At 70.8% G+C, this 57486-nt stretch carries 49 protein-coding genes, 1 tRNA gene and 5 pseudogenes (2 of these 55 only partly in view); 26 read left to right on the forward strand and 29 right to left on the reverse strand.

Annotated features, from left to right (window positions below):
• From BN1555_RS18450 to BN1555_RS18460, 3 genes are all read left to right on the forward strand, one after another.
• Positions 1 to 410 carry the final stretch of a LamG-like jellyroll fold domain-containing protein gene (locus tag BN1555_RS18450; protein ID WP_093800408.1) on the forward strand. It extends 3748 nt beyond the left edge of the window, so only the last 410 of its 4158 coding nucleotides appear in the window; its start codon lies beyond the left edge, outside the window; its stop codon occupies positions 408 to 410.
• A gap of 184 nt (positions 411 to 594) precedes the next feature.
• Positions 595 to 7329, forward strand: coding sequence for a polymorphic toxin-type HINT domain-containing protein (locus tag BN1555_RS18455; RefSeq protein ID WP_093800409.1), 6735 nt, complete (start codon positions 595 to 597; stop codon positions 7327 to 7329).
• Positions 7319 to 7657, forward strand: coding sequence for a hypothetical protein (locus tag BN1555_RS18460; RefSeq protein ID WP_093800410.1), 339 nt, complete (start codon positions 7319 to 7321; stop codon positions 7655 to 7657). The genes BN1555_RS18455 and BN1555_RS18460 overlap by 11 nt, the downstream gene beginning before the upstream one ends.
• A 99-nt stretch (positions 7658 to 7756) precedes the next feature.
• On the opposite strand, the pseudogene BN1555_RS18465 reads toward BN1555_RS18460, so the two are convergent.
• The 7 genes and pseudogenes from BN1555_RS18465 to BN1555_RS18495 form a co-directional block, all read right to left on the reverse strand.
• Positions 7757 to 8044: pseudogene (locus BN1555_RS18465) on the reverse strand (tyrosine-type recombinase/integrase); the annotation flags it as partial.
• Between the two features lie 84 nt (positions 8045 to 8128).
• Positions 8129 to 9055 (reverse strand): hypothetical protein, encoded by a 927-nt coding sequence (locus tag BN1555_RS18470; protein ID WP_093800411.1) that lies wholly within the window; start codon positions 9053 to 9055, stop codon positions 8129 to 8131.
• Between the two features lie 120 nt (positions 9056 to 9175).
• Positions 9176 to 10477 carry an extracellular solute-binding protein gene (locus BN1555_RS39045; protein ID WP_093800412.1) on the reverse strand — a complete coding sequence of 434 codons (1302 nt, stop codon included), beginning with the start codon at positions 10475 to 10477 and terminating at the stop codon, positions 9176 to 9178.
• On the reverse strand, positions 10474 to 11511 hold the full coding sequence (locus BN1555_RS39050) for a hypothetical protein (RefSeq protein WP_093800413.1): 1038 nt from the start codon (positions 11509 to 11511) through the stop codon (positions 10474 to 10476). The genes BN1555_RS39045 and BN1555_RS39050 overlap by 4 nt, the downstream gene beginning before the upstream one ends.
• Positions 11508 to 12896, reverse strand: a complete 1389-nt coding sequence (locus BN1555_RS18485) for a VWA domain-containing protein (protein ID WP_093800414.1) — start codon at positions 12894 to 12896, stop codon at positions 11508 to 11510. The genes BN1555_RS39050 and BN1555_RS18485 overlap by 4 nt, the downstream gene beginning before the upstream one ends.
• The gene (locus BN1555_RS18490) at positions 12893 to 15379 is read right to left on the reverse strand and encodes a serine/threonine-protein kinase (protein WP_093800415.1); all 2487 of its coding nucleotides are present in this window, start codon (positions 15377 to 15379) and stop codon (positions 12893 to 12895) included. The genes BN1555_RS18485 and BN1555_RS18490 overlap by 4 nt, the downstream gene beginning before the upstream one ends.
• Positions 15376 to 17145: a S1 family peptidase gene (locus tag BN1555_RS18495; RefSeq protein ID WP_093800416.1), complete on the reverse strand. Its 1770-nt coding sequence runs from the start codon at positions 17143 to 17145 to the stop codon at positions 15376 to 15378. The genes BN1555_RS18490 and BN1555_RS18495 overlap by 4 nt, the downstream gene beginning before the upstream one ends.
• Before the next feature lie 66 nt (positions 17146 to 17211).
• Here BN1555_RS18495 and BN1555_RS18500 point away from each other — a divergent pair, with 66 nt between their 5' ends.
• Entirely contained in the window at positions 17212 to 17529 is a 318-nt protein-coding gene (locus tag BN1555_RS18500; RefSeq protein ID WP_093800417.1) for a trypco2 family protein, read from the forward strand.
• A 144-nt stretch (positions 17530 to 17673) separates the two neighbouring features.
• Here BN1555_RS18500 and BN1555_RS18505 read toward each other — a convergent pair whose 3' ends face one another.
• Positions 17674 to 19119: an FG-GAP and VCBS repeat-containing protein gene (locus tag BN1555_RS18505; protein WP_176710074.1), complete on the reverse strand. Its 1446-nt coding sequence runs from the start codon at positions 19117 to 19119 to the stop codon at positions 17674 to 17676.
• Positions 19120 to 19639: 520 nt separating this feature from the next.
• On the opposite strand from BN1555_RS18505, the gene BN1555_RS18510 reads away from it, so the two are divergent.
• Entirely contained in the window at positions 19640 to 21613 is a 1974-nt protein-coding gene (locus BN1555_RS18510) for an NHL repeat-containing protein (protein ID WP_093800419.1), read from the forward strand.
• Positions 21614 to 22294: 681 nt separating this feature from the next.
• Entirely contained in the window at positions 22295 to 23401 is a 1107-nt protein-coding gene (locus tag BN1555_RS18515) for a hypothetical protein (protein ID WP_093800420.1), read from the forward strand.
• Between the two features lie 6 nt (positions 23402 to 23407).
• On the opposite strand, the pseudogene sigJ reads toward BN1555_RS18515, so the two are convergent.
• A pseudogene (gene sigJ / locus BN1555_RS18520) lies at positions 23408 to 24334 on the reverse strand (RNA polymerase sigma factor SigJ).
• Between the two features lie 152 nt (positions 24335 to 24486).
• On the opposite strand from sigJ, the gene BN1555_RS18525 reads away from it, so the two are divergent.
• A complete protein-coding gene (locus BN1555_RS18525) occupies positions 24487 to 25248 on the forward strand; it encodes an endonuclease/exonuclease/phosphatase family protein (RefSeq protein WP_218058194.1) in 762 nt (253 codons plus the stop codon).
• Positions 25249 to 25384: 136 nt separating this feature from the next.
• Here BN1555_RS18525 and BN1555_RS18530 read toward each other — a convergent pair.
• The 4 genes from BN1555_RS18530 to BN1555_RS18545 all read right to left on the reverse strand — a co-directional run bounded on the left by BN1555_RS18530 (position 25385) and on the right by BN1555_RS18545 (position 27181).
• Positions 25385 to 25460, reverse strand: a tRNA-Arg gene (locus BN1555_RS18530).
• Between the two features lie 192 nt (positions 25461 to 25652).
• Positions 25653 to 25790 carry a hypothetical protein gene (locus BN1555_RS40430; protein ID WP_255306082.1) on the reverse strand — a complete coding sequence of 46 codons (138 nt, stop codon included), beginning with the start codon at positions 25788 to 25790 and terminating at the stop codon, positions 25653 to 25655.
• Positions 25791 to 25847: 57 nt separating this feature from the next.
• Positions 25848 to 26162: a transposase gene (locus BN1555_RS18540; RefSeq protein WP_255306083.1), complete on the reverse strand. Its 315-nt coding sequence runs from the start codon at positions 26160 to 26162 to the stop codon at positions 25848 to 25850.
• 107 nt (positions 26163 to 26269) lie between these two features.
• A complete protein-coding gene (locus BN1555_RS18545; protein ID WP_093800421.1) occupies positions 26270 to 27181 on the reverse strand; it encodes an ion transporter in 912 nt (303 codons plus the stop codon).
• Between the two features lie 152 nt (positions 27182 to 27333).
• On the opposite strand from BN1555_RS18545, the gene BN1555_RS18550 reads away from it, so the two are divergent.
• The 4 genes from BN1555_RS18550 (at position 27334) to BN1555_RS18565 (ending at position 29502) form a co-directional block, all read left to right on the forward strand.
• A complete protein-coding gene (locus BN1555_RS18550; protein ID WP_093800422.1) occupies positions 27334 to 27555 on the forward strand; it encodes a hypothetical protein in 222 nt (73 codons plus the stop codon).
• Between the two features lie 83 nt (positions 27556 to 27638).
• Positions 27639 to 28631, forward strand: coding sequence for a sporulation protein (locus BN1555_RS18555; protein WP_093800423.1), 993 nt, complete (start codon positions 27639 to 27641; stop codon positions 28629 to 28631).
• Between the two features lie 106 nt (positions 28632 to 28737).
• A complete protein-coding gene (locus BN1555_RS18560) occupies positions 28738 to 29193 on the forward strand; it encodes a tellurite resistance TerB family protein (RefSeq protein WP_093800424.1) in 456 nt (151 codons plus the stop codon).
• Positions 29194 to 29238: 45 nt separating this feature from the next.
• On the forward strand, positions 29239 to 29502 hold the full coding sequence (locus tag BN1555_RS18565) for a GlsB/YeaQ/YmgE family stress response membrane protein (RefSeq protein WP_093800425.1): 264 nt from the start codon (positions 29239 to 29241) through the stop codon (positions 29500 to 29502).
• Between the two features lie 278 nt (positions 29503 to 29780).
• Here the strand turns inward: BN1555_RS18565 and BN1555_RS39055 are convergent, their stop codons facing one another.
• The 5 genes from BN1555_RS39055 to BN1555_RS18585 form a co-directional block, all read right to left on the reverse strand.
• Positions 29781 to 30125, reverse strand: a complete 345-nt coding sequence (locus BN1555_RS39055) for an alpha/beta fold hydrolase (protein ID WP_176710075.1) — start codon at positions 30123 to 30125, stop codon at positions 29781 to 29783.
• Positions 30119 to 30379 carry a hypothetical protein gene (locus tag BN1555_RS39060; RefSeq protein WP_176710076.1) on the reverse strand — a complete coding sequence of 87 codons (261 nt, stop codon included), beginning with the start codon at positions 30377 to 30379 and terminating at the stop codon, positions 30119 to 30121. The genes BN1555_RS39055 and BN1555_RS39060 overlap by 7 nt, the downstream gene beginning before the upstream one ends.
• 164 nt (positions 30380 to 30543) lie before the next feature.
• Entirely contained in the window at positions 30544 to 31815 is a 1272-nt protein-coding gene (locus BN1555_RS18575; RefSeq protein WP_369688984.1) for an LCP family protein, read from the reverse strand.
• Between the two features lie 257 nt (positions 31816 to 32072).
• Positions 32073 to 33005, reverse strand: coding sequence for a M56 family metallopeptidase (locus BN1555_RS18580; protein WP_093800427.1), 933 nt, complete (start codon positions 33003 to 33005; stop codon positions 32073 to 32075).
• Between the two features lie 3 nt (positions 33006 to 33008).
• Complete coding sequence (locus tag BN1555_RS18585; protein ID WP_093800428.1) at positions 33009 to 33410, reverse strand: BlaI/MecI/CopY family transcriptional regulator; 402 nt, start codon at positions 33408 to 33410, stop codon at positions 33009 to 33011.
• Positions 33411 to 33652: 242 nt separating this feature from the next.
• Here BN1555_RS18585 and BN1555_RS18590 point away from each other — a divergent pair, with 242 nt between their 5' ends.
• The 3 genes from BN1555_RS18590 (at position 33653) to BN1555_RS18600 (ending at position 35194) form a co-directional block, all read left to right on the forward strand.
• On the forward strand, positions 33653 to 34228 hold the full coding sequence (locus BN1555_RS18590) for a TerD family protein (protein ID WP_093800429.1): 576 nt from the start codon (positions 33653 to 33655) through the stop codon (positions 34226 to 34228).
• Between the two features lie 77 nt (positions 34229 to 34305).
• Positions 34306 to 34560, forward strand: coding sequence for a twin-arginine translocase TatA/TatE family subunit (gene tatA, locus BN1555_RS18595; protein ID WP_093800430.1), 255 nt, complete (start codon positions 34306 to 34308; stop codon positions 34558 to 34560).
• A gap of 52 nt (positions 34561 to 34612) precedes the next feature.
• Positions 34613 to 35194, forward strand: coding sequence for a TerD family protein (locus BN1555_RS18600; protein WP_093800431.1), 582 nt, complete (start codon positions 34613 to 34615; stop codon positions 35192 to 35194).
• Positions 35195 to 35243: 49 nt separating this feature from the next.
• On the opposite strand, the pseudogene BN1555_RS40435 reads toward BN1555_RS18600, so the two are convergent.
• Positions 35244 to 35387, reverse strand: a pseudogene (locus BN1555_RS40435) (tetratricopeptide repeat protein); the annotation flags it as partial.
• Between the two features lie 25 nt (positions 35388 to 35412).
• Here BN1555_RS40435 and BN1555_RS18605 point away from each other — a divergent pair.
• Positions 35413 to 36030 (forward strand): DDE-type integrase/transposase/recombinase, encoded by a 618-nt coding sequence (locus tag BN1555_RS18605; protein ID WP_369688985.1) that lies wholly within the window; start codon positions 35413 to 35415, stop codon positions 36028 to 36030.
• A gap of 572 nt (positions 36031 to 36602) precedes the next feature.
• Entirely contained in the window at positions 36603 to 38333 is a 1731-nt protein-coding gene (locus BN1555_RS18610) for a class I adenylate-forming enzyme family protein (protein WP_093800433.1), read from the forward strand.
• Here BN1555_RS18610 and BN1555_RS18615 read toward each other — a convergent pair.
• The gene (locus BN1555_RS18615; protein ID WP_093800434.1) at positions 38320 to 39651 is read right to left on the reverse strand and encodes a M6 family metalloprotease domain-containing protein; all 1332 of its coding nucleotides are present in this window, start codon (positions 39649 to 39651) and stop codon (positions 38320 to 38322) included. The two genes, BN1555_RS18610 and BN1555_RS18615, sit on opposite strands and share 14 nt — an antisense overlap.
• Positions 39652 to 39987: 336 nt before the next feature.
• On the opposite strand from BN1555_RS18615, the gene BN1555_RS18620 reads away from it, so the two are divergent.
• Together BN1555_RS18620 and BN1555_RS18625 are read left to right on the forward strand one after the other, a co-directional pair.
• Entirely contained in the window at positions 39988 to 40632 is a 645-nt protein-coding gene (locus BN1555_RS18620) for a TetR/AcrR family transcriptional regulator (RefSeq protein ID WP_255306435.1), read from the forward strand.
• 76 nt (positions 40633 to 40708) lie between these two features.
• On the forward strand, positions 40709 to 42235 hold the full coding sequence (locus BN1555_RS18625) for an MFS transporter (RefSeq protein ID WP_093800436.1): 1527 nt from the start codon (positions 40709 to 40711) through the stop codon (positions 42233 to 42235).
• Between the two features lie 90 nt (positions 42236 to 42325).
• Here BN1555_RS18625 and BN1555_RS18630 read toward each other — a convergent pair whose 3' ends face one another.
• Positions 42326 to 42817, reverse strand: coding sequence for a MarR family winged helix-turn-helix transcriptional regulator (locus BN1555_RS18630; protein WP_093800437.1), 492 nt, complete (start codon positions 42815 to 42817; stop codon positions 42326 to 42328).
• Between the two features lie 106 nt (positions 42818 to 42923).
• Here BN1555_RS18630 and BN1555_RS18635 point away from each other — a divergent pair, with 106 nt between their 5' ends.
• Positions 42924 to 43685, forward strand: a complete 762-nt coding sequence (locus BN1555_RS18635) for a dioxygenase family protein (RefSeq protein WP_093800438.1) — start codon at positions 42924 to 42926, stop codon at positions 43683 to 43685.
• Between the two features lie 91 nt (positions 43686 to 43776).
• Here the strand turns inward: BN1555_RS18635 and BN1555_RS18640 are convergent, their stop codons facing one another.
• Positions 43777 to 44799: a questin oxidase family protein gene (locus BN1555_RS18640; RefSeq protein WP_093800439.1), complete on the reverse strand. Its 1023-nt coding sequence runs from the start codon at positions 44797 to 44799 to the stop codon at positions 43777 to 43779.
• Between the two features lie 102 nt (positions 44800 to 44901).
• A pseudogene (locus BN1555_RS40440) lies at positions 44902 to 45370 on the reverse strand (GNAT family N-acetyltransferase); the annotation flags it as partial.
• Between BN1555_RS40440 and BN1555_RS38520 the strand changes: the two are divergent.
• Both BN1555_RS38520 and BN1555_RS18645 read left to right on the forward strand, forming a co-directional pair.
• Positions 45321 to 45512, forward strand: coding sequence for a hypothetical protein (locus BN1555_RS38520; protein WP_141662866.1), 192 nt, complete (start codon positions 45321 to 45323; stop codon positions 45510 to 45512). The pseudogene BN1555_RS40440 and the gene BN1555_RS38520 overlap by 50 nt on opposite strands.
• A 114-nt stretch (positions 45513 to 45626) precedes the next feature.
• On the forward strand, positions 45627 to 46625 hold the full coding sequence (locus BN1555_RS18645) for a sigma-70 family RNA polymerase sigma factor (protein WP_093800440.1): 999 nt from the start codon (positions 45627 to 45629) through the stop codon (positions 46623 to 46625).
• Positions 46626 to 46760: 135 nt separating this feature from the next.
• Here BN1555_RS18645 and BN1555_RS18650 read toward each other — a convergent pair whose 3' ends face one another.
• Positions 46761 to 47777, reverse strand: coding sequence for a helix-turn-helix transcriptional regulator (locus BN1555_RS18650; protein ID WP_093800441.1), 1017 nt, complete (start codon positions 47775 to 47777; stop codon positions 46761 to 46763).
• 62 nt (positions 47778 to 47839) lie between these two features.
• Here BN1555_RS18650 and BN1555_RS18655 point away from each other — a divergent pair, with 62 nt between their 5' ends.
• The 4 genes from BN1555_RS18655 (at position 47840) to BN1555_RS18670 (ending at position 53429) form a co-directional block, all read left to right on the forward strand.
• On the forward strand, positions 47840 to 49372 hold the full coding sequence (locus BN1555_RS18655; protein ID WP_093800442.1) for an MFS transporter: 1533 nt from the start codon (positions 47840 to 47842) through the stop codon (positions 49370 to 49372).
• Positions 49373 to 49537: 165 nt separating this feature from the next.
• On the forward strand, positions 49538 to 50299 hold the full coding sequence (locus BN1555_RS18660; protein WP_093800443.1) for a DeoR/GlpR family DNA-binding transcription regulator: 762 nt from the start codon (positions 49538 to 49540) through the stop codon (positions 50297 to 50299).
• A gap of 12 nt (positions 50300 to 50311) precedes the next feature.
• A complete protein-coding gene (gene pfkB / locus BN1555_RS18665; protein ID WP_093800444.1) occupies positions 50312 to 51259 on the forward strand; it encodes a 1-phosphofructokinase in 948 nt (315 codons plus the stop codon).
• A 34-nt stretch (positions 51260 to 51293) separates the two neighbouring features.
• Complete coding sequence (locus tag BN1555_RS18670) at positions 51294 to 53429, forward strand: PTS fructose transporter subunit IIABC (RefSeq protein WP_093800445.1); 2136 nt, start codon at positions 51294 to 51296, stop codon at positions 53427 to 53429.
• A 106-nt stretch (positions 53430 to 53535) separates the two neighbouring features.
• Here BN1555_RS18670 and BN1555_RS18675 read toward each other — a convergent pair whose 3' ends face one another.
• Both BN1555_RS18675 and BN1555_RS18680 read right to left on the reverse strand, forming a co-directional pair.
• Positions 53536 to 54327, reverse strand: a complete 792-nt coding sequence (locus BN1555_RS18675) for a DUF6227 family protein (protein ID WP_093800446.1) — start codon at positions 54325 to 54327, stop codon at positions 53536 to 53538.
• 154 nt (positions 54328 to 54481) lie between these two features.
• Positions 54482 to 55571, reverse strand: a pseudogene (locus tag BN1555_RS18680) (P1 family peptidase).
• Positions 55572 to 55691: 120 nt separating this feature from the next.
• Between BN1555_RS18680 and BN1555_RS18685 the strand changes: the two are divergent.
• Positions 55692 to 55916 (forward strand): hypothetical protein, encoded by a 225-nt coding sequence (locus tag BN1555_RS18685; RefSeq protein ID WP_093800447.1) that lies wholly within the window; start codon positions 55692 to 55694, stop codon positions 55914 to 55916.
• Positions 55917 to 55926: 10 nt separating this feature from the next.
• Here BN1555_RS18685 and mscL read toward each other — a convergent pair whose 3' ends face one another.
• The 3 genes from mscL to BN1555_RS18700 form a co-directional block, all read right to left on the reverse strand.
• Entirely contained in the window at positions 55927 to 56403 is a 477-nt protein-coding gene (gene mscL / locus BN1555_RS18690) for a large conductance mechanosensitive channel protein MscL (RefSeq protein WP_093800448.1), read from the reverse strand.
• Positions 56404 to 56526: 123 nt separating this feature from the next.
• Positions 56527 to 57108 (reverse strand): hypothetical protein, encoded by a 582-nt coding sequence (locus tag BN1555_RS18695; RefSeq protein ID WP_255306084.1) that lies wholly within the window; start codon positions 57106 to 57108, stop codon positions 56527 to 56529.
• 205 nt (positions 57109 to 57313) lie between these two features.
• A protein-coding gene (locus tag BN1555_RS18700; protein WP_093800450.1) for an S-methyl-5'-thioadenosine phosphorylase crosses the window boundary here: on the reverse strand, positions 57314 to 57486 show its 3' end. It continues 661 nt past the right edge of the window; 173 of the gene's 834 nt are visible here — the last part of the coding sequence; its start codon lies off the right edge, out of view; its stop codon occupies positions 57314 to 57316.

Raw genomic sequence — 57486 nt, forward strand, 5'->3', positions numbered from 1 at the left:
CAGTGGCAGACAAGGACGCCACTGACGCGGCCGTGGTCAAGGCAGACAACGGTGAGTTCTATGACGCCCGCGAGTGGAACCACCTGGCGTTGGCCTACGACGGTTTCGCCAAGGAGGCACGCCTGTACGTCAACGGCGTACTGGCCGAAGTGACCTGCCAGGACGCCGACGGCAATGGAGAGAACGACGATCCGGCATGCGCGGACCTGGTGCCGTGGGCGGAAGACGCGCTCGCTTTCAAGGCGGCCTCGCTTCAAGTCGGCCGGTCCGGCACAGGCACCAGGGCAGGCGACTACTTCCCCGGCATGGTGGACGACACCTGGATATTCCAGGGTGCGCTGACGGATGACCAGGTCGCGAAACTTGCGACCAGCTGGTTCGACGTACCCACCAAGGTGCCCGGCGACTGACCAGTGCGGCGGGGCGCGGCACTTCGCCGCGCCCCGCCTGCGTTTGTCGCCATTTCCGTGTTCCTCACGGCTATGCCGCTGAGCACTGACCCGACAAAGGATTGATCAAGGAATGAACGGCATATCGCCACCTCGGCGTGGTGGGCGGCTGCAGCGCAGAATCGCGCTGGGCGCCTCCGCGGTCATGGTGGCCACCCTCCTCCAGGCCACGGCTTTCGCGCCTGCGGCAGCGGCAGGCAGCAACCTCCCGGGGCTGCCCGCATCGGAAAAGCCCATCGCCGGACACAACAGCGAGAAGATCATTGCTCGCACCGCGCAGAAGGGCCCCCGGACCCCGCAGGACAAGCCGAAGGCCACCTGGCCCAAGCCCGGGTCGGCGGTGGTGACACTGCCCGAGCCGGCGAAGAGGACCAGCGCGCAGCTCAGGGCCGAGAACCTGCCCGTGCGGCTGCAGACGCCTTCCGCCAAGCAGGCCAAGCACGCCACGGGCGGCAAGGTCGAGGCACGTGTCCTTCCGCGCGGTACGGCCCGTGAGGCAGGTGTCGACGGCCTGTTGTTCAGCCTCCAGTCCCTTACCAAGGGCACGAAGGGGACCGTCGGCACACAGGTGGATTACTCCTCCTTCGCCGAGTCCTTCGGCGGCGGCTACGCCTCCCGCCTGACCCTGGTGAAGCTGCCGGCCTGCGTGCTCGACACGCCGGGCAAGGCAGCGTGCCGCACGGCCACCCCTGTGGTCACGGACAACGACACCGAGAAGCAGACGCTGACCGCCAAGTCGGTTCCCCTGAGCGCATCAGGGCCCACGGTCATGGCGGCGGTCGCCGATGACACCGGAAAGACGGGCGACTACAAAGCGACACCCCTCGCCCCGTCCTCGGCCTGGAACACCGACCTCAACTCCGGCGACTTCAACTGGGCATATGACATTTCGGTGCCGGAAGTGCCGGGTGACCTGGCCCCGAAGGTAGGCCTTTCGTACTCCTCTGGCACAGTCGACGGACGCACTGGCGGTACCAACAGCCAGTCCTCCTGGGTCGGTGACGGATTCGACCTGTCGCCCGGCTTCATCGAGCGCCGCTACAAGCCATGCGCGGACGACGGCATCAAGGACGCGGACGGCAACAAGCCCGGTGATCTCTGCTGGGGTTACGACAACGCGTTCATCAATTTCAACGGCAAGGGCGGTGAACTCGTCCCCACCGGCACGGTTAACGAGTGGAAGCTCAAGAAGGACGACGGCACCCTCATCAACCGCCTGACCTCGACTAATCGGGGCAACGGTGACAACGATGGTGAGTACTGGCGACTGACCGCACCGGACGGTGCCCGCTACTACTTCGGTTACCACCGCCTGCCCGGCTGGGCCGACGGCAAGGAAGCGACCGACTCCACCTGGACCGTTCCCGTCTACGGCGATGATGACGGCGAGAAGTGCCACGGCGCCACCTTCGCCGAGTCCTGGTGCCAACAGGCATGGCGCTGGAACCTCGACTACGCGGTCGACACCCACGGCAACGCCATGGCGTACTACTACAACAAAGAGACCAACCACTACGGCCGCAACCTCAAGGCCGCCGACGACACCCCCTACACCCGCGGCGGTTACCTCGACCGCATCGAGTACGGCCTGAAGTCCAGCTCCATGTACGGCACCAAGCCACTGGCCAAGGTCGACTTCACCAGTTCCGAGCGGTGCATTCCCAACAGCCAGACGGACTGCTCTTCGATCGGCACGGACTCGTTCTACTGGTACGACACGCCGTGGGACATGAACTGCACAGCCGGAACCGACTGTGATCAGGGTCGTCTGGCCCCCAGCTTCTGGACCCGTAAGCGGCTGACCAGCATCAGCACCCAGGTCCTGCAGGCCGACGGCACCCACGCCAAGGTCGACTCCTGGGCGCTGGCCCACCGCTGGGGCCAGGCCGACATCGACTACCAGCTGCTGCTGGACTCCATCCAGCGCACCGGTCACACCGCAGCCACGCCGGCCACGCTGCCAAAGACCACGCTCGCCTACACGCAGCTGGCCAACCGGATGGACACCACCGGCGACGGCTACGCCCCCTTCATCAAGGCCCGGCTGTCCACCGTCGCCGACGAGCACGGTGGCCAGATCGACGTCGACTACTCCTCCGAGGCTTGCAACGCTGCCAGCCTGCCCACTCCGCAGACCAACACCACCCGCTGCTTCCCGCAACTGCTCGGCGGCAGTGACACCGAAGCCCCCGAGCGGCACTGGTTCAACAAGTACGTCGTCGAATCCGTCACCGCCACCGACCGTACCGGCGGCGCTCCGGATGCCGTGACCGCCTACTCGTACCTGGGCGACGGGGCATGGCACTACGACGATGACGACGGCCTGACCAAGGAAAAGTACAAGACCTGGTCGCAATGGCGCGGCTACGGGCAGGTACGGGTCAAGACCGGGGGCCAGGGCGGGGACACCGCCATGAGGACGCAGCAGGACACTTATTTCCTGCGCGGCATGCACGGCGACCGCAAGGACGCCTCCGGTGACACCACGAAGTCCGTCACCGTCGCCCTCGCCACGGGCGAGGGCGACCCGATCACCGACCATGAGGCCGCTGCCGGATTCGTATACAAGAAGGTCGACTACTCAGGTCCCGGCGGCAAGGTCCTCTCCAAGACCATCGAGCGGCCCTGGCGTCACGAAACAGCCAAGAAGATCCGCGACTGGGGCACGGTGACCGCCAACTTCACCGGCACCGGCAACTCCACCACCCACACCTCCCTGGACAACGGCGCGGGCACCAAATGGCGCACGACCACCAAGTCGACCACGTACGACACAGTCGCCGGACGCGTCGTCGAACTCGACGACCGTGGTGACACCTCCACCGCCACCGACAATCGGTGCACCCGCACCACCTACGCCACCAACACGTCAGCGAATCTCCTCACCCTGACCTCGCAGGTCGAAACCCTGGCGACGGACTGCGGCAACGCCACACCCAACCGTGCCACCGACGTCATCTCCGACGTCCGCAGCGCTTACGACGGCCTCGCCTACGGAGCCGCCCCCACCAAGGGCGACGAGACCGCGACCGCCACGCTGAAGAAGCACAACGGCACCACCGCCACCTATCTGGAGGTCGGCACCACCTTCGACGGTTACGGCCGCGAGACGGCGACCACCGACCTCACCGCCAACGTCACTGTCGCCGGCACCGCCGCCCCGACACGTGCCGCGCGCACCGACGGCCTTACCAAGACCACCACCTACAGTCCCGACACAGGCTTCCCCGCCACGGTCACTTCGACCACTCCGCCCGCCGACTCCGCGGACACCACCACGGTTCAGAAGACGGTGCTCGCCCTGGACGCACTGCGCGGCCAGCCCACCGCCAAGACCGACACCAACAACCGCGTCACGACCTTCACCTATGACGCGCTGGGCCGCTCAGCCAAGATCTGGCTGCCCAACCGAGCCACCTCCCTGACCCCTTCCTACGCCTTCGACTACTTCATCGAAGAAGGCCGGGCAACCGCTGTCCGCACCCAGACCCTGGACAACAACGGTGCCCAGATCGCCTCGTACGCCATCTACGACGGCATGCTGCGCCCGCGCCAGACCCAGGACGTGGGCCCCGACAGCGGACGCCTGCTGACGGACACCTTCTACGACGAGCGCGGCCAGGTCGCCAAGACCTTCGCCTCCTACTACACGACCGGTGCGCCCCGTCGGGACCTCTTCACCCCCGAAAACGCCCTGAGCGTGGAGACCCAGAGCCGTCACACCTACGACGGTCTGGGACGTGAAACCGAGTCCAAGCAGATCGCGGGCAACGGCGACGGCGGCACCGTGCTCGGCATCACCCAGACCCTCTACGACGGCGACCGCACCACGGTCATCCCACCGGAGGGCGGAACAGCCACCACCACCCTCAACGACGCCCGCGGGCAGACCACAGAGCTGCGCCAGCACCACTCCCGCAGCGCCACTGCCGCCTACGACCCCACCACCTACAAGCACACGCCCGACGGCAAGCTCTCCCAGGTCACCGACCCGGCAGGCAACAGCTGGAAGTACGCCTACGACCAGCTCGGTCGCCAGATCGAGGCGGTGGATCCCGACAAGGGAACCACCAGGAGCACGTACGACGACCGCGGCCAGCTCGTCACCACCACCGATCACGGCAAGACCGTCTCGGACACCGACGGGTACAAGAAGACCCTTTACCGCGACTACGACGATCTCGGCCGCCAGACCGAGCTGCGCGAAGGCAGCGCCACCGGCACTCTGCGGGCCGAATGGACCTACGACACGGTCACCGGAGCGAAGGGCCAGCTCGCCTCCACCACCCGCTACGTGGGCACCAACGCCTACACCACCCGCATCACCCAGTACGACTCGCTCTACCGGCCGCAGCGCACCGCCGTGGTGATCCCGGCCTCCGAAGGCGCCCTCGCCGGCACCTACCAGACCGGCACCTCCTACAAGCCCTCCGGCCTGGTGGCAGGAATCTCCTACTCGGCAGCCGGCTCCCTGCCCGGGGGCTCGTACGCCTACGGCTACGACGAGGCCCTGCGGCCCGTCTCCCTCCTGGGTGACGGTTTCGAGACCAGCACCGGCTACTCGCTGACCGGCAAGCCGTTGCAGCACACCTTCGCCTCCACCGCTGCCGGTGCGAAGAAGACACAGGTCACGAACGACTACCAGTGGGGCACCCAGCGTCTTTCCGCCTCACGCGTGGACCGCGAAGGCGTCAACGGCGTCGACCGCAACGAGACCTACCGCTACGACCAGGCAGGCAACATCCTGTCCGTCGCGGACGTCTCACGCTCCGGCACCGACAACCAGTGCTTCACCTACGATTACCTCCGTCGCATGTCCGAGGCATGGACCGAGGCGGACACCACCTGCTCGACGGAACCCTCCGTCGGCACGACCGGTGGAGTGGCCCCGTACTGGCACTCCTACACCTACGACAAAACAGGCAATCGCAAAACCGAAACTCTGCACGACCCCGCAGGCGACAGCACCAAGGACGTCAAGCGCGACTACGCCTACCCCACCCCTGGAACCTCGCAGCCGCACACTCTGGACGAGGTCAACCAGATCGGGCCCGGCGGCACGTCGAAGACCGCCTACACCTACGACGAGGCCGGTAACACCCGTACCCGCATGGTCGGCGGCGACACACAGACCCTCGACTGGGACGCCGAGGGCCACCTGGCCAAGGTCACCAAGCCCGTCGAGGGCGGCACCAGCGAGGTCACCGAGTATCTGTACGACGCCGACGGCAACCGCCTGATCGCTCGGACAGGTGACGAAACCACGCTGTACCTCGGCCATACCGAACTCGTGCTGCCCAAGGGCGCCGCCAAGGCCAAAGCCACGCGCTACATCGACCTCGGAAGCGGCCACCAGGCCGTCCAGGCCGACGACGGAAGCATCACCCTCACCCTCGCCGACCACCACGGCACCGGCCAGATCGCCGTCAAAACCGCCGACCTCGCCATGACCCAGCGCCGCACCCTGCCCTTCGGTGGCACTCGTGGGACCCCCGCACCCACCTGGCCCGGCACGAAGAGCTTCGTCGGCGGCACCGACGACACGGCCACCACCGGCCTCATCCACCTCGGCGCCCGCGAATACGACGCCTCGATCGGTCGGTTCATCTCCATCGATCCGATCATGGACCTCGCGGCCCCGCAACAAATCAACGGCTACACCTACTCGAACAACAATCCCATCACCTTCAGCGACCCCACAGGCTTGTACATGCCCGGCGGCGGCAGCGACCCGCGAGACACCCCGCGCACACCGCCCGGCAAGGGACCCAGCGACAACGACAACGGTCCCAGCCCCAGCCCCAGCCCCAGTCCCAGCCCCAGTCCCAGCCCCAGCCCCAGTCCTGGCACCGGGGGGATCACTGTCGAAGTCACGGTCACTACCCCCGCTCCCGAAACTCCAAAAACATGCACGCACGGTAGAGGGTTCAAAATTGACTGCCCGTCATCGAAGCCCTTCGAGGTCGTTGTTGCCCTGGTAGTGCCGGACACCGAGGCGTGGAGGAAGTGCCTCTCCGAACGTCACGGCGAAAGCTGTCTCTGGGCGTCCACCGACCTTCCTTTGCTGAAGGCCGGCAAGCTAGCAAAATTTTTCAAAGCCAAGAAGGTCAAGAAGTCAGAATCCTCACGTGACTGTAAATGCTTCCTCGCCGGAACCGGTGTTCTCATGGCCAATGGGAACACCGTGGACATCGAGGACGTCGAAGTCGGCGACAAGGTCATCGCGACTGATCCGAAAACCGGCGAGACCAGTGAGCGTGAAGTAACTGCCACGATCGTCACCGACGATGACAAGCACTTCACGGAACTGACGATCGCCACTCCGGACGGCAGCGAGAAACTCACAGCTACCTACGAGCACCCGTTCTGGTCCGTCTCCGCGCATGACTGGATCGAGGCCGGCGACCTCAAGCCCGACATGACCCTCCGTACCGACGACGGTCGTACAGTCAAGGTCACCGACACCCGTCAGTACGAAGACCGCACCCGCACCTACAACCTCACCATCGAGGGCCTGCACACGTACTATGTGCTGGCGGGCGAGACTCCGGTTCTGGTTCACAATTCCAATGGCTGCCTTACGATGTCTTCCGCGATTGGCGGGGACTCGTCTCTGGTGAAGGCTGCGCAGCAGGCAGGGAAGAACCAGAAGGTTCAGGCCGACCTGGATAGCTTGTTCCAGCAGCTGTCGCGCGGGAATATGAATCCGGGACTCGGAAGTAAGGCGCTGTCTGGAACGGATGTCACCTATGCGCGAGGGCGAAACGGTGGTCGCCTATTCTTCCGGAATGTTGACGGAGGGATTCAGATCGTTGGGAAATCCGATAAGGCAAACGAGTCCAAGGTGATTGCGAGGCTGAATCAGCTCTATGGTCAGTGACTCCCTCTACCGCATAGAGAACCAGCAGTTCAGCGCCCTCTTCATGTTGGGCGCGGAGGACGACAAGGAAACCGTTGAGAACGTTGACGCTGAACTGAGTCTCCCGGATGGGACGCGATGGAGCGCCACGTTCATGACGCTACGGGCGATCGAACAGGTGATGAATCGATGGCAGGAGACTGGGGAATGTGCCAGCGGTGCGTACTTCCAGTGTTCTGACCTCGTAATCATTCCGGAGGGCGGTCTGGCGGCGATGCTGGATTCCTTCAAGGGGATTATCGATTCAGGTGGACCTGAAGGAGTTTTGCAACTCCTGAATGACGACTAAATCGCCGTAGATGCTCCTGTGGAGCGAACCAGGATGCCCCTTTCCCGGGTTACGGGGAAAGGGGCATCCTGGTTTTTGACGGCAACGGTGACGGCAACGTCAGCGGACGGTTGTCGCGGAGGGCGGGTCTCCTCGGTCGTCGTTGCCCGTGCCGAGTACGTCGTTGAGGGTGTCGATGGCTTGGCGTTGGAGTCGGAGTCGTACGTAGGCGTAGACGCCGGCGGTGACGCCGATGTGAGCGTGGCCAAGGAGTTTTTTGATGACGACGAGGTCGACGCCCTGTTCCAGGAGCAGGGTCGCGGTCGAGTGTCGGAGGTCGTGGAAGCGGATGCGGCGGAGTCCGGCCTGGTTGAGGAGTCGGCCGAAGTGGCGGGTGAGGTTGGTCGGGGCGATAGCTACTTCGGGGTGTGCAGCAGCAAGGAAGTCACCGGGCCCGCCACGGGCCCTGCTCCGTACGGTGGCCGGCCGGAGTCAGTCGAGGTAGACGCGGGCCGCGGCGATCGGGCGTGCGGTCACCTTGTGGACGGTGGAGGAGTTGACGCCCCAGCGGTAGCCGGCGAAGAGCTTCGTGGTGCCGTCTCCGTAGAACACCATGTGGCCGTAGCCGGCGCCGTTGTGCTCGGTCCACTCGGGGGTCCCGCCGGGTGTCTCCTCGATGCGGGTGTCGGGGAAGCCCCGGTAGGTGGCCTCGGCGGTTTCGGAGGCGGCGGGGTTGCCGTGCGGGTTGCTGGTGCAGTCGATGACGTCGAAGACGTAGGGAACGACACCGGTGCCGACCCCGCTGTCCACCGGCGAGCTCCATGTCCCCTTGCGCTCCCGGATCATCACGATGTGTCCGGTGTACGGCTCGCTGGTGGCCGTCGGGTCGTAGTCCAGGGCGACGAGGTCTCCGGGGCGGAGGTTGACCGGCTTGGTGACCGCCGTGAAATGGGGGATGGCCGCAGCGTTCGCGAAGCCCTCACGGAACTTCTCGGCCGTCGGGTAGAACTTGCCGGCCTCGGTGTTGAAGTACTGGCTGAAGTACTCCCTGGTCGCCCATCCGTACGCCGTTCCGGTGCCGTAGGCGCGCTGCAGGACCAGGGTGATGAACGACGAGCACTGTGCGAACGAGGAGAACTCCTCGGGGTGCCCGGGCGTGCCCCAGACGACCGAGGAGTTCTCGTCGGGGAACTCTCCTGCCGTCTTGTAGCGGTTGGCGTTGTCGCTCCAGGGACGCATTCGCAAGTAGTCGATCAGCGCCTCCGCCTCTATCTGGTGCGGCAGTCTGGTCTGGTACGGGTTCGGCGGCGGCACCTCGGCGGCCGAGGCGGATCCGGCGGCCGGCCCGGTGATCAGCGCGGCGCCCGCGCCGGCGGAGGCGGCCAGCAGACCACGACGGCTAAGTCGCTCGTAGGACATGGAAGTTCCCCTTCGGCCGGCCGCCGGATCGGATGACCGACGATGCTTGCCGGATCCTATGGCAGACGGCCGATCCGCTGAACTGTGCCCCTTGGCCCCGAGGGGCGGCCCCGGCCGGGGTCAGGAGCCGCCCCCCACCGGTGCCGCGCACACCGACGGGACCCACGGGGTGTTCTGGGCGTGGTGCCGCTCCGTCTCGTCGTCGAGCTGTTCCAGCAGGCCCTCCAGCAGGTCGTGGTCCGCCGGTGCCGCGAGGAATTCCAGTACGGCGCGGTGGAAGACTCCCCGCAGCTCCGGCGGCATGACGTCCGAGGCGTCCGTGCACAGCCGCTTCGCGCCCGTCAGGGTCTCGTCGACGGCCCGGTTCGCCCAGGCGTCGCCGTACGCGCCGACGGAGACCGGGAAGAACGGCCGGTTGCGTTCGGGCACCGCACGCGCCCAGGTGGCCCGTGCCGCGTCCCCGGTGAGGAAGGTGATCAGCGACCGCGAGCCCTCGGTGTCGCGGAACAGGGCGGCCATGTCACCGGCCACCTCGTAGGCGTTGCGGTCGTTGGCGAGCTCCGGGACGGCCTCGGTGGTGGGGACGAACGCGACGTCCTTGCCGTACAGCCGCCGGATGAAGCTGCCCTGGTGTTCGCGGGCGCAGCCCCGGCCGTCCGCCGTCAGCAGGCCCTTGCCGTCGTTGCCCTGGAAGTCGTTGGCGAGGGCGGCGGCGGCCTGCGCGTCGCTGCCGCCGGGGGCGATGAGCCGGCCCCAGGTCTTCCACGCCCCGCGGACCTCCGGGCTGCGCCACGGCAGCTCGCCGGTCGCCCACTGCTCGTACACCGCCGGGCCCGACCGCTGGAGCAGGATGTCCTCGATCCAGTCGCTGCCCGGCCACCCCGAGGTCGCGCCGGAACCCATGCCGAGGCACCAGTCGCCCCGCCGGGCCGAGCGGTCCGGGTAGTGCCAGACGACGCTCTTGAGGTCGACCTTCACCGGGGTCCAGTACGTGTTCTTGCGGTGGTCGACGGTGAGTTCGGGAGCCCACGGCTGCGGGGAACGCTCGCGCACCTCGTCGGGGAGCGGCACCAGTTCGCCGTCGTGCGCGTACTCGGTGAGCTCGCCGAGGCTGTTCAGTACGGCGATGTCGGGCGGCGATCCGGCCTGCACCTGGGCGAGGAGCGTCTCGCGCAGCGACGTCGTGCCCTGGTAGTCGACCTCGATCCCGTACTTCTTCCTGAACCGGTCGAGCACCGCCTCGAAGCTCTCCTCCTCGTCGCCGGTCCAGGGGCCGAGGACGCTCACGGCGGGGCGGGGCTCCTCGGCGCACGCGGCGGAGACCAGCGCGAGCCCGGCGAGGAGGCAGGAGGCCAGCAGCAGCCGCAGGCCCGTCCGGCGGCGGGGACGGCGGGGACGGCGGGGACGGCGGGAACGGTTCACCGGTGACCTCCTGCGGGACGCCGGGGGACGGCGTATTCGACGAGGAGCGGCTGGAGCGTCCCCACGACGACCCCCGCCATCAGTACGGCCGCGAGCGGAACGAAGCCCGCGCCCGGGGCCCAGGCGTCGGCGTCCCCCTCCCGTACCGCCCTCTCCATGCCGGACTCGGCGGCGGCGACGGCCGCCGCCTGCTGGCCGGGGGTGCCGTCCGGCGTCAGCAGCCCGGCCGCGTCCTGCGCCAGCGTCTGGCTCCGGTGCGCCTGCCACGTCCCGAACGCCAGCACGGGAACGGCGGCCAGCAGCACCGTCACCGCCGCCAGCGGGACGCTCAGCCGCAGCCGGAAGCGCCGGCGCAGGAACACCTGCGTGCCGACCAGCCGCACGCCGAGCAGCAGGCAGGCCGTGACCGCCACCGGCCAGGCCAGCAGCGGCGCGGCGCCCCAGTCCTGCCGGCGGTCCAACGCGGCGCTCTGCCGGTCCTGGAGGGCGGAGATCCGGGCGAGGATGCCCGATGTGCGGGCGTGCATCATCGTCTGCGCGTACGAGAGGTTGGCGAGGCTCAGGTGCGCCTTGTCCGACTGGGTCCACGCCCCGTCGATGCGCAGGGCGTAGCTGTCGACGAGCCCGGACGCGATGCGCAGGGTCTGCTGGTCCTCGCGGTTCAGGGCACCCGTCGCGGCGGCCCGGGCGAGGCTGCTCCTGGCCTCGGCGAGCTGGGTCCGGTACTCCTCGCCGCGCGCCAGGATGTCCGGCCACCTGTGGTCGCGGGCCCGGTGGCGCAGGTGGTCGCGCGCCGTGGCGTCGGCCTGCCGGAGGGAGGTGTGGGCCCTGGCGAGTTCGACGACGGCGGGCCCGGTGCGGTCCCGGATCGCCGCGGAGTCGCTGTGGACCTCGTCGTACGCGCCGAAGAGCGTCACGCCGCCGACGGCGGTCAGCGTGAGCAGCCACAGGAGCTGGCGGTGCAGGTAGCCGACGGTGGTGACGCCGTCGGCCCCGGTGGCCGAGCGCCAGAACCGGCGCGCGAGGCCCCTCACGCGGGGTCCCGCGGCGTGTCCGGCGACGTGCCCCGCGGCTTCTGCCGCGGCGGCAGCATCGTGCTGTGGGAGCGCAGCACCATCGCCGAGTTGATGTCGAGGGGGCGGATGTCGGGGCGGATCTCCACCTCGCCGGCCGCCGCGTCGATGATCCGTACGACATCGCCGAGGCGTTGCAGCATGGGCTCGTTGCCCATGGCGTGGGCGCGGCGCACCGCCTCGCCCCAGGCGGCGCGCGCCCGCGCCGCGTCACCGGCGCGCTGGGCGGCGCGGCCCTCTTCGAGGCCGCGGACGAGGGCGTCGTGGTGGGCGTAGTGCGCCACCTTGGGGTCGTACCTGCTGTAGAGGTCGCGGTGGTGCGTCCAGCGGACCAGCAGGGGCCGCGCGGGCGGCAGTTGCGGCGGCGGGCCCTCGGCCCGCGGGTCCCGCACCACCTTCAGGTCGGCCAGCCACAGCTCCCGGTCGACGGGCTCCTGCGGCGTACGGGAGGCGGCGACGCACACCAGGTACTCGCGGGTCTCCTCGCCCCACGGCGGCAGGGGGAACTCCAGGCACCGGTCCCCGGCCGTCACGCGGTCCGGCAGCAGGTCGCGGCGGGTGGGGTGGACCTGCTGGACGGTCAGCGGGGCGCTGCCGGGGCGGTGGGTGAGGCGCAGGCGCAGGCCGGTGACCCGGCGGGCCGCCGACTCGGCGGCGAGGGCACGTAACTCACCGGGCAGCGCGTCGAGATCGCGTACGGCGTCGGCCCTGCCGTTGAGGCTGCCGGCGATCAGCTGGAGCTCGTCGGGATCCCAGTCCTCGCCGATGCCGAGGGCGTCGCAGGTGAACACGGGGGAGCAAACGGTGAGTTCGGCGGCGAGGGCGTCGTGCTGTTCGTGTTCGTTGCGGCCGTCGCTGAGCAGCAGCGCGTGCCGGACGGCGGAACCGGGGAGCTGCGCGAACAGTTCGCGGGCGAGGGCGAGCCAGCTGCCGATGGCCGTACCGCCGCTCGGCGCGAGGCGGCCCACGGCCTCCTGCGCCTCCTCGCGGGTGGTGGCGTCGGCGCGTACGAGACCCGGGGAGGCGCCGGTCCTCGTGGGGTAGACCGGCTCCGCGGTGTGGCGTCCGGCGACGATCGCGAAGTACGTGCCGTCGGGCAGCGCGCGTACCGCCTCCGCCGCCGCGTCCTGGGCGGCCCAGAGCTTCTCGCGCGGATAACCCATGGACGCGGAGCAGTCGAGGAGCAGGACCTCGGCCCCGGCCGGGGAGGGGACGGGGGCGGCCGCTTTCGCCGCCGCGTCGTCACCCGCGCCGCCACCCGGGGCCACCGTCACGGTCACCACGGCGCACATGCGCGTCCCGCCCTCGGCTCCGCGCTCCACCGAGACGCAGGGCTGCTGGCTCACTTCGAGGGAGACGGCTCCTGCGGCTCCTGAGGCTTCCGGGCCCCCTGCGGCTCCCGTGGCTCCCGTGGCTCCTGCGGATCCCGCTGTTCCCGCTGCTCCTGCGCCTCCCGGGCCTGGGACACCTGCCACGCCTCCCGTACCTCTCGGATCTCCCGCACCGTCTGTGCCGTCCTGAGCCATGCGTGCTCCTTGTATGTCCAGCGCAGCGGCCGTATCCCGTTGGCCAGGTCGAGGAGCGCGTGCGCCCGCACGTCGCCCGCCTGCTGGGAGAGGCCCCGGTACGCCTCTTCCAGGCGTCTGCGCAGCCTGTTCTCGGTGAGTTCCCCGTCCTGCACGCGCTCGCGGAGCTCCGCCAGCCGCTCCGCTCTGCCGCCCTCGCCGCCGGGCGCGCCGCAGACCCAGTCGAGGACGACCTCCCGGATGTGCGTCTCCAGCCGCAGCGCCGCGTGCCGGTCCGTCAGCCCCTCCTCCTCCCGCAGCTGCGTGACCCGGGCGAGCGCGGTGACGAGGGACTCCAGGGGCGGCGGTGCGCCGTCCGGGAACCGCCGCCCCGCCAGGATCCGTACGACCGCGGTCCGCGCGGCCGTCCGGTGACGGGAGTCCTTGGGCACGCGCTCCAGGATCTCCAGGGCCTCCTCCCGCTTCTCCGCGGCGAGGTGGATCCGGGCGAGCCCGAAGGCCGCGCTGCCCAGGGAGTGGTTGCGCAGCCACACCGCCTCGTAATAGGCCCTGGCGCGGTCCGGCAGGCCGAGCCGTTCGTAGCAGTAGCCGAGGGCGAGCTTGGGGGCGTACTCGCCGGGGAGCGAGTCGTAGACGTGGTCGAACTCCTCGCGGGCCTCGTCGATCCGGTCGTCGTCGAGGTGCAGCAGCCCGGCGTGCCAGTGCAGGCGCCAGTCGTGCGGTGCCATGGCGCCGACGAGGCCGCCGGCCAGGGCGAGTTCGGCGCGGGCCGCGTCGTGGTGGGCGCGCTGCCGGGTGCGGCGGGCGAGGCCGAGGTGCAGGCGGCAGCGCAGCAGGTGCAGTTCCACGGACGGCTTCCAGCCCGCGAGCAGTTGCAGCAGCCCCGGCGCGTCGTACGAGATACGGGCGAGCGACGCCGCGTGGAGGTCGTCGGGGTCGGTCCTGGGCACGGGCAGGCCCGCCGCGACCTCGTCGGGGGACGGCCGCGCGGCGTTCAGCGGGAGGCGCTGGGTGCCGTACGCCCAGCGGTCGAGGACGGGGGCCTCGCCGAGGCCGCCGTCGAGCGCGGCCGACGCCGGTTCGAAGAGGAGGGAGGGCTCGAAGGTCTCCTTGCGCAGCCGCAACGACCGCAGCTCGCGGATGACGCCGCGCAGCTGGAGCGACATCTCGGCGGCCGTGGCGAACCGTCTGCGCGGCTCCTCGTCGGTGGCGCGGGCGAGCGCGCGGCGCAGGGACTCGGCGCCGAGCCCGGGGGCGGGGTGACGGGCGGAGTCGGTCAGTTCGCGCAGGGTCATGCCGACGCTGTAGAGGTCGGACTGGGGGCGCGCCCTGCCGTCCTGCTCGACCTCGGGCGCCTTGTAGAGGTCGGTGTACGGTCCCGGGGCGTCGAACTCCCGCACTCCCCCCACGTCGATGATCTTTATGCCGTCGCCGCAGTGCATGACGTTGTCCGGCTTCATGTCGCCGTACACCTTGCCCTCGTGCGTGTGCAGGTAGCCGAGCGCGTCGAGGATCCGGATCCCGTAACTGACGATGAACTCGTGCACGCGCGAGCCGGCGAACGGCTCCTTGTCGCGCCTGATGCGTTCGGCGATCTGGTGCAGCGCCATCCCGCCCGCGAACTCCATCACGATGTAGTCGGTGCCGGTGGGGCGGTGCGTCGCGTAGTTGATGACGCGGATGATGTCCTTGTGGTTGAGGTCGGTCAGGTGCCGGCGCTCGCGCAGCGCGACCTCGCGCGCCAGTGAACTGTGCGGGTTGCGCAGTCCCTTGAGGGCGACCGGCCGGTTGTAGAGCTGGACGTCCTCGGCGAGGTACACCCAGCCGAGGCCGCCGTGGGCGATGGGCCCGACGACCCGGTACTGGTCGGCGAGTACGTCGTCGCCGGACAGCTGGGGCTGGAGCGCGTACGGCGTACCGCAGGCGCAGCGCCCCTCGGAGGCCGCGAAGCCGATGAACTCCATGCAGTCGGGGTTGCCGCACCGCATGACGCGGGAGGAGGACCGGTCCTCGACGGGCTCGACGAGGAGGGCGGGATCGGGGACCTCGACGCGGGGGAGGTCCATGAGGCCGTCACCGGCGCGGGAGAGCACGAACTGCTCGACGGGCACCGGACGCCGGGCCCCCGCGGGCGCCGGACCCCCGGAACCGACGGGCCCGGCGCCCGCGCCGCTGCCGCCCGCTCCCCGTCCGTCCGCGCCCCCACCGCCCGCGCCCCCGGCTTCGACGGGCAGGCCGGTGATGTCGCAGAAGCCGGTTTCCGTGACCTGCCCGGTGCACTCGGGGTGCGGACACGCCCTCACGGTTCCTCCTCAGGCTCGGTCCCCGTCTCCGCCCCCGGGCGCGCTTCGAGCGCCGTGCGGGCCTCCCGTACGAACCGGTCGACGGCCGCCTCCGCCACCGCCGGCTCGCACGGCCCGCCGGTCAGCAGCCGCTGCGCGTCCTGGTGCAGCGAGGCCGCGGCCTCGGTGATGCCGTGGGCGGCGAGGCGTGCCTGGTACCCGTCGAGAAGGCCCCGCAGCTCCTGGTGGCGGGCGAGCTGCCGGGTCAGCAGCCGGTGGACGGCCTCCGCCTCCAGCAGAGCGGTTTCCGCGGTCCTCTCGACGTACGACAGCTTGACGAGGAAACCGGTGGTGCCCTGCTGGGGGTCGGCTTCGAGGCGGGCCGCCTTGAGCTCCAGGTCCGGGGCGTACCGGGGGAGGCGCGGCAGCGGACCGACGCAGCTCGCCGCGCGCCGGTGCAGGTCCCGGGCGCCCTCTTCCGTACGGGCGAGCACGTCGATCCGGCGGCCGATGCGCTCCAGCCAGCGCCGGGGGTACGCCGGATCGAGGAGGAGTTCGTACGTGCGGCGCAGGGCGGGAGAGTCGAGCTGCCGGAAGACGAGCAGCAGCCGTCCGCCGCGCCGTACCAGCGTGTGCAGCAGTTCCACGGTCTCCACCGGCCGGGCGGCCTCGTCCACGCCGCGGACCACGGTGGTCAGCGGCAGGGCGTCGGCCGCGACGCGGGCGGACGGGGGGAGGGGGCCGGGGCCGTCGAGGCCCATGCCCTCGGCGATCTCCTCGGCGACCTGCGCGGGGGTCTTGTCGCTGACGACGAGGGCCAGGTCGATGCTGCCGGCGCGCGGGGCCGGGCCGGTGTCGTCGCGGCCGTACGTCGCGGAGGAGGTGCGGGGAGAGCGTTCGCGGTCGGCGAGGGTGAGGGTGGTGCGCAGGGCGAGGTCGGCCTCCGCGTCCTCGTGCCGTACGAACGTGATCTCCACGTCGGCCATGTCGTCCTCGCCCGCCAGCCAGCGGGTGAGCCAGCGCGCGAATCCGCGGTCGGGGGCGAGGGGGGTGGAGGCGGGGTCGGCGGGATCGGCGATGAGGGGGTCGGGGACCGGGCGCCGGCCGCCGATGTAGCGCTCGGGCTCGGCCTCGCGCACCCGTTTGAGGTGCTTGACGATCGTGCCGGTCGGGATCATGTAGCCGTGCCGGTGGTGCGCGCCCTCGCGCTCCGATTCGAGCTTGCTGACGACGATCCCGATGACGTGACCGGTGCGGTTGTCGACCACTCCGGCGCCGCTGAAGCGCCGGAGGATGGTGTCGGCCTCGGTGACCGGATCGATCTGCACCCACTCGTCACCGGGCCCTCCCGGTCCCTTGATGAGTGCCTCGGCCCACTTGCCGCCCGTGAGGCGGGAGGGGTAACCGGCGAAGTGGACGCGGTGGTTCCAGAGGGTGGGCAGCCGGTGGAGGGTGGCGTACGAGGCGACGGGGGGTGGTCCGGCGAGCTGGAGGAGGGCGAGATCGCCGGTGTGGTCGTCGGCGCGGGGGACCCAGTGGCCGGGAACGACGGTGGCGCGCAGGCCGTCGGAGCCGGCACCGCCGGAGCCCGGGAACTCGACGACCACGGACGGCTTGTGCCCGTCGGTTCCGGCGGTCTGGATGACGTGGGCGCAGGTCAGAACGAGCCCGTCCCGCAGCAGCACCCCGGCCCCGAGCACTCGGCCGCGCGGGTCGTCGGTGCGCAGCCGGACACGCCAAGTCTCTTGATCCGTAGAGAAGTTGGTCTCACTGATCAGCGCCCCCATGCTGTACCAGCATAGTCGCGACAGGTGACAATGAGGCCTTGGCGTCAGTGGGGGGATGTGAGCAGGGTGAACGCGGAAGACGCGACGCAGGGCGTGGAACTGGCCGACGTGATCAGCCGGGTACGGGAAGAACTCGAGGTGGCCCAGCGCCGGGGAAGAGCGAGCGGCATGCGCTTCCGGGTGGAAAGGGTGAACCTGGAGTTCGAGGTCCAGGTCCGCCGGGAGACCGGCGGCAAGGGCGGCCTGCGCATCGGAGTGGTCACGGCGGAGGCGGGCAGGACGAAGGCGAACGACACGACCCACCGCATCCAGGTGGAACTGCAGCCCTGGAGCCGGGACGACGGCGGCCCGGTGGACGTGGGGGGCGAGCCGGAAGAGGGCTGAGCCCGGCGGGGCGCCGGCCCGCGCCCGCCGCGGCCCGCACGAGGACGCCTGCCGCGACCGACTGCCGGGTCCGAGCGGCGAGCGGTGGAGAGCCGCGGCGCGCCTCCCGGGGGAGGAGGCGCGCCGGCCGGCGGCCGGGGGACGTCAGTTGGCGAGGACGTCACCGAAGTACGACAGCCCGGAGGGACCGCCGACCGAGGCGGCTCCGAACGACGTCGAACCGGTGGCGGTGACACCGCTCGTGCCGGACTTGAAGAGCCAGACGGAACCCGCCCCGCTGTTCTCGGCGGGGGCGCCGGCGATCAGCTCCGCCCGCCCGTCCGCGTTGCTGTCGGTGAGGTGCACGGAGCTGCCGAAGTGGTCGCGGGACTCGGCGGTTCCGGGCACCCCGGCGGTGTCCTGCGAGAAGCTCTTGGCCCCGGTGCCGGTCAGCCCCGTGGCGGAACCCCGCAGCACGGTGACGGCACCGGCCGCCGTCTTGCTCCCGAGGGCCTCGCTCTCCGCGCCGACCACGACGTCGGCGTAGCCGTCGCCGTTGGTGTCGCCCGCGGACAGACTCCAGCCGAAGCGGTCGCCCTTCTCGGCGGCTCCCGGGACGCCGGAGGTGTCCTGGGTGATGCGGACCGGGGTGCGGGTGGACAGGCCGGCGGAGCTGCCGTACGTCACGGTGACCGCGCCACCGGGCCCTCCGTTCGGCTCGTCGGCGGACTTCTCCATGAAGTTGCCGGTGACGATGTCGCCGTAGCCGTCCTTGTTGACGTCGGCGATGGCCGCCGCGTAGCCGCCCGCGACCTTGCCCGACGCCTTGAGGCCGGTGGCCCCGCCCTTGTAGAGGACGCTGCGGGTGGCGTACGCGCCGCCGCTCTCCTGCTGGCCCATGACCAGGAGGTCGGTCGCGCCGTCGCCGTTGACGTTGCCCGCGAAGATCTTGTCCGCGTTGATGCCGGTCCCGTCCGTCGTGTCGATGCCGACGCGGGAAGCGGCCTTGCCGGTCCGGGAGAACGGCCCCTTGAAGATGTTCAGCTCGGGCGCCGCGACGTTGGCGGCGGCCAGGTCGGTGTGGCCGTCCCCGTCGAAGTCACCGGTGGCGACGTCCCAGCCGAGCTCGTTCCGGTACTCGGGCAGCGGCGACGAGATGTCGGTGGCGGACGTGAGACCGCCGGCGCCGCCCCAGACGACGGTGAGGACACCGGACGAGTCGGTGCTCCCGATGCGCTCGGCGTGCACGCCGACCACCAGGTCGGTGTAGCCGTCGCCGTCGAGGTCCCCGGCGGTGAGGCGGTCGCCGAAGTAGTCCTGTGTCTCCGGGACTCCCGGAATGCCGCTGGTGGCCTGGCTGATGAGGGTGCGCCTGGACTTGTCGAGGCCGGTCCTGGTGCCGTAGACGACGGCGACGTAGCCTGCCGCCCGCTTGCCGCCGACCGTGGCGGTGGGCGCGGCTATCGCGAGGTCGCGGTAGCCGTCGCCGTTGAAGTCGCCCTGCAGCCCGGAGGGCGCGGCGGCGGCGCTGCCCGCTCCGGCGACGAGCAGGCCGCCGGTGAGGGCGGCCGCGGCGGCGGTGGCGAGGACGGTACGAAGGTGTTGCTGCACGCGGGTCTTCTCCTGTGGCATGCCGGATGCCGATCGGGCATCCGAAGTCGGTGAGCCGAATCGACCGCGCGCCAGGGGCTCGCCCCTGCCGGCACGTGTCGCTCGGTGCACAGAGGACCGCCGGAGGGGCCCAAGGGTTGTACGGGGACCAGTGGCAAGTTCGTACGGACAGAGCCCGCCGGGCTGAGCGCATCCGGCGAGGCCGGTGGTTCTCGGCGGCCCGGTCCTTTCCCGGGTGCTCGCCGGAGTCGTCGGCGCCCCGGGTCGTCGACGACTTCCCGGTCTCGCGGGCGGCCGCCTGGCGGAAGGACGGGTGCCCGCCCGGCACGCGGCCGAAGGCGCAAGAAGGCACAACGCGGAGCACAGAAGAAATCCAGATCTCGTCTGTCACTGGCATGTCATACGCTGACTCCTCTCGGCAGCGCTCCACGTGCCCGTCGTCGGCACGAGGGGGGAACGCGCTGCCTTCTCCTGTCCACCCGGTGATCACCGGGTTCCTTCTGTGGGGGTTCACATCACTGTGCGCAGGCGCAGCATTTCGACCGCGACGGCGCTCGCGGTCCTCTTCAGCTCCGCGGTGATCGTCGCGGGCACAGCGGGTCCGGCAGCGGCCGACTCCGCGAAGGTCCTGTCGGTGAAGTCGGTCGGCGACCTCGTCGTGGACGGGGCCCACCAGCGGGTCTACGTCTCCGACCCGGCCGACGGCAAGATCGTCGTCACCGACTACGCGGGCACCGTCAAGGCGACCCTCACCGGCCTGCCCGGTGTGACCGGCCTCGCGCTGTCCGCCGACTCCGGCCAGGTGTACGCGGCCGTCAAGGACACCGACCGGATCGTCTCGGTGGAGACGGGGACGTACACGCGGACGGCGAGCTACGACCTGACCGGCGCCGACGCCCCGGCCGCCCTGGAGACCGTGGACGGCCGCCTGTGGTTCGGCTACGGGTCGGGCATCGGGTCGCTCGACGTCTCCGGCGCCGAGCCCCTCGTGAAGCTCGACCAGAACGCGGGCGCCGAATTCTCCGGCGCCGCACCGCTCCTCGGCGCCGACCCGGCCGTGCCGGGCGTCCTGGTGGCGGGGGCCGGCGGCCGGCTCGCCGTGTACGACGTCTCCGCCGAGGGGGCGGCGCTGCGGGTCCGGGGCAGCATGGACACCGGCGTCAAACAGCTCGACCTGACGCCCGACGGCACGCAGGTCCTCACCTCCTGGGACGGCAGCGGGTACGGGTACGGCTTCCCCGCCTACTCCACCACCAGCCTGGAGGAGGTGGCGAGTTACCCGACCGAGGCGTACCCGAACGCGATCGCCATCGCTCCCGACGGCACCGTCGCGGGCGGCTCCTCCTCCTCGTACGCCCCCGACGTCCACATCCACCGGGCGGGCGACCCGAAGCCGACGCGGCAGTACGAGTTCCCCAACACCGGCAACAGCAGCGGCGGCGACCTCCTGGTCCCCGGCGCGCTGGCCTGGGCACCGGACCGCAGCCGGGTGTTCGCGGTCTCGGAGAACACCTACGGCACGTTCACCCTGCGCGCCCTGACCGACCCCGCCAAGGAGCTTCCCGCTCTGAAGGTGTCGGCTCCCGCCAGTGCCGAGCGCGCCCAGAAGCTCACCGTCACCGGGAAGCTGACCTCGAAGACGGCGCTCCCGGCGGGCACGGCCCTCAAGGTGACCCGCACGGACGTCGAGTCCCCGAGCGGCAAGGCCCTGCCCGACGCCAGGACGAAGGCCGACGGCACCTTCTCCCTCACGGACACACCGCCCGCCGGCGGCAAGGTCACCTACAAGGTGGTGTACGCGGGCGACGCCACGCACGCCCCCGCCTCCGGCTCCGACACGGTGCAGGTCTCGCGCAAGGCGGCCTCGCTGACCCTGAACCGCAACGGCAACGTCTACACGTACGGCACCGACGTGTCCTTCACGGCGCACCTCGGTACGACGTACAAGAACCGCGTCGTCGAGATCTACGCCAACCCCTACGGCTCCGACAGGCCGAACAAGCTGCTGAAGAAGGCCCGGGTCAACTCGCAGGGCAACCTGTCGGCGACCGTGGACATGACGCGCGACACCGTCGTCACCGCAGTCTTCGCGGGCGACGCCCGCTACGCCTCCAAGACCGTGAAGTCCACCGCGTACGCCAGGGCGAAGGTGTCCGTGAGCGTCTCCAAGCACTACAGGACGGGCAAGATCGGCTCCACGACGTACCACTACTTCCGCAAGAACACCGACCCGGTGTTCACCACGGCCATGAACTACTACACGGGCCGCAAGCAGCGGTTCGAGCTGGAGATCTACCACCAGGGCACCTGGTACGCCTCCACGTCCGAGTACTTCGGTCTGGGCACCGACGGCAAGTCCGCCGTCAGGCTGGAGGCACCGGGCCAGTCCGGCATCCGCGCCCGGATGCGCTCGTCGTACGTCAACGGCTCCTCCGGCGACAACGTCAACAGCACGGCGCATGCACCCTGGAAGTACTTCACCTTCACCAACTAGCCACCCCGGAACGGCCGATCGGCTGCGGCCCCCGCACCCCGCGGGGGCCGCAGCCGCGTTCCCAGGCCCGCCTGCGCTCTCGGCAGACCGTGTGAAGCCGGCCGCACGGCCCGCTGCCGGCCGCGCTCCCTGCCGGCATCCGCGGTTCCCGGTGAGTCCCCGCCCGGCCCGGTGCGGTGGTGACACAGGGAGGAGTGGCCCGGCCGGCCAGAACGGTCGCCACCGGGCCCCGAAGCCGGGCTTCGCGGCTCGCGTCCCTGCCGGACCGTTGGAACGCCGCAGGAGCACTCTGTTGGCCGTTTGTTCACGCGCCGCCCGTCGCCCTGCCAAACTCCGACCACGCCCCGTACCTGACGCTCCGTCCCTCCAACGGGCGCGGTCTCGGGGCAGGACAGGGGGCCAGGTCGTGTCGTATCCCGTAGAGCGTCCAAAAGGCAGGGCTCATACGCTTCCGTCACGTGACATACGGGGAGGCGCGTCCCACTGTCAGAAGTGCGGATCGAGGTTGCCCAGGGACAGGTGGGGGCGACGATGGTGAATCAAGGGCGGGTCGAGGGCGAACGACCGCTGCTGCTGACGTCAAAAGCGCCGGGCGGCCGGCCCGGGAACCGTTGTGCGATTATGCGGTGGACGACGGCCCGGGGAGGGGTGCCGAGCAATGGGCGACGCGAGGAGTTCAGCGTGAACGCGGGTGGGGGCCAGGGTGGTTCGTCCGTCTCCGACGAGGAGTGGGAGCGGTTCCTCCGGGAGTCGGCGGACGGCGTGCCGGGCGCACCCGAGGAGCCCTCGGCGCGGGCGCGGGCCGTGGCGCGGCGGTTGCGCGAGGAGCCCGCGCGGGCGGAGCCGTGGCGCACGTACACGCCGGCCCGGCCGAGGCGGCTGAAGGGCTGGTACGTGGTCGCGCTGCTGGCCGCGCTCGCCCTGCTGGCCGTGGCGCTGATCCCGGGGCGGGTGACCGGATGGTTCGGTGCCGGCGGCGGGACCGGCGGGCCGCTCGCCACGGAGTCGGAGCGTCCGGACCAGCCGCCCCCCACGGAGGCGGCCCGGCGGCCCACGCCGGACGAACCGTTCAGAGGATCGCCCGCGGCGCGCTGGGCGCGCGGCACGGCCGGGATCACGGTGCCCGCGGCCAGGGCGACCGGGTGGATGAGCACGGCGCAGGTCGAGCGGGCTCTCGGCCGCACCCGGGACTTCCTCGCCGCGTCCCATCTGGATCCGGGCGTACTGCGGGGCGAGCGCCCCGAACGGGCGATCGCGCTGATCAACCCGCACCAGCAGGACGTCCAGGACTTCCTCGCGACCGCGTTCCGGAAGCCGAGCGGGGAGAACGACCCGCTGATGCTCTTCAGCCGGTTCGACGAGGCGCACGTGCGCCTCGTCGGGGACGTGGTCAAGACCCGGGGCCGGATCACGTACCGGGAGGGCGGGCAGGGCGCCCTCCGGGTGACCGCGGACGTCACGTACGTGTACCCGGTCACGCGGGCGACGGCGGACAGCGACGAGGTCGCGCGCACGATCGTGCGGCGCGAGCTGGTGCTGGACTGGGACGACCCCGCGAAGGTGATCACCAAGCCGGGAACCTTCTCCTTCGTCTCGTACAAGGCCGACACGACCAACGGCGGCTGCGACACGGTCACCGGCTACTTCACCCAGAAGTTCGCCGCCGAACAGCCGGTCGCGGAGCCGGGTGACGGCCCCGGGGCCGACCCGTACGACCGCAGTGCCTCGATGGCCGAGCGGATGCGCGAGGCCGCGGACGAAGAGTGCGGGACCGCGACGCGGTCGTGAGCGGGGTCAGGGGCGTCGGCCCGTCGTCCAGGGCCGCAGCTTTTCGGGGTTCCGCACGCCCCGGATGTTTTTGATCCGGTCGCCGGTGACGTCGAACGACATGACCGCCACGGTGACGTCGTCCAGCTGAAGCACCGGACCGGGCTGACCGTTGACCGTACGTTCCAGGAGCGCCAGGCCGGGCGTCCTGCCGGCGGGTTCGACGAGGTAGCGCGCCACCTGCTCGCTGCCTTCGACCAGGTGGAGCGCGGTTCTGACGAGGCCGCCACCGTCGCTGACCGCCGTGACGCCGGGGTCGAGGAGACCGATGAGGGCGTCGATGTCTTTGGCGTCCCACGCCTGCTTGAAGCGCCGGACGACACCGGCGCGCTGGGCGGCCGGAGTCGCCGGAGCCTGCGACGCGCGGAGGCGGCGGCGGGCCGAGGAAGCCGGCTGGCGGCAAGCCGCCGGCGTACGGCCGACGATCTCGGCCACTTCGGCAAAGGAGTAACGGAAGACGTCGTGAAGGACGAACGCGACGCGTTCGGCCGGGGTCATCGATTCGAGCACGATGAGGAAGGCCATGGTGATCGACTCGTCGGGAGTGACGCGGTCGGCCGTCCTGCCGCCCGCCGGCCCACTGCGTGGAATCGGGCAGCGGCTCCGGGATCCATTCGCCCACATAGCGCCCGCGCCGGGCCCGCGCCGAGCCGAGCTGGTCGAGGCAGATACGGCTTGCGGCCTTCGTCAGCCAGCCGCCGGGGGCTTCGACGGCCTTCTGCTGCTGCGGCGACATGGCGTACCAGCGGGTGTACGTCTCCTGTACGACGTCCTCGGCGTCGGCCAGGGAGCCGAGGAGCCGGTACGCGAGATTGATCAGCTGTCGCCGCTCACTCATGATCGCGCCAGGCCCGGATCGAGCGGGCCGTCTCCTGGCTCGGACTGGGTCTTCATGGTGTCGCCGTTCCCTTGGCTGCGTCTGCTGTCACCCGTACGACGGAGCAGCCCTCCGGAATGCGAGGTGGGCGCGGCGACGAGACTGCGCGTCGTGACGTTGAACGTATGGAACACCCGGGGTGACGCCCCCGCGCGGATGGCACTGATCAATGCCGAACTACGGCGGCTCGAACGGGATCTCGTCGCATTGCAGGAGGTCCTGCCGGACCGACTGCCCGGCCTGGCCGAGGGGACCGGGCTGCCACGGCACCCACCGGTCGCGGACAGCCGCGACGGCACCGCCCTGCGCGGACCGGTACGGCGGAACCGCGATCGCTACGCGATGGCCGCACCGCATCGTCGAAGTCCTCGGTCAGCGCGGAACGAACGCGCCCGACATCCCGTGGCTCACCCTGGCGGCCCTGGTGCCGCTGCCCGGGCTGGGCGAAGTGCTGTTCATCACACCGACGACGTCGTTCCGGCTCGACGCGGAAGCACAACGGGAGCGCCAAGTGCTGGCCTTGGGCGATCTGGACGCCCGACACCGGACAGCCCTGCCCATGATCATGGCTGGTGATTTCCACGCGGATCCCGATGCGGCCGGCATCCGGTACCTGACCGGCCGGCAGTCACTCTCGGGACGCAGCACACGTTTCCACGAAGCATGGGAGATCGCGGGCTCCGGTCCCGGACACACCTGGTCCGCCGACAACCCCAACGCCACCGAGGACATCGAGGTCCTGGTTCGCCAGCCCGGCCACCGCCGACGGATCGACTACGTCTTTGCCGGCTCACCGCACGCCCACCCGAACGCCTTCGCTCGTGTCCGCAGCGCCCGACTCGCATTCGACGAGCCGACCGACGGCCTGTGGGCGAGCGATCACTACGGTGTCGTCGCCGACCTGGAAGCGGGCCTGCTCGCCACCGGGTAGCGCCGCGGTCGCCGCGCACCGGGACCGGCCTCACCGACGCCGACCCGTCCGCTCAGACAAACGGCCCCGGACGAGGAGTCCGAGGCCGAATAGAAGCCCCTTCCTGTGGAGAACCTCAGGTCAGAGCGGTAATGCGTGGTGCCCCCGGCAGGATTCGAACCTGCGACACCCGCTTTAGGAGAGCGGTGCTCTATCCCCTGAGCTACGGAGGCGGGGATCTGCCGGAAAACGTGTCTAAAACTCGGCCGAGGTAGACGCGATGATCCAGACAGGCATGCAGACAGCGTACGGAGCCCTGGCTGTGAGGCCAGGCCGCCGCGGTCAGTGTAGCGGGTGGCGCCTGATCCGCATTCGGATGCATGGCTCCTGGCGCTCCCGGCCGGGTGCACCAGGGGGTAGGGCTGTCAGGCTGCGGGGGCGAGGTTGACCATGGTGCGGGTGACCGAGTTGCTGAGCCAGGCGTAGCCGATGTAGACGAGCACGGAGCGGCGATCGCGCCGTAGGCGGGGACCCGCTTGTGCGGGTAGCTCTGGTCGAAGCATGAGTGCTGGGACTCGCTGTCCTGGCGGAAGCCCTTGAGACGGCGGCCGGCATGGCTGTCAGGGGTACCTGTCGAAGGTGCTCGGTCCGGTTGAATCCAAGGTGGCCCGTTTGAGGATGTCGACGTCCTCACGCAGACGGCGGTTCTCCCGCCGCAGTGCGGCCAGTTCCTCGCGTTCGCTGCTGGTCAGGCCGTCCCGCTCGCCCGCATCGACCTCGGCTTGCTTCACCCGGTCACGCACCGCGGTCTCGGTCAGGTCGAAGTCCTTGGCGATCTGACCGACCGAGCGGTCACCACGTCGGCACAGCTCGACGGTCTCCGCCTTGCACTCCGGCCTGAACGAGCGACGAGGGCGAGGCTTCTTCTTCCCCATGCCCCCCATGATGGACACCTTCCCGGGGCTGAGCCCCTGATCTCGGATGCCCGTCACAGCGGATCGAGTCCAGTCCACGTCTGAGCCGTTCCCGCGCCCTCAGAGCCTCACACTCCCGTCCGCGCCGCCTGCCCGGCGCCCTGGCACGCGCAGGACCGCCGGGGCGCCGCCGCCAGGCCGGCCTCCATGCTGTCCAGGGCCTGGCGGGCTGCGGCGAGCTGTGCCCGCAGGGCCTCTGCCGGGTCGTCCGCCCGCGGCTGCTGCCCCGGCACGGTGTGTTCCCGTTCCTTCTCCAGCTCCCGGGCTTCCTCCAGCGAATTGATGACGACGCCGATGAGGAGGTTGACCAGCAGAAACGAGCCGAGCAGGACGAACGAGCCGAAGTAGAGGACGGTCCAGCGGGAGATCTCCAGGCCACCGCGTACGGCGTCGCCGAGGCCGTCGAGCGTCATGAGGAGAAAGAGCGTGAGGGCCGCGCGGCCGAGGGACCCGTAGTGCTCGGGGTCGTCGCCGGCGAAGAACACCCAGCCGACCATGGCGTACACATACAGCAGGAGCGCTCCGACGAGGGCGAAGCTCAGGGTGCCGGGCAGGCTCTTGCCGACGGCGACGATCACGATGCGCAGCTGCGGCAGGAAGCGCGCCGCGCGCAGCACGCGCGCCAGGCGCAGGAGCCGCAGCACGGTGGCGTTCTCACGGGCGAACGGCATGAAGGCCAGGGCCACGACGAGCAGGTCGAACACATTCCAGGGATCGCGGAGGAAGTCTCTGGGGCGGTCGGCGTGGGCGGCTGCCCGCAGCAGTATCTCGGTGGTGAAGGCGACCAGGAAGAAATGCTCCGCAGCCTCGAGGGCGCCGTGCCGTTGATGCACGACACCGCTGTACGTCTCGATTCCGAGCAGGACGGCATTGGCCGAGATGAGACAGAAGACAGTGCTGGTGAACGCGCTGGAGTCCACGATGCGGCGACTGCGGTGTGCGAGCCCGCGCCGCAGATGCGCAACCGTCGGTTCGGACATGGGTGATTCGTTTCCTCACAGACCTGTTTCAGACATTTCCCGCGAGCCGCAGCGGGATGAGGCCCGGGCGGGTGACCGCCCCCTATGCTTCTACATGCGTGTAGAAAGCGCGAGCCCGACCCGGCCAATCATTCACTTTTCAGGAGGACTTCATGGCATCGATCGACCTGGACAAGGTGCTCGACAAGGCATGGACGGACAAGAGCCTGCCGGAGATACTCGCTGCTCCCGTCGGGGCCCTGAAGGGCGTCTCGGACCGTGACGGCGAACTGCTGCAGGAAGCATTCGGCGTCAAGACCGTGGCAGACCTCGCAGAGTTGAAGTACGTCCGCTGGGCGCAGGCCCTGGCGGCACTGGACGCGGCAGCCAAGTAAACGCGATCGGTGGGCTGCCGCACCTCGGGGGTGAGGCGGCCCACCGCCCCGAACCACGTACACCTGAAGGAGAGAACGCCACGATGGTGTTCAAAAAGCTGCTCGGGTCGCTCGGCGTAGGCGGCCCCACCGTGGACACGGTCCTGGAGGGCGGCCCGGTCCAGCCCGGCGGGATCCTGCGCGGACAGCTCCACCTCGTCGGCGGGAAAGCCGACTTCGACATCGAGCAGATCACCCTGGAGCTCGTCGCCCGCGTCGAGGCGGAGCACGACGACGGCGAAGCCGAAGGGACGGTCTCCTTCGAGCGCTTCAGCGTCGGAGGCGGATTCCGGCTCGCCGAGGGCGAGCGTCGAAGCATCCCGTTCGCAGTGACGGTGCCATGGGAGACCCCGGTCACAGAACTCCACGGCCAGCCGCTCGGCGTGGTGCTGGGCCTGCGTACCGAACTCGCGGTGGCGGGCGGCAAGGACAAGGGTGATCTGGACCCGCTGACAGTCCGGCCGCTGCCTGCGCAAGAGGCTGTCCTGGAGGCGTTCGGGCAGCTCGGCTTCGGCTTCAAGTCCGCAGACCTGGAGTACGGGCACATCGGCGGCACCGGCCAGCAGCTGCCCTTCTACCAAGAAGTCGAGCTCACCCCGGCTCCGCGGTACGCCCACACCATGCGGGAGATCGAGGTGACCTTCCTGGCCAACCCGGGCGGCATGGAGGTCGTACTGGAGGCCGACAAGCCCGGCGGCCTCTTCTCCTCCGGCCACGATGCCGGCTACCGCTTCACCGTCGGCCACAAGGGCGTCGATCAGCGCGACTGGAACGCCGAGGTCGAAGGCTGGGTACACCAACTGGCTGCCGGACACGGCGCCCACGGCGCCCACGCCCCACACCATTACGGCCATGGCCACGGCGAGCGTCACCGCGGCGACAGTCACCACCGCTCCGGACCCGGCATGGGCACCGTGGTCGCCGCCGGTGCGGCGGGGCTGGCCGTCGGCGTCGTCGGCGGCATGGTGGCCGCCGAAGTCGTCGACGAGGTGGGCGACTTCTTCGAAGAGGGCGACGAAGAGGGCGAAGAAGGCTGAAGTGCGGCAAGCCCGCCTGATAACTTCTACGTGACTGTAGAAGAATGTGAGTGTCCGGGCCGGCCCCCCTTAGGCCCGGACAACTCCTGACGCATATGGAGTTCTTATGGCCCTGTGGGATCGCTTCAAGGAGTCCGCGTCGACGATGCAGACGCAGCTCATGGCGAAGAAGAACGACCTCAAGAGCGGCGCCTTCCGCGATGCGAGCATGGCGATGTGCGCCCTGGTCGCCGCCGCCGACGGCACCGTCGACCCCGCCGAGCGCCGGCGGGTGGCCCAGCTCATCGCCACCAACGACGTACTGCAGAACTTCGCCGCGGACGATCTCCAGCGCCGCTTCGACGAAAACCTGAACAAGCTGACCGCCGACTTCGCCTTCGGCAAGGTCAGCGTCCTTCAGGAGATCGCCAAGGCTAAGAAGAAGCCCGCCGAGGCGCGCGCCGTCATCCAGATCGGCATCGTCATCGGCGGCGCCGACGGCGACTTCGACAAGGACGAGCAGGCCATCGTGCGCGAAGCCTGCTACACGCTGGACCTGCCGCCCCACGAGTTCGACCTGTAACAAGCGGGGCACACGTACCTCGCACGACGTACCAGAGGAGCAGGCGTGGAAATCTCAGGCATCCTCAGCGCGATCATGATCGGCATCATCATCGGTGTGCTGGGACGGCTCGTCCTTCCGGGCCGGCAGCACATCGGCATCCTGTGGACGATCCTCGTCGGTATCGCCGCGGCCTTCCTGGGTACCGCCATCGCGGCCGGCCTGGGTGTCGCGGACTCCAAGGGCATCGACTGGATCGAGTGGCTGATCCAGATCGCTCTCGCCGTCGCGGGCGTGGCCGCCCTCGAACGCGTCAAGTCCCGGCGCTGACGCCCCGCACGGGCTTCGAAGAAACGGTGGGCCTGCGGCATTCAGCGGCAGGCCTACTGGCGTTCCCGAGCCGGCTGGTCGGCGTCATGGCCCGCTGGCCACGTTTCCGCTCATCAACGCTGACACCAACGTGACGATCTTCTCTGGGTGTTCTTCCACTACGAGGTGTCCCGCACCGGGCACGGTTGTCACTGCGACGCCGAGGTGGCGGGAAGCGGGCGAAGCCAGTCGGGACGGCGGCAGGAAGACGTCGTGCTCGCCGGTGGCCACCACGTTCGTCACCCCCGGGACCGGGCTGGTGTCCCTCCAGGGAGGGGCGCGGGCGCCAGGCTGGACCGGCAGGACCGGGCCAGGAGGGTCATCCAGGTGATGAGTCCGGCCGACGGAGCCCGGCCGGACCCGTGCATCTGCCGCAGCAGCGTCGCGCTGCGGGCCTCGGTGGGGCGGGCGAGCCAGGGCAGGGTGGCCGCCAGGACCCGGCCGGTGACCCTGAGCCGGGTCAGTCCCGCGGGGGAGACAAGTACCCGCCCGGTGAGCTGCGGGACATCGCAGGCCAGCGCTATGGCGCCGCCAAGTGAATGGCCCACCACGACGGTCGGCCCCGGGCTGATCTCGTTCAGCACATCCTGGAGCCACTGCCCGTACCGGGCCGGCCGGTGAAGTCCGGGACGGTCGGCGGCGCTGAGTCCCGGCTGTCCGGCACGTCCACGACATAGCCGGGCCAGCGTGCCGCCGGCGCTGTGACCAGCGGCAGGCTGGTGGCAGCGTTGAAGTTGGTGCCGGGAACCACCACCACACGGGGTGGGGTCTGCTGCGGGCCGGAACCCTCTCCCATGGCGACGACATGGGTTCGTCCGGCGCATGTGGCCAGTGCCATGGTCCGGTGGGACACCGGCCACCGTGCGAGCTGATCGGTGCACCACCTCTCGACATCCCGGTGAGCAGCAGCACTCCTATGGATGGCGGTCATCCCAGCACTGTCTCAGATGACATGCCCTCACCAGCAGCGTCCAGTCGGACTCGGGATGTCAAACAGATTCCTCAGCGGATGCCGCTGAAGTCCGAGCCCACGACGAGAGTGACGGCGCCGGCCACGGCGCTCGCATCCGGCTTTGCCGCGACGCCAGGCAGCCGGGAAGCGAGCACCCCCGCCTGCCTTGCGAGGTCCTGGGGGTACGTGACGGCGGTCTTGTCCGCGGGGGCCGGCGCATTGCCGGTGCCGGCGATGCTGTAACCCGCTGCCTTCAGCGTTTCGGCGACCTTCGAGGCCTGGCCGGCCACCCCGCTGCCGTTGAGGACCTGCACACGCACCGAAGCGGCGTACACCGGCCCCTTGGCGTCCGCCCCCAGCTTCTTTTTGTCGACCTCCCGGTCCTTGGCCAACGAAGTGAAGAGATCGGCGGCCTGCGGGTACTGCCACACCACGTTGGCCTTGTCGGAGGGTACGTCCGCCACGCGTCCATAATTGGGCACGGTCAGGAAGGTCAGCCGGTCGCTCGGGATGTCCTTGATCTCGGACGCAAGACCGGACAGCGGCTTGATCCCCGCCAACGCCTCATCCGTGGTCAGGGACTTGGTGGCGGCGTCCAGGAAGTCGTACAGGGCAGTTGGACTATCGAGCTTCTGCCGGGCCTTGCCGGCGAGGGCGCCCATGAACTCCTGCTGGCGGCCGATACGCCCGAGATCCGAGCCGTCACCGACGCTGTAGCGGGTACGGACGTATCCGAGGGCGTCCTCGCCCCTGACGGTCTGGCACCCGGCCTCCATGTCGAGGTGCGCCTTGTCGTCGCGGATCGCGGTCCGGGGACAGACCTCGATGCCGTCGAGGGCGTCGACCATGCCCTTGAAGCCCTGGAAGTCGACGGACATGAAGTGGTCGATACGCAGGCCGGTGCTCTGCTCCACCGTCCTGATCGTGCAGGCGGCGGCTCCGGAGACCTCGCCGCTGCTACCCCCGATGGCGAAAGCGGCGTTGATCTTGGAATGGCGCGGAGTGGACGTCGTCCCGTTTCCGCGATCGCAGGCCGGCAGGCTCACCCAGGAGTCACGCGGCAAAGAGACCACGGTGGCCCATTCCCTGTCCGCGGACAGATGCATGACCATCAGTGTGTCCGACTGCATGGTGTCCAGGTCCTTGCCGTACTTCGCGTTGTCGCCGTCCCGCGAGTCGGATCCCACCACCAGGATGTTCTTCGAGCCCGGACTCAGGTTGACCGGCCTGTCGCCGCCCAGCTTGTTGTCCACGTCCGCGGAATTGATGTTTCCGTCCAGCCCCTGGTAGACCCAGGCTCCCGCCCCGGCCGTCACCAGCACGAGGACAGCCAGTGCCCCTCCGGTCCACAGTGCTATTCGCCCGCGTCGGGTCAGCCGGGCGGACCCTTCTTCCACCTTGCGGCGCCGCCGCGTCGGCTGTGCCCGGCGACCGTGCCGCCTCCTGGCCTGCGTACCCACCTGGCGTCCTCCGGGCCTTCGCGCTCGTTCATCCGCAACCGCCGCTCCCTGCGGTGCGTGAACTCTACAGTCGCGTAGAGACAACCAAGTCCGGCACAGGATGCCCCGGATGCCGTGGATTACCCATAGGTGGCCGATTGCAGAACGAAGAACAGGGCGATCGCCGCGTTGAGCGCCGACAAGGTCGACGCGGCCGTTCCGGCTGCGGCGACGATGGCTGCGATGCCGGCCGTAGTCAGTGCGGGCGGCCAGCCGCCGGCCGGCGGAACCGGCCTCAGCAGCGCGGCAACGCGGCGCGGTACCGGACCGGCCTCGGCGAAGGCGGCCAAGCCGGGTACTGCGGCGCGCTGGGAGATCAGCGCAGCCTTGCCGACGGTGCGGGCCGTCATCCGGCGGTCACCGGTAACCCGGGCGGCTTCCTCGTCAGCCCAGCGTTCAGTGCTGTAGCCCACCGCGGAACGGAGCGGGCGCAGAAGCGGGTTGGCGCAGCCGGCGAGCTGCACCGTGAGCAGAAGGCGGTGGTGCTTTCCGGCGAGGTGGGCACGTTCATGGGCGAGCAGGGCCCGGCGCTCTGCCTCGTTCAGGCCGGACAGCATGCCGGTGGAGACCAGGATCCGGCCGGGAGATCCCGGCAGCGCGTAGGCGTACGGCACCTCATCGGTGAGTACGGCGACCTCCGAGGCGTCGGGAAGCGCGGCCAGCGTCCGGTGGGCACGGGCCCGGAAGCCGTAGTGCCGTCGAACCGTGAGCGCGCAGGCCGCCACCACGAGGGCGAGGACGCCGATGGACGCCTTCCCGGCCACCTCGTCGTAAGGAACCGCTTCTCGCACTTCTGGATCGGACCAGCTGTCGGGCAACGGGTTGCCGGGCAGCTGTGCGGTGCCGACGACCACCAGGAGTCCGAGGCACAGCGTGCTGCACGCGGCGAGGATCGCCCCCACCCAGGTCAGCAACAGCGCCGCGCTGCGCGGATGCAGATGCTGTTCGGCCAGCCGTGCGATCGGCAGTGCGGTCAGCGGCAGGATCAGGGGCAGGAAGACGAAGACGCCCATCGGTCAACGCTCCGGATCGTCAGCTTCATTGAGGAGGGAGCGCAGGAGCTGTTCGTCGTGTGAAGACAGGGACGACACGAAACTGGAGAGGACCGCATCGCGGTCTTCCTGGTTGTCGAGCAGCTTGCGCATGCGCATGGCCACCAGACCGGCCCCGTCCGCCATCGGCGTCCACTCGAAGGACCGGCCGGCCCTGGTGCGGGTGACCGCCCTCTTCGCGTACAGCCTGGTCAGGATCGTAATGACCGTGGTGTACGCCAGATCGCCGCCGAGCTGTTCCTGTACCCACGCGGCGGTCACCGGTCCCGGTGCCGAGCCGAGCGCCGACAGCACCTGTGTCTCAAGTTCGCCCTGGCGCCTGCGACCGCGCCCATCGGGGCTCGTCTTCTCCGTGCCGTCAACCATGGCGCGGCCTCCTTTCCGTCCCGCCGCCCCGAAACGTACGAGCGTCGAGGAGGCATCGTACTGGCCACCCGCCGCCTGCCTCTCCCAGCGGCCGAGGCGGCTGTGTGACCGGAAGGCGCCTACCGACATGCCCGGTTCGCATCCCTACACGTTTCTACATTGCTGTAGATTTCAGATGCTGTCATACGAGGGTCCGAAGCGGCGTCCCGTTTCCGGGCCCAGGTCTTGAGAAGGGAAGCGACATGGGTGTGAGCCTCGCCAAGGGCGGCAATGTCTCGCTGAGCAAGGAGGCGCCGGGCCTGTCCGCCGTACTGGTCGGCCTGGGCTGGGATGTCCGTACGACGAGCGGCACTGACTACGACCTCGACGCAAGTGCACTGATGGTCAACGAGGCCGGGAAGGTCGCGTCCGACCAGCACTTCATCTTCTTCAACAACCTGACCAGTCCGGACGGCTCTGTCGAGCACACCGGCGACAACCTCACCGGCGAGGGCGAGGGGGACGACGAGGTGGTCAAGGTCGATCTGGCCACTGTCCCCGCCGACGTGTCGAAGATCGTCTTCCCGGTCTCCATCCACGACGCCGAAGCCCGCGGTCACAGCTTCGGCCAGGTCCGCAACGCCTTCATCCGCGTGGTCAACCAGGACGGCGGCACCGAGCTCGCCCGATACGACCTGAGCGAGGACGCCGCCACCGAGACCGCCATGATCTTCGGTGAGCTCTACCGCAACGGCGCCGAGTGGAAGTTCCGCGCGGTGGGCCAGGGCTACGCCAGCGGACTGGCGGGCATAGCCACCGACTTCGGCGTCAACGTCTGACACACGCGCCATCGGGGGTGCGGCGAGAGCCGCACCCCGTGCCCGGCTCACCCACCACATCGAGAGAGCGGACACTGGTGTTCGGACTCAGCGAACTCGCGATAGTCCTGATCGTCGTCATTGTCTTCTTCGGCGCCAAGAAGCTCCCCGAGCTGGCCCGCAACGCCGGCAAAGCGGCACGCATCCTCAAGAGCGAGGGCAAGGCCATGAAGGCGGAAAGGTCTGCCGAGCGACAACAGGACCCTCCCATCGTCCAGGTGCGGGCTGGCGACAGGACCGGCGAACGGCCCGACAACGGAACAGGAACGGGCGACGGCCCGGTACGAACTTGACCGCAGCAGCGCATCTCCCAGCCGCCACCACGACCCAACGAAGAGGCAGCACATGTCCGTGAACATGACCAAGGGCCAGCAGATCAGCCTGAGCAAGTCCGACGGCGGTGCGCTCACCGTCGTACGGATGGGACTGGGCTGGAAGGCCGCCCAGCGCAAGGGGTTCCTTGCTAGGCTCACCGCCCGGGAGATCGACCTGGACGCCTCGGCGGTGCTCTTCGCCGACAAGAAGCCGGTGGACGTCGTCTTCTTCCAGCACCTCGTCAGCGACGACGGCTCCGTACGTCACACCGGTGACAACCGCGTGGGCGGCGCCGGCCAGGGCGGCGACGACGAGTCGGTCATCGTGGACCTGCAGCGCGTGCCCGTCCACGTCGACCAGATCGTCTTCACCGTGAACTCCTTCACCGGCCAGACCTTTGAGGAGGTCGACAACGCCTTCTGCCGCCTCCTCGACGAAACCACCGGCCAGGAGCTGGCCCGCTACACCCTCACTGGCGGCGGCCGTCACACCGCACAGGTCATGGCCAAGGTGCAGCGAAGCGGCACCGGCTGGCAGATGGCGGCCATCGGCAGCCCCGCCGACGGACGCACCTTCCAGGACCTCATGCCGGCCATCGCCACTCATCTGTAAAAGGGGGAGCGTGGCGGCCTGACTGCCCATCGCCCGAGCGTGATTCCCGTAGTCGGAGGAAGCGGCGACGCTCTACGTCTGCGCGGCCGAGATCCGTGACGGCTGTGACCGGGTCGCCATCACCGGGCGGCGCGATGCCGGCGGACTGCAAGCCGATCTCAGTCTGAGTGATGACACGGCCGGGCCTGCGGGTGAACCGCGAGCGCATCGCCCGCGTCATGCGTGAGCGCGACATCCGCGGCGTTACCCGCCGCAAGCGGCGCTCGCTGCCCCGGCCGGATGCGAAGGCGAAGCCGGCCCCGGACCTGATCGGCCGCGACTTCCACGCCGAGCACCCCGGCACCGGGCCGGTCGGCGCCATCACCTGCCGTCCGACGGCCGGGGGCCGGCTCTGCCGCGCCTGCCGGCTGGACCTGGCCACCCGCGAGATCGTCGGCTACGCGATGGCCGACCACCACCGCGCCGAGCACGTCGTGGACGCCCTCGGCATGGCCCACGGCCGAGGCTCTCCGGAGCCCGGATGCGTGGTCCGCAGTGATCGCGGAAGCGAGTACACGCCGGCTCAATCCCACGGTCGAACAATGGAGTCGGGGCTGCAGCAGAGCTGCGGACGCACCGGCTCGTGTTTCGGCAACGCCGCAGCAGAGGGTTTCCGGGCCCTGCTCGAGGAAGAGATCGGAACCCGGACCTGGCCCGACCGGGCCACCGCCCGCGCCGAGGTCTTCGACCTCATCGAGACCTCCTACAACCGCCGCCGCCTGCGCAAGCACAAGATCTTCGGCTACCTCGCCCCGGCCGGGACCAGGCAGCGGCATCAACACGCCCTCGCGGCATAACGAACGAGTGTCCAGGATCACGGGGAAACTTCACTTCTGCCGCAGGTGGCCCTCTGCGCTGTCACTGACACCAGCCTCACAACCGCGGCGGCTGCGCTCACCCAAGCCAGGGAATCGCGGCGGCTGGGGGCGCAGAGCGCATCCCGGCCGTCCCGCGCGGCGGCCAGTCACGGCGTGAGTTTCCGTCAGTGGGTGCGCGCGACGCCGAGGTCCTGTACTGATGCCACTTTCGGGCCGGCCCGGGCGGCGGGTGCCCAGCGGTGGGCCTCGTGCGCTCAAGCTGGGGGCGTTTTCGAATCAGGGGTGGGCCGTTTTGGAGCCGCGGGCGCCGAGGCGCCGACCTGGGCTTCGGGGGTTTTCGGCAGATCCCACGGAGGCGCGGCCGTGGTGCTGCGTGGCCGAGGGCTGGCGTACCGGGTCGGGGGGCTCGTGTGGGAATGGGTTCTGTGGCGGGGTGGCGGTGGGGTCACGGAGGGGCGGCAAGAGAAAGATGGCTGATGCATGAATCTTGACTGGCGGCGGGAGCGGGCATAGCGTCCAAGTGCTGAGCAAGCGCTTAGAGAGGTTCGTCCGTGCCGAACAATGATCCGTCGCGCGCCGCCGAAGCCGCGCTGACCGCCCCCGGGGCGCCCTTCGAGGTCGTACGGGCGGAGGACGGGAGTCCGCTGTACGCCGACGGGCCCCGGACGCTGCGGGAGTTCGTCGAGGCGACCTGGGCGTACGGGGACCGGCCGTTCCTGGTCGCGGAGAGCGGGACGTACGCGTACGGCGAGTTCTTCGCCGCCGCCTGCGCGCTGGCCCGGCGGTTCGCCGGGGAGTACGGGCTCGTACCGGGGGACCGGGCCGTCATCGCCATGCGCAATCACCCTGAGTGGCAAGTCGCTTTCTGGGCAGCCCAGTTGGCGGGTCTTGTCGCCGTTCCGCTCAACGGCTGGTGGACCGGGGCGGAGTTCGCGTACGCGCTCGACGACTGCGAGCCCGGCGTGCTGCTCGTCGACGGGGAGCGGCTGCCGCAGGTCGAGCCGTGGCTCGCGGGGCGGACGGCGCGGAAGCGGCGGCCCCGGGTCGTCGTGTTCCACGGGGAAGCGGAGGAGTCGGGCGAGGAGTACGAGGCATACCAGGCGTACGAGGTGTACGAGGGGATCCGGCAGGCCGATCCGCTTCTCGGGCCGCCCGATGTCGACGTACGGGCCGAGGACGACGCCACCATCATCTACACGTCCGGGACCACCGGGCGGCCCAAGGGCGCCGTCGCCACCCACCTCGCCCAGGCAGGCGCCGCCACGCACCCCCGCTTCCACGCCGCGCTGGCCGCGCTCGCGCGCGGGGAGGTGCCGGGGCAGGGGCCCGCTCCCGTGACGCTCATGACGTTTCCGTTCTTCCATGTCGCCGCCTTCACCGCCGTGTACGCCGCCATGGCGGCCGGCGGTTCCCTCGTCCTCATGCGCAAGTGGGACGCCGGGCGCGCGCTCGCGCTGATCCGCGAGCACCGCGTCACGCACTACGCCGGTGTGCCGGCCACCGCCCTCCAGCTGCTGGACGCGGCGGAGGCGGCCGGGGACGGGCTGGAGAGCCTCACCATGCTCAACACCGGCGGAGCCGCCGCGCCCGCCGGCCTCGTCGGGCGGCTCACGGCCCGGCACGGCGAGCGCATCGAGCCCCGCAACGGCTACGGGTTGACCGAGACCAGCGGCGGCGTACTGGCCACCTCCGGCGCGGCGTACCGCGCGGACCCCGGCAGTGCCGGCCGGCCCGCACCGGCCGTCGAGGTGCGGATCGCGGGGCCGGACGGGCAGGCGTCGGCCGAGGGCGAGGTCGGCGAGCTGTGGCTGCGCGGGCAGTCGCTCGTCAGGGGGTACTGGAACGACCCCGGCGCGACCTCGCGCGCCTTCGCCGCGGGCGGGTGGTTCCGGACCGGGGACCTCGCGACCGTGCGGGACGGCGGGTGCGTCAGCATCGTCGACCGCATCAAGGACATGGTCATCCGCGGCGGCGAGAACGTGTACTGCGTCGAGGTCGAGAGCGTGCTGCACGACCATCCGGAGGTGCTGGACGCGGCCGTACTCGGCGTTCCGCACCCCGTACTCGGGGAGGAGGTCGCCGCCGTCGTGCAGCTGCGGGCCGGAGCCGAGGCCGGTGCGGAGGAACTGCGGGCGCATGTGGGCAGGAGCCTCGCCGCGTTCAAGGTGCCCGCCCATGTGTTCGTACGGGAGGAGCCGCTGCCCCGCAACGCCACCGGGAAGGTCCTCAAGAGGGAGCTGCGGGAAGAGGTGGGAGGCGGTCCGGGCGTCAGCGGCGGGTGACGCGGACCCGGAAATCGCCGTCCGCCGTCCTGTCGGTCACCGAGATCCGGACTCCGTACTGGCGGTCCCTGAAGGTCTGGCCCTCCTCGAACGGCGCGTCCGACAGCTCGGCGTGCACATTGGGCCACCGTGTGCAGCCCCCGCTGTCGTGCTCGCTGTCGGCGACCGTCACCGGGCCGTGGCCCGTGTCGACGTCGGCGTCGACGCGGTAGATCAGCACGCCCGGCTTGCAGACGGCCTCGTCGTTGCCCGCCCGGGTGCGCACCTCCACCGCGTAACCCGTCTTCTCCGTCAGGGGGATGAAGACGAGCTTCGCCCTGGTGTCCCCATCCCCATTTCCGTCCCCGGCCTCGTCCCGCGAGGCGAGCGGCGTCAGGAGGTGTTCGGTGGTGCCGGGCGCGGCCGCGCAGCGGATCTGCGCGCTGTCGAGCCAGCCGAGCTTCCACTTGTGCCAGGCCAGCAGATCGTTGTTGGCCCCCCAGTCCTCGGACATGATGTCCCAGTGTCCTACCGACCCCCCGCCGTCCATGGTGTAGAGGTCGGGCAGCCCGAAGACATGGCCGTTCTCGTGCGGCAGGACCCGGAAGCCGGTCTCGCCGTACGAACCCGACCCGTCGTCCTGGCGGCTGTAGACGAAGGACGTGTTGGCGAGCGGGACGCCGTCGGCGCGCGGCGCGCCCTCGTTGCCGGAGAAGGTGACGGACAGGACGGTGTCCAGGGCCGAGGGCCCGGCATTGGGCGTGACCAGGACGTTGACCAGGTCGTACGAGCGGAAGTCCACCCGGGCGTCGGTCGCGGCGACGATGTCCTGGACGAGACGGCGGTAGCCGGGTTCGTACGGTGAGCCGCGGTCTATTCCGTACGCCGCGAAGGGCATCGGCATCCGTATCCACTCGGTGAACGGGGTGACGGGCCGGTAGCGCAGGCGCCCGTACGAACTCGTCTCGAACCACTTCGTCGTCTGCGGGAAGAACTCCTCGAACCGGTCGCGCGCCGAGCCCTTCCCCGGCGCGTCCGAGAAGTCGATCATGAGGGTCAGGGCGTGGACGTCACCGGTGGAGCGGACGAATCCGGGCGGCGTCGGTATTCCCTCCGACATCTGCACGCCCAGGGTGCCCGCGATCCTGCACGGTTCGAGCGCGGCCTCACCGGTCACGGACGCCGCCGGGTCGCCGGAGCCCACCGGGCCCGCCGACGCGCTGGTCCCGGTGGCGAGCGGGGACCCGGCGGAGGTCACGGACGCGAGGGTGAGACCGGTGAGAACGGCGAAGCTCACCAGGTGGCGGGGTCTGCGTATCCGGGGGCGGGTCTGCCGCATGGAGGCGCCTTCGGGGTCCGCGGCAGCCGGCCGTCCCTGACTGCTCTCGTTCGCTCACCCTGTGCCGGGGGATCTCCGGGCGCTCGCCGGGCGGACCTCCGGGTAGGCCGATCGTGCGGAATTCTCCACTCCGTTTGTGATCAGGGACACATGTGGTAGTTCGGGAAATAAGCGGGGGCGCACTCCCCGTTTATGCCTGTGTTCGCCGAACCGGGGACGGACTCCCCGGTTGCCGGCTCTCGCGCGGGAAGGTCTTCGCGCGGGAAGGCTTTCACGCGAGAAGGTACGAGAAGGAGCGCCGTGGCCACCGACACCGGAACCGACGCCGGCACCGGCATCCGCACCGGGGCCGCCCGGCCCCGCGCCCAGCGCCCGCGGGCCGACGCCCTGCGCAACCGGGAGCGGATCGTCTCGGCCGCGCGTGAGATGTTCGTCGAGTCCGGCCCCGAGGTGCCGCTCGACGAGATCGCCCGCCGTGCGGGCGTCGGCAACGCGACGCTGTACCGGCACTTCCCGGACCGCACCGAACTGATCCACCACGTGGTCGTCTCCGTCCTGTCCCGCACCGCGGACCGGGCCCGGGCGGTGATCGCCGAGGAGGCCGACCCCTTCGACGCGCTGCGCCGCTTCGTCCACGCGGCCGCCGACGAGCGGATCGGCGCGCTGTGTCCGATGCTCGCCGACGGCTTCGACAGGGAACACCCGGAACTGCTCGCCGGGCGCGAGCGTCTCGAAGGGGCCGTCGACAGCCTCATGAGGCGCGCGCGGCAGGCCGGGCGGCTCCGTGACGACGTGGCCGTCGGCGACCTGCTGGTCGCCCTCTCCCAGCTCACCCGGCCGCTGCCGGGCAGCGCGTGCATGAACTTCGACCAGTTCGTCCACCGTCACCTGCAACTCTTCCTCGACGGCCTGGAGGCACCGGCGCGTTCCGTCCTCCCCGGCACTCCTGCGACGTGGGAGGGCCTGCGCCGGGATTCGTGACCCCTGCCCGACCCCCGCTTCCGCTCACATAGTTACGTACCTTTTATCCTCTTCGCACCCTTAGGCGGATACCTCCATGCCAAAAACAGCCGACACCCTCCTCCCCGATCCGGGCCGCTGGAAAGCGCTGGTCTTCATCGCCCTCGCCCAGCTGATGGTGGTCCTCGACGCGACGATCGTGAACATCGCGCTGCCGTCGGCCCAGCAGGACCTGGGGATCTCGGACGCGAACCGCCAGTGGGTCATCACGGCGTACGCCCTGGCCTTCGGCGGACTGCTGCTCTTCGGCGGCCGCATAGCCGACCTGTGGGGCCGCAAGCGCACCTTCGTCGTCGGCCTGCTCGGTTTCGCGGCGGCCTCCGCCCTCGGCGGCGCGGCCACCAACGAGGCGCTGATGCTGGGCTCGCGCGCTCTCCAGGGCGCCTTCGGCGCGCTGCTCGCGCCGGCCGCGCTCTCGCTGCTCGCGGTGACGTTCACCGACGTGCGCGAACGCGCCAAGGCCTTCGGCATCTTCGGTGCGATCGCGGGCGGCGGCGGCGCGGTCGGCCTGATCCTGGGCGGCTTCCTCACCGAGTACCTGAACTGGCGCTGGACGTTCTTCGTCAACATCCCCTTCGCGGTCGTCGCGGCGGCGGGCGCCTACTTCGTGATCCGTGAGCCGGCCGGCGGCCGCAACCGCTCGCCGCTCGACATCCCGGGCGTCGTCCTCTCCACCCTCGGCCTGGTCGCGCTGGTGTACGGCTTCACGCGCGCCGAGACCGACGGCTGGGCGTCGGGTGCGACGATCGGTCTCTTCGTCGCCTCCGCCGTGCTGCTCGCCGTCTTCGTCGCCGTCGAGTCGAAGGTCAAGTCGCCGCTGCTGCCGTTGCGCGTCCTGATGGAGCGCAACCGCGGCGGTGTCTACGCGTCGCTGGGTCTCGCCGTCATCGCGATGTTCGGGCTCTTCCTCTTCCTCACCTACTACCTCCAGATCGTGAAGGGCTACTCGCCCGTCATGACCGGCTTCGCCTTCCTGCCGATGATCGCGGGCATGATCACGGGCTCGACCCAGATCGGCGCCCGTCTGATGACGCGGGTCGCGCCCCGCTACCTGATGGGTCCCGGCTTCCTGGTCGCGGCGCTCGGCATGCTGCTGCTGACGCAGCTGGAGATCGGTTCGTCGTACGCCGGACTCATCCTGCCCGCGCAGCTGCTGCTGGGACTGGGCATGGGTACGGCGTTCATGCCGGCCATGTCGCTGGCGACGCACGGCATCGAGCCGCGCGACGCGGGCGTGGCCTCGGCCATGGTCAACACCTCGCAGCAGGTGGGCGGCGCGATCGGTACGGCGCTGCTGAACACCATCGCGGCCAGCGCCACCACGGCGTACATCACCTCGCACGCCGCCGGCGCCACCAACGAGCAGCTGCTCCAGGCGCAGGCGATGGTGCACGGCTATGCGAGCGCCATCTGGTGGGCGGTCGGCATCCTGGCCGTCTCCGCGGCGATCGCGCTGACGCTGATCAACACCGGCCGTCCGGGTACGACGACGGTCGCGGGTTCGGGCGACGGCGCGGGCTCGGGCGCGGAGGACGAGGTGCGGATCCCCGTCATCGCGCACTGACGTCCCCGGCCGGGCCCGCCCCGGCCGGCCCGGCCGCCCTGGTTCTGCTCTGGCTGCCCCGGCCGCCCTGGTTCCGCTCCGGTTCCGGCTTCAGCGGAGCCAGGGCAGGTCCGCGCCCGCGCCCGTCGGCTGGAGCCCCTCCGCCACGACCCGCATGATCTCGCCGAGCTGGCGCACCTGCTCGGGGGTGAGCCGGTCGAACATCGCCTGGCGGACGGTGGCGACATGGCCGGGCGCGGTCTGCTTCAGGACCGCGTACCCCTCGTCCGTCAGTACGGCGTTCTGCCCGCGCCGGTCGGACGGGCACTCCTCGCGGCGCACCCAGCCGTTGCGCTCCAGGCGGGAGACGGCGTGCGAGAGCCGGGAGCGGGTGATCTTCGCGGTCTCGGCCAGCTCGGTCATCCTCAGCCGCCGCTCCGGTGCCTGGGAGAGCTGCACGAGCAGGCCGTAGTAGACGTGCGGCATGCCGGCGTCGCGCTGGAGCTGGCGGTCCAGGTGGTCCTCCAGAAGGGTGGTGGCCTGGAGATACGCGCGCCAGGTGCGCTGCTCCTCTTCGCTGAGCCAGCGGGGTGCCGTCGTCATGGGCGCCACTCTACGGGCCCTCTCTTGAAACTTAAACTAGCTGGCGTTAGGGTTGCCCCCACAGGCTTACTTGAAATTTCAAGGAAAGGTTGCGGCCGTGGAGCGTATGCCCGCCCTCTATCTGAGCCACGGAGCTCCGCCGCTGGCCGACGACCCCGTCTGGCCCGGCCAGCTCGCGTCCTGGTCCGCCGGCCTTCCCCGGCCGCGCGCGATCCTGATGGTCTCCGCCCACTGGGAGGAGGCCCCGCTCGCGCTCGGCGCCACTGAGACGGTGCCGCTCGTCCACGACTTCTGGGGCTTCCCCGAGCACTACTACCGCGTCCGGTACGCCGCGCCCGGCGCCCCCGGACTCGCCGATTCCGTACGGAAGCTGCTGCGCGGCGCCGGTACGCCCGTCCAGGACGTCCCGGACCGCGGACTGGACCACGGGGCGTACGTCCCGCTGGTCGAGATGTTCCCGGCGGCCGACATCCCCGTACTCCAGATCTCCATGCCCACCCTCGACCCGCAGGGGCTGATGGACATCGGGCGCAAGCTCGCGCCCCTGCGCGACGAGGGCGTACTGATCGTCGGCAGCGGCTTCTTCACCCACAACCTGGCCGCCCTGCGGCACCCGGGCGGGGGAGTGCCCGGCTGGTCGGCGGAGTTCGACGCGTGGGGGCGCGAGGCGCTGGCGGCGGCGGACGTGGACGCGCTGCTCGACTTCGCGCACACGTCCCCGGCCGGCCGGCTCGCCCACCCGCGCACCGAGCACTTCGCGCCGCTGTTCGTGACGCTGGGCGCGTCCGAGGGAGAGCTGGAAACGCAGCGCGAGGTGATCGACGGCTTCTGGATGGGGCTGGCGAAGCGGTCGGTGCAGTTCGGCTGACGGCTCCTCGGGGCCCTGGGCTTCTGGGCTTCTGGGCTTCTGGTCCTCGGGCCCTTCAGGTCTCCGGGGCCTGCTTCAGGACTCCAGGGACTCAGGTCAGCGGCTCGCTGAGTTCGATCGCGCGCAAGGCGGCCGCCAGTGACCGCTCGTCGCCGATGTCGAGCGCGGTGTCGGTGAACTTGATGACGTGCTCGTCTCCGTGCGCCGCCGCCCGCTCGAAGACCTCCTCGGGGGTGACGGAGCCCGGCGCGGCGTACGGAACGGGCTCGTCCGGGGCGTACATCGAGGTGACCGCCGCCGACGCCGCCCAGGCGGCGTGCAGGCTCGGCACCCACAGGGTGCGGGGGAGCGCGGGAAGGGTGCGCAGGACGGCGTTGGGGGCCGTCGCCGCGTGGACCAGCATGGTCTCGTCGCCGTGCCCGTGCGTGGCGTACCGGTGGGTGGCGGCCCGTACCAGCTCCGCCAGCCGCCGCCGCGCCTCGTCCGGGTCCGTGGCGGCGAGGGCCCCCGCCCACACCGGGAGCCGCGTGACGCGGCCGAGGCGGTCGGGGAAGCTCCCCCGGCGTACGTCGACGGGCGGTACGGAGTCCAGTGCCTCGGCGGCGGTGGGGGCGGCGGGCAGCGGGACGGGCGGCTCCACGGGACGGTGGCGGGCGGCCCAGTAGCCGAGGCCGTGGGCGAGCTCGGTGCGGCGGGGGGCGTTCTCGCCGTCCGTCAGGAGGGTGCGTACCGCGTGGCCCACCCGGATCACCGGATGCGCGGCGCCGCCGTACACGCCCGGCAGCAGCCTGGGCCACCACGTGGCGAGCACCTCGCGCCACGGCTGCCCCGCTTCCATGAGGCGGTGTGCGAAGTACGCGATCCAGTCGGCGGCCCGGCGCGGATCGCCCAGCGCCTCCTGCCAGTTGCCGTCGGTCACCGGGGTGTGGCGGGAAGGGAAGTCTTCCAGCCGCGCGGCGTAAAGATCCAGCCAGCGGTGGACGGACCCGGCCCGGCCGTGCGCGGCGAGGGACTCGACGGCCATGGGGGCGTGGTTGGAGAGGCGGCCCAGACGTTCGGGGCCGTGGGTGTGGAGGCGTTCGAGTGCTTCGTCGAGGATGCCTGTGGTGTCCATGCGCCGGAGACTAGGCGCGGGGGCGGGCGGCGGGTAACGGGCCGCGGACCTACACCGGGGCCTAGGCCGCAGGGCCGAGACCGGGTAGGGGGACGGGGCGGGAGGGCGCTCGTACCGGGCGGCGCCCCAGTGGCGGCCGAGCTTCCGGCCCACCTCCCGGAGCGTGCCGGCGTGGCGGGAGTCGAAGCGGGCGTGGTGGCGAGGAGCAGTGGAGCCGGGCGGACGCCTCGTCGGGCCGGGCCGCGCCGGCGTACGCGCGGTGGAGGCACGCGCCCTGTCCGCGCCCGCCGGCGCCTCGAAGAGCGCCTCGTGCGGCAGCGTGCCGGTGCCGGCACGCTGCCGCCGGCGCCGGGCGCGCAGGAGACGCCGACTCCGACGGAGGTGCCGTAGGCGTCCTTCGGGCGGGAGAGGCTACTCGTCGCGCAACCGAGAACACGGTCGGGACGGGCGTCGCGGGCAACCGGCAGACGGTGCGGGCCGTCTTCAGGGGGGAGAGCGGCCGCGGGCGGGGCTGCTCGGGTGTGAAGACGGTGAAGACGGTGGTGTCGAAGGCGATCGCCGTCTCGCGGACGCCCGCGGACGCGGTGGCCGCGGATGGCCGTGAGGCCACCGGGGCCGGCTTCGGCGCCCGCGCTGACCTGCGCTTCCGGGTGCGCGAGTTCCATGAGACTCCCCCGGAAAGCGGACAGGGTACTGCAAGATCACGAAAATGAATGCACGCCATGGGAATTCTGTCCGGATTCCAGTCGTTGTTTCCAGTGGAAGCGGGGCACCCGAAGGGAGTCCGGCAGCCAACACATCGCGACCTACTCAGCAAGGGAGCACGCATGGCAACCCGTGCCGTCGCCCGTCAGCAGACCGCCACCGGCGGATCCGGCGGGGTACGCAGCGTTCGCGCCGTAGGCGGGGAGATCGCCGACCGCGACCTGGTCGGTATGTACCTCGACGAGATTGCACGGACGCCGCTGCTCGACGCCGCCAAGGAAGTCGACCTCTCACAGACCATCGAGGCAGGTGTGTACGCGCAGCAGATCCTCGACAAGGAAGTGGAGAGCGACGCGGGCGGCGCCTCCCGCGAGGAGCTGGAAGCGCTGGTCGCGCAGGCCGAGCGTGCCAAGGACCTGTTCATCCGTGCCAACCTCCGTCTCGTCGTGGCGGTCGCGCGCCGCTATCCGCGCAGCGGCCTCCCCCTGCTCGACCTGATCCAGGAGGGGAACGCGGGCCTGGTGCGTGCGGTCGAGAAGTTCGACTACACGAAGGGCTTCAAGTTCTCCACGTACGCCACCTGGTGGATCCGGCAGGCCATCACCCGGTCCATCGCGGACCAGTCCCGCACCATCAGGCTCCCCGTCCACCTGGTGGAGGAGCTGGGCCGTATCCGGCGCGTGCAGCGCGAGTTCAACCGTGAGCACGGGCGCGAGCCCGAGCACGCGGAGATCGCGGCCGAGCTGGACGCCAAGCCCGAGCGCGTCAGCGACGTCCTGGACTGGGCGCGCGACCCGGTCTCGCTCAACATGCCCGTCGACGACGCGGGAGAGACGCAGTTCGGCGACCTGCTGGAGGACACGTCGGCGGTCTCGCCCGAGCAGTCGGTGCTCTCGCTGCTGCGCAGCGAGGGGCTGGAGGACCTCATAGGCCGGCTCGACGAGCGGACGGCCTCGATCATCCGTATGCGGTACGGCATCGAGGACGGCCGGGAGCGGACCCTGACCGAGGTCGGCAAGCAGCACGGACTGACGCGTGAACGGATCCGGCAGATAGAGAAGCACGCTCTGATGGACCTGAAGCGCATGGCGCACGACACAGGCTTCGACGCGGTCGCATAAACGGCCCCGATCGAGGTACCCGTCTCTCCAGGGCCGAGTCCCGGCGCACTCCCCCCGGCGCCGGGGCTCCCCGGTGTCCGCTGCTCTCTGTGCCGCTCCCGAGGTGCAGTCGCGTCCCTGCTGCTCCCGCGGGTCCTACTGCTCCCGTGAGTTCCGCGTCCCCCGCGAGTTCTCCTGCTCCCGCGGGGCGGTCGCGCGGGTGAGCCTGCCGCCGAGCTCGGCCAGGTAGTCGACCAGTTCCTGCGGCTCGGACACCGTGAACTCGCAGTCCACCAGCGCGAGCCGGAGCCCCAGCCACTCCACCGAGTCGGTGGCCGTCACGTCGAGCCGGCAGCGGCCGTCGTCGCCCCCGACCGGCTCCGGTGTGCCGAGCGAGCCCGGCAGCCGGGCCGCGACGAACTCGGCGGGCGCGTCGAACGTCGCCACCACCCGGTACTGGGGCTGGAGCCGCTTCATGGAGTGCCGGATGAATTCGGCGGCGTCCCCGCTCGGCAGCCCCCGCGGGGTGAAGCGCGCCCCCGTGGCGAACGGCTCACTGACCCGGTCCACGCGGAACGTACGCCATGCGTCCCGGTCCAGGTCGTACGCGACGAGGTACCAGCGCCGCCCCGTGCTCACCAGCCGGTGCGGCTCGACGAGACGCCTGGTCCGCGACCCGTCCCCCGAGCGGTAGGCGAACCGCAGCCGCTCCTGCCCGGTCGCCGCGCCCGCCATCACCGTGAGCGTACGGGGATCTATGGTCGCCCCGTCACCGCTGGTCAGCGGGATGGTGGCGGCCTGGAGGGTGGAGACCTGCCGGCGCAGCCCGGACGGCAGCACCTGCTCCAGCTTCGCCAGCGCCCGCACGGACGCCTCCTCGATGCCCTCGACCGCGTGGCCCGCGCCGGCCCGCAGCCCCACCGCGATGGCGACGGCCTCCTCGTCGTCGAGCACCAGCGGCGGCATCGCCTTGCCCGCCACGAGCCGGTAGCCGCCGTCCGCGCCCATCGTCGCCTGCACGGGATAGCCGAGCTCGCGCAGCCGGCCGATGTCGCGCCGCACGGTGCGGCGGCTGACGCGCAGGCGTTCGGAGAGTTCGCTGCCGGGCCATTCGCGGGGTGTCTGGAGCAGCGAGAGCAGTTGCAGCAGCCGGGCCGGCGTATCGGTCGTCATGTCTTCAGGGTGCCGTTTCAGTGGGACACAACCTGTCCTACATCCGCCCTAGTCTCGCTCGTATGACTTCAACACCCCTGCAGTCCGAGCAGACGGACGGGACCGGGACGGGCACGCCCGACCGCCGCCGGTGGTTCGCGCTCGCCATCGTGATGACCGCCGCCTTCATGGACCTGGTCGACGTCACGATCGTCAACATCGCGGTCCCGAGCATCCGGCAGGACCTGGGCGCCACCTTCGGAGCGATCCAGTGGATCACCGCGGGGTACGCCCTGGCCTTCGCCGCCGGGCTGATCACCGGCGGCAGGCTGGGCGACATCTACGGTCGCAAGCGGCTCTTCCTGATCGGCATCGCCGGCTTCACGCTCGCCTCCGCGCTCTGCGGTTTCGCCACCGGCCCGGAGATGCTCGTGGCCTCCCGCATCCTCCAGGGCGGGATGGCGGCGCTCATGGTGCCGCAGGTCCTGTCGATCGTCCACGCCACCTTCCCCGCGCACGAGCGCGGCAAGGTCTTCGGCCTCTTCGGCGCGATCGTCGGCCTGGGCGCCGTGTCGGGCCCGATGCTGGGCGCGCTGCTCACCGAGTGGAACCTGTTCGGCCTGGAGTGGCGGCCGATCTTCCTCATCAACCTGCCCGTCGGCATCATGGGACTGGTCCTGGGCGTCCGCTTCATCGGCGAGTCCAAGGCCCCCAAGGCGCTGCGCCTCGACCTGATCGGCGTAGCGCTCGCGACCCTCGCCCTTCTCATGCTGATCTACCCGCTCATCCGCGGCGAGGAGCTGGGCTGGCCGCTGTGGGGCCACCTCGCCATGATCGGCAGCCTGGCCGTCTTCGCCCTCTTCGTCGCGTACGAGCGCTACAAGACCCGCAAGGACGGCTCGCCCCTGGTCGAACTCTCCCTCTTCAGGGTCAAGAGCTTCGCCGCCGGCATCGCGGTGCAGCTGACCTTCGGCGTGGCACTGGGCATCTTCTTCCTGGTCTGGACGCTCTACATGCAGATGGGGCTCGGCTGGAGCGCGCTGCGCGCCGGCACGACGGGCATCCCGTTCTCCATGGCGGTCTCACTCGCCGCAGGCATCTCCGTGCAGAAGCTGGTCCCGCGCTTCGGCAGGAAGGTCCTCCAGGCGGGCGCGCTGACGATGGCGGCCGGGCTGCTGCTCTACATCTGGGAGGCCGACCGGTACGGCACGGCCATCCACCCCTGGCAGATGGCGCTGCCGCTCGTCGTGATGGGGCTCGGCATGGGCCTGATCGTGGCGCCGCTGACGGACGCGGTGCTCTCCGAGGTGCCGCGCGAGCACGCCGGTTCGGCCTCCGGCCTGATCAACACGGTGCAGCAGATGGGCAACGCGCTGGGCCTCGGCCTGGTGTCGGTCGTCTTCTTCGGTGTCATGGACGACCACCTGACCCCGGACGCCGTCGGCATGGCCTTCGTCGACGCGTTCCAGAACGCGCTGTGGTGGGCGACCGCGGTGCTGGTGGCCATCTTCTGCCTGATGTTCGCGCTGCCGGCGCGGCCGCGGGCGGGGACCGAGGACGCGGCGGCCGCGGACCCGGAAGCCCCACGGGTGAAGGAGCCGGTGCTCACCCCCTGATCCGCCACTGCCGGCCGACGGCGCCCGTGTCTCCTGACACGGGCGCCATCTCCGTTTGGGCCCGAATATGTCCGTCCAGTGCCCGAGTTTGTTTACATTCGCGAGACCTGGTCGTACTCTGCGAAATAAACCACAGGTTCGGGCATCGAACGGATGTAACCCCACATGTACGCACCGGAGCGCCAGCAGGAGATCCTGCGCCTCGCCCGCGAGAGCGGCCGGGTGGACGTGCTCTCTCTCGCCGAGACCTTCCAGGTCACCGCCGAGACCGTCCGCCGCGACCTCAAGTCCCTGGACCGCGCGGGTCTCCTCCGGCGGGTGCACGGCGGCGCGATCCCCGCGGGCCGCCTCGGCTTCGAGCCGGACCTCGCCGAGCGCGAGTCCACCGCCGCCGACGAGAAGGACCGCATCGCGCGGGCGGCCCTCGCCGAACTGCCCGACGACGGAAGCGTCATCCTCGACGCCGGCTCGACCGTCGCCCGCCTCGCCGCCGACGTACCGCTGGAGTGCGGGTTCACCGTCGTCACCCACGCGCTGCCCGTCGCCGTCCGCCTCGCCGACCACCCCGGCATCGACCTGCACCTCGTCGGAGGGCGGGTCCGTCACCGTACGCGCGCCGCCGTCGACGCCTGGGCGCTGCGTGCGTACGGCGAGATCCGCGCCGACGTCGCCTTCCTCGCCACCAACGGCTTCTCGCCCGACGGCGGCCTCACCACCCCTGACCTCGCCGAGGCGGCCGTGAAGCGCGCCGTCGTCGCGGCCGCCCGCCGGGTCGTCCTGCTGGCCGACTCCGCCAAGCACGGGCAGGAGCACTTCGCCCGCTTCGGCGACCTGGCCGACGTGGACCTGCTCATCACCGACGCCGGTCTGAGCCCCGAAGACGCCGCCGCCATCGAGGCCGGCGGCACCGAAGTGCAGTGTGTCTAGGAACGAGTGCCCATGATCCTCACCATCACCCCCAACCCCAGCCTCGACCGGACGTACGAAGTCCCCGTCCTCCAGCGGGGTGAGGTGCTGCGCGCCACCGCCGACCGGATGGACCCGGGCGGCAAGGGCGTCAACGTCTCGCGCGCCGTGGCCGCGGCCGGACACCGCACCCTCGCCGTCATGCCGCTGGGCGGGGCGCCGGGCGCGCTCGTCGCCGAACTCCTCGGCGCCGAGGGCATCGAGGTCGTGCCGTTCGAAGCGGCGGGCGACACCCGCTCCAACATCACCCTCGTGGAGCCGGACGGCACCCTCACCAAGATCAACGCGCCGGGCCCCGAACTCTCCGCCACCGACTCCGAGTCGCTCCTGGAGACCGTACGCACGCACTCGGCCGGCGCCGACTGGATCGCCTGCTGCGGCAGCCTGCCGCGCGGCCTCGCCCCCGAGTGGTACGCCGAACTGGTGGCCCGCGCGCACGAGGCGGGCGCCCGCATCGCACTCGACACCTCGGGTCCGTCCCTCCTCGCGGCACTCCGCGAACGCCCGGACGTGGTCAAGCCCAACGTCGAAGAACTCGCCCAGGCCGTCGGCCGCCCCCTGGTCACGGTCGGCGACGCGCTCAAGGCGGCGCGGGAACTCCGCGACGCGGGGGCGCGCACGGTACTCGCCAGCCTCGGGGCCGACGGCCAACTGCTGGTCGGCGAAGAGGGCACGTACTACGCCACCGCGAAGGTCACCCTCGTGCGCAGCAACGTCGGCGCGGGCGACGCCTCGCTCGCCGGCTTCCTGACGGCGGGCGGCGAGGGCCCCGAAGCCCTGGCCTCGGCAGCCGCACACGGCGCGGCAGCCGTCCAGCTGCCCGGCAGCGTCATGCCGGCACCGGCCGACCTGGCCCCCTCCTCGGTCGCCGTGACGGCCGACGTCCCCCTGGACCGCGCGCTGGCGGAGCCGGCCGCATGATCCGCATACCCCCGTACTCCCGTAGGAGCTCGCGATGAGCCAGATGATCACCGCGGACCTGGTTGACCTCGACCTGGCCGCCGGCACGAAGGAAGAGGCGGCGCGCGCGCTCGCCGAACGCATGGTGGCGCTCGGCCGCGTGACCGGCCTCGACGGCTTCCTCGCCGACGTCGCGGCGCGCGAGGCGCAGATGCCGACCGGCCTGGACGGCGGCATCGGCATCCCGCACTGCCGCAGCGAACACGTCACCGAGCCGACGCTCGCCTTCGGGCGCAGCGCGCGCGGCATCGACTTCGGTGCTCCGGACGGCCCGGCCGACCTCATCTTCCTCATCGCGGCCCCGGCGGGCGCGGACGACGCGCACCTGACGATCCTCTCCAGCCTGGCCCGCCACCTGATGGACGCCGACTTCACCGCCGCCCTCCGCGCGGCCGGGGACCCGGCGTCGGCGGCGGCTCTGATCCGCGGCGACGCCCCGCAGGACGCGCCCGGCGCCGTCGCGGAACCCGCGGCGACGGAAGGGGACGTGCCGGGGCGCTCCCCGCGGGACGCCGAACGCGACCACCCCGAACAGGCCGGCGTACCCGCACGTCCGGCACCCGGGGAGACGCCCCGGCGCGGCGCCGACTCCGACGCCCCCGCCCCTGAGCGCACCGCCGCCGACGCCCCCGCCCCGCCCGCCGTGGCCCCGTTCAAGATCGTCGCCGTCACCTCCTGCCCCACCGGCATCGCGCACACCTACATGGCTGCCGAAGCACTCGAACAGGCAGGAAACAACGCCGACACGGAACTGACCGTGGAGACCCAGGGCTCCGCCGGTTTCACGCGTCTGGACCCCGCCGTGATCGCCGCCGCGGACGGCGTGATCTTCGCCCACGACGTGCCCGTACGGGAAAAGGAGCGTTTCGCGGGCAAGCCGACCGTCGACGTGAACGTCAAGGCCGGTATCAACCGCCCCGCCGAGCTCATCGCGGAAGTCCGCGCCAAGGCCGCACGCGGCGAGGTCACTTCGTCCGCCGCCAAGGGCTCTCCGGTCGAGGAAACGGGCGAGCCGGGCGAAGGCTACGGAACGAAGCTCCGCAAATGGCTCATGTCCGGCGTCAGTTACATGGTGCCGTTCGTCGCCGCGGGCGGCCTGCTCATCGCCCTGGGCTTCGCCATCGGCGGCTACGAGATCAACAAGGTGCCTTCCGTCATCGAGCACTTCGCCTGGACGGACACCACCAGCTGGGCCGCCCTGATGTTCCAGATCGGCGGCCTCGCCTTCGGCTTCCTGGTGCCCGTCCTGGCCGGCTACATCGCGTACGGAATGGCCGACAGGCCAGGGCTCGTCCCCGGCTTCGTCGGCGGCGCGATCGCCGTCGCCATCGACGCCGGCTTCCTCGGCGGCCTGGTCGCCGGTCTCCTCGCCGGCGCGGTGGTGATGGCGATCCAGAAGCCCAAGGTCCCCGCCCCCCTCCGCGGCATCATGCCGGTGGTGGTCATCCCCCTGATCTCCTCCGCCGTCGTGGGCTTCCTGATGTTCCTGGTGGTCGGCGAGCCGATCGCGAAGCTCCAGAGCGCGCTCACCGACTGGCTGTCCGGCCTCTCCGGAGCCAACGCGATCATCCTCGGCGTCATCCTCGGCCTGATGATGTGCTTCGACCTGGGCGGTCCGCTCAACAAGGTCGCGTACGCCTTCGCCGTCGGCGGCCTCGCCAACCCCAACGAGGGCAGCCTCAAGGTCATGGCCGCCGTCATGGCCGCGGGCATGGTCCCGCCGCTGGCGATGGCACTGGCCACGACCGTACGCGGCCGGCTCTTCACCAAGACCGAGCGCGAGAACGGCAAGGCGGCCTGGGTGCTGGGCGCGTCGTTCATCACCGAGGGCGCGATTCCGTTCGCCGCGGCCGACCCGCTGCGCGTGATCCCGTCGGCGATGGCGGGCGGCGCGGTCACCGGCGCCCTGTCGATGGCCTTCGAGTGCACGCTGCGGGCCCCGCACGGAGGCGTCTTCGTGGTCCCGCTGATCGGCAACCCGTTCCTCTACCTGGTCGCCGTCCTGGCCGGTACGGCGGTCAGCACGGGCCTGGTCGTCCTCCTCAAGGGACTGCGGGAGACGGCGGGGCCGGCGAAGGCCGGGGACGCGGCCACGGGGGCCGACGACGCCAAGGTGGCAGTAGCCGCCTGACGCACGGCCGCCGCCCAGCCGGCGCATGCCGGGCCCGCACAGGACGACGCGGGCCCGGCGGCGCAGCGGCCTTGCGGCGCTACGACCCGGTGGCGCGACGGCCCGGTCAGCGCACCCGCGCGCGGAGTTCCATCGCCTCGCGCGCGGTGCGCTCCGTTTCGTACACCTCGCACATGTGACGGCCGTCCGGCGTAGCCGTGTGCTCGACCTCCCACAGACTCACCTCGCTGCCGTCGCGCAGCAGGAACGCGTGCTCGTACAGCGTGAACCCGGCGTCCCGGCCCTCCACGCTGCACTGGCGGCCGAAGGCCTGGGTGATCTGGTGGGCGACGGCGTCGCTCAGGCGCAGCGCGGTGTCCCTTCCCGGGCGGCCGGCGTTCTCGGCGCGGCGGAGCACACGGCGCGCGTGGTCGGCGGAGTTGTCCGGGATGAAGATGCGGCGGGCGGGCGGTCGCACGGCCATGAGCGCGGCAAGGATTTCGAGGTCGGCGTCCAGGTCGGTGTCCGGATCGCGGTCGGGGCAGCCCGCGTCGAGCCCCGTGGCGCCGTCCCCGCCGGGGAAGCCGGAGCCACCCGTACCGCCCGGGCGAGGCAGCCGGGACACGGCCAGCCGGACCCCGTCCGCCTCCGTGTACAGCTCGTGCTGCGTGGAGCCGTCGCGGGTCGCGTTGTGCGCCAGCTCCCACAAAACGAGGGAGCTGCCGTCGGAGAGCAGGAACGCGTGCTTGAACGTCTCGCGGTGCAGCCCCGCGCTGTGGTGCGAGGAGTGCAGGGACGTGCTGTGGGCCAGCGCGGATTCGAGCCGCTCCACGATCGTGTCGGGCAGGTCGAACGAGTTGAGTGCGCGCCCCAGGAGTCCCTCGAGGTGCTCCTCGGTTGTCTCGTACGGATCGCTCAAGGGTCTCTCCAGGCCGTCGCCGCTTGTCACTTGCCGAGTGCTCAACGTAGCCCCTGGGTCTGACAACGTCGCCGGGTTGAGGAAAACGAAGGGGAAGCAAGTACGGTTCCCGTCCTCCCGGCCGGCCGACTCGCCGTGTCGGCCGACCAGTCCGTCAGTAGAGATCCCGGTACGCCGGGTAAACGCCCCCGGCCCCCTCGACCCCCTCCGCCGCCAGCACGGCCTTCACCACCGCCCGGGCCAGCGCGTCCGCCCCGGCCCCCAGGACATCGTTGAGAGCGGTCACGTCCGCGCCTGCGTACGCCCCGAACCCGGACCCGGGGGATTCGGCCGGCAGCGGCCTCGCCCCCGTCGCCAGGGCGAAGACGATGTCGCCGTCGGTGAGCAGGTGTACGGGACGCAGGGCCCGCGCGAGACCGTCGTGCGCCGTCCCTGCGAGCTTCTGCGCCTGCGCCCGGGACAGTTCCGCGTCGGTGGCGACGACCGCGAGGATGGTGTTCAGCACCGGACGCACGGGGGGCGCCGAGCGACGCCGCGTCTCCTCCCGCGCTTCGGCCAGCCTGCGCTGCGCCGCCGCGTGGACCTCCGCCGCCGGGCGGTCGGCCCACCCCTGTACGCCATCGCCGTACAGGACGCCGGTCAGCGGATCGACGGCCGAACCCGCGGCGTTGACGACCGCGAGCGCCCCCACCGTGATGCCCGAGCCGAGTACGACGGAGGCCGTGCCGACGCCGCCCTTCATCGCTCCCGCGACCGCGCCCGTCCCCGCGCCCACCCCGCCCTGCGCCACGGGCGCCCCGATGCCCGTACGGGCGGCCTCCTCGACGGCGGCCCGTCCCGTCGCGGCGCCGGGCCTGGCCCGCCAGTCGCCGCCGCGCCCCAGGTCGAAGAGAGCAGGCGGCCGGCACGACGGGCACCACCTGCGCCGGGTCGGGCCCGACCCGGACCCCCCGGCCCCGCTCCTCCAGCCAGGCCATCACCCCGGAAGCGGCGTCCAGGCCGTACGCGCTGCCGCCCGTCAGGACGACGGCGTCGATGCGCTGCACCAGGTTGCGCGGGTCGAGGGCGTCCGTCTCGCGCGTGCCCGGAGCCCCGCCCCGCACCTCCACGGCGGCCACCGCCCCGCCCTCCGGCGCCAGTACGACGGTGGTGCCGCTCAGCGCGCGATCGCCCGGCACACGTGCGTGGCCGACCCGCAGCCCTGCCACATCGGTCAAGGCGTCCGCTCTCGTCCGGTGTCCCATGGCATCCTGCGTATCACGGGACGGCCCGCGTGAGGGCGGAGCCGCCGGGACCGCCGGGACCACCGAGGCCGCAAAGGCCTCAGAGGCCGCCGAACCGTCCGACCGCCGTACCCTGGAACCATGAGCACCGCCCCCGCCCACGGACCGCGCGATCCGGAGCAGACGTCCGAGCAGCAGGCCCAGCGAAAGCCGCGGCCGAAGCCGGCGCTGGACTTCGGCGATCCGCTGGACCAGCAGTCAGCGGACGATACGGACCGAGGGTGGGGCGAGCGGCCTCCGGGCAGCGGCGGCAGCACGGCAGACCTCGCCCGGTTCCTGGACGAGAAGCCGCCGCACCACCTCTGAGCGACCCGGGTTACGGCGAGTTGCCGTGGCCCGGGCCGCGCTGTGCGACCAGGGCGTCCCTGATCTCCTTCAGCAGTTCGATCTCGGTGACCTCCATGACCTCCACGGCGGCTTCCTGTGCCTTGTCCCGTGCCGCCCGCCGCGCCAGGTACTTGGCCATGGGCAGCACCATGAGGAAGTAGACGACCGCCGCGGTGATCAGGAAGCTGAGGACCGCGCTGAGGACCAGCCCCCAGTTGATCGGGATGCCCTGCATCACGCCGTTCTTGTCCGGCGCGCACGGCTGCTTCAGACAGGAGCTGTACTTCTCCAGGTCCTGCGTGCCGAACGCGCCGACCACCGGGTTGATCACCCCCTTGACGATCGAGTTCACGACGTTGGTGAACGCGGCGCCGATGACCACCGCGACGGCCAGGTCGATCACGTTGCCGCGCATCAGGAAGGCTTTGAAACCCGCCAGAACGCTCTGCTTCTTCTCCTCGCTCACGAATGAGCCTCTTTTCGCATGTACCGGGGGCGGAGCAAACAGTTCCGAAACCTACGTCAGCAGGTGAAGGGCCTGTCCAATCGCCGTCCACGGACCAGTGGCACGAGGGATCGTCAGTTCTGGTCAGCACACCGTCACCGCCAGTCGGGACGTCGCGCCCGCACCGGCCAGTGCGGCGGCCGTGGCGCGCGGTACGGACAGAACGACCAGCGCTCCCTCGCCCCCGCCCGCGGAGGTCTCGCGCACCTTCGGCACCTCGGCCACACGGGCACCGGCAGCCACCACCCGAGCGTCCGGCGGCTCCCCGCCGACCCCCTGGGGGCCGGCCGCCGCAGCGATCACATCGACGCGGTCCCCGCGGCGCAGCAGCCGCACGGTCGCGGCGTCCGAGATCCGCACCGGCGCGGACACCATCTCCACCGGCCGGCGCTCACGCTGCCGCGCCCCGGCCCCGGCCTGCTCCTCGGCCTGAGCCCCGGTCTGTGCCCCACCGCCCGTACGTCCCGCGTCACGCGCCCCCGAAGCGGCCAGCGCGGCGGCTGTCATCGCGAGCCCGGCCGCCATCGCCCGCCTCCTGCGCCGCACCGCGCGCCGCAGCCGGTGCCTGCCGCCGCGCACCCGCAGCGGAGAGAAGTCGGGCACACCGCACGGCTCCGGTCCGGGAACGGACGCGGGAGGAGTGGGGGCGTAGGGATAGAGGGACACGGTGGTCACCGCCTGCCATGAGGAGTTCCGGCTGAACGCTCCTCACGATCCACGGCCCGCCCCGACCCTGCCGGAGCCTGTGGACGGCCCCCGGACTGTGGACAACCCGCTCACCCACGCCCGCTCCGGTCAAGGCGGCGCAAGACAGCGGTCCGCTCGGGTCAAGGCAGCGGTCCGTTCCGGTCAAGGCGGCGGCCCGCTCAGGTCAAGGCAGTGTGATCCCCGTGTCTGTCCCGTCCAGTGCGTGCGCGCACAGGCAGTCCCGCGTCTCGTCCGCCGGCAGCGCCGCCACCGCGTCGAAGAGCACATCGCGCAGCCGGCCCACATTCGCCCCGAACACCTTGAGCACCTCTTCGTGGGAGACGCCCTCGCCCGTCT

It is taken from the genome of Streptomyces sp. Wb2n-11 (assembly GCF_001049855.1).
Lineage (GTDB): Bacteria > Actinomycetota > Actinomycetes > Streptomycetales > Streptomycetaceae > Streptomyces > Streptomyces altiplanensis.

Excerpts from the sequence above, each read along its gene's own strand:
- BN1555_RS18635 (WP_093800438.1), top strand. The coding sequence starts at position 42,924 with ATGCCCGCCCTCTATCTGAGCCACGGAGCTCCGCCGCTGGCCGACGAC.
- BN1555_RS18640 (WP_093800439.1), bottom strand. The coding sequence starts at position 44,799 with ATGGACACCACAGGCATCCTCGACGAAGCACTCGAACGCCTCCACACC.
- BN1555_RS18605 (WP_369688985.1), top strand. The coding sequence starts at position 35,413 with ATGCGTGAGCGCGACATCCGCGGCGTTACCCGCCGCAAGCGGCGCTCG.
- BN1555_RS18645 (WP_093800440.1), top strand. The coding sequence starts at position 45,627 with ATGGCAACCCGTGCCGTCGCCCGTCAGCAGACCGCCACCGGCGGATCC.
- BN1555_RS18630 (WP_093800437.1), bottom strand. The coding sequence starts at position 42,817 with ATGACGACGGCACCCCGCTGGCTCAGCGAAGAGGAGCAGCGCACCTGG.
- BN1555_RS18460 (WP_093800410.1), top strand. The coding sequence starts at position 7,319 with ATGGTCAGTGACTCCCTCTACCGCATAGAGAACCAGCAGTTCAGCGCC.
- BN1555_RS18470 (WP_093800411.1), bottom strand. The coding sequence starts at position 9,055 with ATGTCCTACGAGCGACTTAGCCGTCGTGGTCTGCTGGCCGCCTCCGCC.
- BN1555_RS18525 (WP_218058194.1), top strand. The coding sequence starts at position 24,487 with ATGCCGAACTACGGCGGCTCGAACGGGATCTCGTCGCATTGCAGGAGG.
- BN1555_RS18650 (WP_093800441.1), bottom strand. The coding sequence starts at position 47,777 with ATGACGACCGATACGCCGGCCCGGCTGCTGCAACTGCTCTCGCTGCTC.
- BN1555_RS18670 (WP_093800445.1), top strand. The coding sequence starts at position 51,294 with ATGAGCCAGATGATCACCGCGGACCTGGTTGACCTCGACCTGGCCGCC.
- BN1555_RS40430 (WP_255306082.1), bottom strand. The coding sequence starts at position 25,790 with ATGCTTCGACCAGAGCTACCCGCACAAGCGGGTCCCCGCCTACGGCGC.
- BN1555_RS18585 (WP_093800428.1), bottom strand. The coding sequence starts at position 33,410 with ATGGTTGACGGCACGGAGAAGACGAGCCCCGATGGGCGCGGTCGCAGG.
- BN1555_RS18455 (WP_093800409.1), top strand. The coding sequence starts at position 595 with ATGGTGGCCACCCTCCTCCAGGCCACGGCTTTCGCGCCTGCGGCAGCG.
- BN1555_RS18580 (WP_093800427.1), bottom strand. The coding sequence starts at position 33,005 with ATGGGCGTCTTCGTCTTCCTGCCCCTGATCCTGCCGCTGACCGCACTG.
- BN1555_RS18655 (WP_093800442.1), top strand. The coding sequence starts at position 47,840 with ATGACTTCAACACCCCTGCAGTCCGAGCAGACGGACGGGACCGGGACG.
- BN1555_RS18560 (WP_093800424.1), top strand. The coding sequence starts at position 28,738 with ATGGCCCTGTGGGATCGCTTCAAGGAGTCCGCGTCGACGATGCAGACG.
- BN1555_RS39060 (WP_176710076.1), bottom strand. The coding sequence starts at position 30,379 with ATGGCACTGGCCACATGCGCCGGACGAACCCATGTCGTCGCCATGGGA.
- pfkB (WP_093800444.1), top strand. The coding sequence starts at position 50,312 with ATGATCCTCACCATCACCCCCAACCCCAGCCTCGACCGGACGTACGAA.
- BN1555_RS18540 (WP_255306083.1), bottom strand. The coding sequence starts at position 26,162 with ATGGGGAAGAAGAAGCCTCGCCCTCGTCGCTCGTTCAGGCCGGAGTGC.
- BN1555_RS18555 (WP_093800423.1), top strand. The coding sequence starts at position 27,639 with ATGGTGTTCAAAAAGCTGCTCGGGTCGCTCGGCGTAGGCGGCCCCACC.
- BN1555_RS18685 (WP_093800447.1), top strand. The coding sequence starts at position 55,692 with ATGAGCACCGCCCCCGCCCACGGACCGCGCGATCCGGAGCAGACGTCC.
- BN1555_RS18495 (WP_093800416.1), bottom strand. The coding sequence starts at position 17,145 with ATGGGGGCGCTGATCAGTGAGACCAACTTCTCTACGGATCAAGAGACT.
- BN1555_RS18545 (WP_093800421.1), bottom strand. The coding sequence starts at position 27,181 with ATGTCCGAACCGACGGTTGCGCATCTGCGGCGCGGGCTCGCACACCGC.
- BN1555_RS18625 (WP_093800436.1), top strand. The coding sequence starts at position 40,709 with ATGCCAAAAACAGCCGACACCCTCCTCCCCGATCCGGGCCGCTGGAAA.
- BN1555_RS18600 (WP_093800431.1), top strand. The coding sequence starts at position 34,613 with ATGTCCGTGAACATGACCAAGGGCCAGCAGATCAGCCTGAGCAAGTCC.
- BN1555_RS18550 (WP_093800422.1), top strand. The coding sequence starts at position 27,334 with ATGGCATCGATCGACCTGGACAAGGTGCTCGACAAGGCATGGACGGAC.
- BN1555_RS18660 (WP_093800443.1), top strand. The coding sequence starts at position 49,538 with ATGTACGCACCGGAGCGCCAGCAGGAGATCCTGCGCCTCGCCCGCGAG.
- BN1555_RS18590 (WP_093800429.1), top strand. The coding sequence starts at position 33,653 with ATGGGTGTGAGCCTCGCCAAGGGCGGCAATGTCTCGCTGAGCAAGGAG.
- BN1555_RS18615 (WP_093800434.1), bottom strand. The coding sequence starts at position 39,651 with ATGCGGCAGACCCGCCCCCGGATACGCAGACCCCGCCACCTGGTGAGC.